General features: G+C 64.9%; 57 protein-coding genes (1 of these 57 only partly in view). 26 read left to right on the forward strand and 31 right to left on the reverse strand.

What is annotated here, in order from left to right:
- Positions 1-284: 284 nt before the first annotated feature.
- Both ACVOLQ_RS09425 and ACVOLQ_RS09430 read right to left on the reverse strand, forming a co-directional pair.
- Positions 285-1,235, reverse strand: coding sequence for a calcium/sodium antiporter (locus tag ACVOLQ_RS09425; protein ID WP_481527801.1), 951 nt, complete (start codon positions 1,233-1,235; stop codon positions 285-287).
- A 77-nt stretch (positions 1,236-1,312) separates the two neighbouring features.
- Entirely contained in the window at positions 1,313-1,888 is a 576-nt protein-coding gene (locus ACVOLQ_RS09430) for a lectin (RefSeq protein ID WP_481527862.1), read from the reverse strand.
- A gap of 152 nt (positions 1,889-2,040) precedes the next feature.
- Between ACVOLQ_RS09430 and ACVOLQ_RS09435 the strand changes: the two genes are divergently transcribed.
- Entirely contained in the window at positions 2,041-2,595 is a 555-nt protein-coding gene (locus ACVOLQ_RS09435) for a hypothetical protein (RefSeq protein ID WP_481527802.1), read from the forward strand.
- A gap of 1 nt (position 2,596) precedes the next feature.
- On the opposite strand, the gene hmgA is transcribed toward ACVOLQ_RS09435, so the two are convergent.
- Both hmgA and hppD read right to left on the reverse strand, forming a co-directional pair.
- Entirely contained in the window at positions 2,597-3,895 is a 1,299-nt protein-coding gene (hmgA, locus tag ACVOLQ_RS09440; RefSeq protein ID WP_481527803.1) for a homogentisate 1,2-dioxygenase, read from the reverse strand.
- A gap of 226 nt (positions 3,896-4,121) precedes the next feature.
- On the reverse strand, positions 4,122-5,231 hold the full coding sequence (gene hppD / locus ACVOLQ_RS09445; RefSeq protein WP_313170912.1) for a 4-hydroxyphenylpyruvate dioxygenase: 1,110 nt from the start codon (positions 5,229-5,231) through the stop codon (positions 4,122-4,124).
- 128 nt (positions 5,232-5,359) lie between these two features.
- Here hppD and ACVOLQ_RS09450 point away from each other — a divergent pair, with 128 nt between their 5' ends.
- Positions 5,360-5,854: a MarR family winged helix-turn-helix transcriptional regulator gene (locus ACVOLQ_RS09450; RefSeq protein WP_057626456.1), complete on the forward strand. Its 495-nt coding sequence runs from the start codon at positions 5,360-5,362 to the stop codon at positions 5,852-5,854.
- 13 nt (positions 5,855-5,867) lie between these two features.
- Here the strand turns inward: ACVOLQ_RS09450 and ACVOLQ_RS09455 are convergent, their stop codons facing one another.
- From ACVOLQ_RS09455 to ACVOLQ_RS09470, 4 genes are all read right to left on the reverse strand, one after another.
- Entirely contained in the window at positions 5,868-6,998 is a 1,131-nt protein-coding gene (locus ACVOLQ_RS09455; RefSeq protein ID WP_313495645.1) for a hypothetical protein, read from the reverse strand.
- Between the two features lie 265 nt (positions 6,999-7,263).
- Complete coding sequence (locus ACVOLQ_RS09460; protein ID WP_481527804.1) at positions 7,264-7,857, reverse strand: thioredoxin family protein; 594 nt, start codon at positions 7,855-7,857, stop codon at positions 7,264-7,266.
- A gap of 10 nt (positions 7,858-7,867) precedes the next feature.
- Positions 7,868-9,376 carry a peptide MFS transporter gene (locus ACVOLQ_RS09465; protein ID WP_313170916.1) on the reverse strand — a complete coding sequence of 503 codons (1,509 nt, stop codon included), beginning with the start codon at positions 9,374-9,376 and terminating at the stop codon, positions 7,868-7,870.
- Positions 9,377-9,588: 212 nt separating this feature from the next.
- Positions 9,589-10,449: a tryptophan 2,3-dioxygenase gene (locus ACVOLQ_RS09470; RefSeq protein WP_313170918.1), complete on the reverse strand. Its 861-nt coding sequence runs from the start codon at positions 10,447-10,449 to the stop codon at positions 9,589-9,591.
- A 459-nt stretch (positions 10,450-10,908) separates the two neighbouring features.
- Between ACVOLQ_RS09470 and pdhA the strand changes: the two genes are divergently transcribed.
- The 9 genes from pdhA (at position 10,909) to ACVOLQ_RS09515 (ending at position 17,893) form a co-directional block, all read left to right on the forward strand.
- Positions 10,909-11,997, forward strand: a complete 1,089-nt coding sequence (gene pdhA / locus ACVOLQ_RS09475) for a pyruvate dehydrogenase (acetyl-transferring) E1 component subunit alpha (protein ID WP_313170919.1) — start codon at positions 10,909-10,911, stop codon at positions 11,995-11,997.
- A complete protein-coding gene (locus tag ACVOLQ_RS09480; RefSeq protein WP_481527805.1) occupies positions 11,990-13,069 on the forward strand; it encodes an alpha-ketoacid dehydrogenase subunit beta in 1,080 nt (359 codons plus the stop codon). Before pdhA ends, ACVOLQ_RS09480 begins: the two co-directional genes overlap by 8 nt.
- Position 13,070: 1 nt before the next feature.
- Positions 13,071-13,424 (forward strand): SH3 domain-containing protein, encoded by a 354-nt coding sequence (locus ACVOLQ_RS09485; RefSeq protein WP_313170923.1) that lies wholly within the window; start codon positions 13,071-13,073, stop codon positions 13,422-13,424.
- Positions 13,421-14,803: a dihydrolipoamide acetyltransferase family protein gene (locus ACVOLQ_RS09490; RefSeq protein WP_481527806.1), complete on the forward strand. Its 1,383-nt coding sequence runs from the start codon at positions 13,421-13,423 to the stop codon at positions 14,801-14,803. The genes ACVOLQ_RS09485 and ACVOLQ_RS09490 overlap by 4 nt, the downstream gene beginning before the upstream one ends.
- Positions 14,804-15,134: 331 nt before the next feature.
- On the forward strand, positions 15,135-15,476 hold the full coding sequence (locus tag ACVOLQ_RS09495; protein ID WP_481527807.1) for a hypothetical protein: 342 nt from the start codon (positions 15,135-15,137) through the stop codon (positions 15,474-15,476).
- Positions 15,477-15,502: 26 nt separating this feature from the next.
- Positions 15,503-16,132: a DUF998 domain-containing protein gene (locus ACVOLQ_RS09500; protein WP_481527808.1), complete on the forward strand. Its 630-nt coding sequence runs from the start codon at positions 15,503-15,505 to the stop codon at positions 16,130-16,132.
- A gap of 39 nt (positions 16,133-16,171) precedes the next feature.
- On the forward strand, positions 16,172-16,558 hold the full coding sequence (locus tag ACVOLQ_RS09505) for a VOC family protein (protein ID WP_481527809.1): 387 nt from the start codon (positions 16,172-16,174) through the stop codon (positions 16,556-16,558).
- A 70-nt stretch (positions 16,559-16,628) separates the two neighbouring features.
- Positions 16,629-17,051, forward strand: a complete 423-nt coding sequence (locus tag ACVOLQ_RS09510; RefSeq protein ID WP_481527810.1) for a hypothetical protein — start codon at positions 16,629-16,631, stop codon at positions 17,049-17,051.
- Between the two features lie 77 nt (positions 17,052-17,128).
- Positions 17,129-17,893 carry an SDR family NAD(P)-dependent oxidoreductase gene (locus ACVOLQ_RS09515; protein ID WP_481527811.1) on the forward strand — a complete coding sequence of 255 codons (765 nt, stop codon included), beginning with the start codon at positions 17,129-17,131 and terminating at the stop codon, positions 17,891-17,893.
- A gap of 84 nt (positions 17,894-17,977) precedes the next feature.
- Here ACVOLQ_RS09515 and ACVOLQ_RS09520 read toward each other — a convergent pair whose 3' ends face one another.
- Positions 17,978-18,610 (reverse strand): NAD-dependent epimerase/dehydratase family protein, encoded by a 633-nt coding sequence (locus tag ACVOLQ_RS09520; RefSeq protein WP_481527812.1) that lies wholly within the window; start codon positions 18,608-18,610, stop codon positions 17,978-17,980.
- Positions 18,611-18,728: 118 nt separating this feature from the next.
- Here ACVOLQ_RS09520 and ACVOLQ_RS09525 point away from each other — a divergent pair, with 118 nt between their 5' ends.
- The 3 genes from ACVOLQ_RS09525 (at position 18,729) to ACVOLQ_RS09535 (ending at position 21,540) form a co-directional block, all read left to right on the forward strand.
- On the forward strand, positions 18,729-20,270 hold the full coding sequence (locus ACVOLQ_RS09525; RefSeq protein ID WP_481527813.1) for a GGDEF domain-containing protein: 1,542 nt from the start codon (positions 18,729-18,731) through the stop codon (positions 20,268-20,270).
- Positions 20,271-20,336: 66 nt separating this feature from the next.
- Entirely contained in the window at positions 20,337-20,873 is a 537-nt protein-coding gene (locus tag ACVOLQ_RS09530) for an RNA polymerase sigma factor (RefSeq protein ID WP_481527814.1), read from the forward strand.
- Positions 20,874-20,877: 4 nt separating this feature from the next.
- A complete protein-coding gene (locus ACVOLQ_RS09535; RefSeq protein ID WP_313170941.1) occupies positions 20,878-21,540 on the forward strand; it encodes a hypothetical protein in 663 nt (220 codons plus the stop codon).
- Between the two features lie 153 nt (positions 21,541-21,693).
- Here the strand turns inward: ACVOLQ_RS09535 and ACVOLQ_RS09540 are convergent, their stop codons facing one another.
- Positions 21,694-22,602 carry a DUF808 domain-containing protein gene (locus ACVOLQ_RS09540; RefSeq protein WP_313493324.1) on the reverse strand — a complete coding sequence of 303 codons (909 nt, stop codon included), beginning with the start codon at positions 22,600-22,602 and terminating at the stop codon, positions 21,694-21,696.
- 143 nt (positions 22,603-22,745) lie between these two features.
- Here ACVOLQ_RS09540 and ACVOLQ_RS09545 point away from each other — a divergent pair, with 143 nt between their 5' ends.
- Positions 22,746-24,440, forward strand: coding sequence for an ABC1 kinase family protein (locus tag ACVOLQ_RS09545; protein WP_481527815.1), 1,695 nt, complete (start codon positions 22,746-22,748; stop codon positions 24,438-24,440).
- 131 nt (positions 24,441-24,571) lie between these two features.
- Here ACVOLQ_RS09545 and ACVOLQ_RS09550 read toward each other — a convergent pair whose 3' ends face one another.
- A complete protein-coding gene (locus ACVOLQ_RS09550) occupies positions 24,572-24,868 on the reverse strand; it encodes a hypothetical protein (protein WP_481527816.1) in 297 nt (98 codons plus the stop codon).
- 28 nt (positions 24,869-24,896) lie between these two features.
- Between ACVOLQ_RS09550 and ACVOLQ_RS09555 the strand changes: the two genes are divergently transcribed.
- Entirely contained in the window at positions 24,897-26,996 is a 2,100-nt protein-coding gene (locus ACVOLQ_RS09555; RefSeq protein WP_481527817.1) for a phosphoglycerol transferase I, read from the forward strand.
- A 163-nt stretch (positions 26,997-27,159) separates the two neighbouring features.
- On the opposite strand, the gene ACVOLQ_RS09560 is transcribed toward ACVOLQ_RS09555, so the two are convergent.
- Positions 27,160-29,580, reverse strand: a complete 2,421-nt coding sequence (locus tag ACVOLQ_RS09560; protein WP_481527818.1) for a DUF3772 domain-containing protein — start codon at positions 29,578-29,580, stop codon at positions 27,160-27,162.
- A gap of 89 nt (positions 29,581-29,669) precedes the next feature.
- Entirely contained in the window at positions 29,670-29,918 is a 249-nt protein-coding gene (locus ACVOLQ_RS09565) for a hypothetical protein (protein ID WP_481527819.1), read from the reverse strand.
- A 191-nt stretch (positions 29,919-30,109) separates the two neighbouring features.
- On the opposite strand from ACVOLQ_RS09565, the gene ACVOLQ_RS09570 reads away from it, so the two are divergent.
- The 3 genes from ACVOLQ_RS09570 to ACVOLQ_RS09580 all read left to right on the forward strand — a co-directional run bounded on the left by ACVOLQ_RS09570 (position 30,110) and on the right by ACVOLQ_RS09580 (position 32,414).
- A complete protein-coding gene (locus tag ACVOLQ_RS09570) occupies positions 30,110-30,607 on the forward strand; it encodes a lipocalin family protein (protein ID WP_481527820.1) in 498 nt (165 codons plus the stop codon).
- Positions 30,608-30,638: 31 nt separating this feature from the next.
- The gene (locus tag ACVOLQ_RS09575; protein WP_481527821.1) at positions 30,639-31,850 is read left to right on the forward strand and encodes an NAD(P)/FAD-dependent oxidoreductase; all 1,212 of its coding nucleotides are present in this window, start codon (positions 30,639-30,641) and stop codon (positions 31,848-31,850) included.
- A 108-nt stretch (positions 31,851-31,958) separates the two neighbouring features.
- Complete coding sequence (locus ACVOLQ_RS09580) at positions 31,959-32,414, forward strand: hypothetical protein (RefSeq protein ID WP_481527822.1); 456 nt, start codon at positions 31,959-31,961, stop codon at positions 32,412-32,414.
- A 45-nt stretch (positions 32,415-32,459) separates the two neighbouring features.
- On the opposite strand, the gene ACVOLQ_RS09585 is transcribed toward ACVOLQ_RS09580, so the two are convergent.
- Positions 32,460-32,783 carry a DUF6122 family protein gene (locus ACVOLQ_RS09585; RefSeq protein ID WP_481527823.1) on the reverse strand — a complete coding sequence of 108 codons (324 nt, stop codon included), beginning with the start codon at positions 32,781-32,783 and terminating at the stop codon, positions 32,460-32,462.
- 185 nt (positions 32,784-32,968) lie between these two features.
- Here ACVOLQ_RS09585 and ACVOLQ_RS09590 point away from each other — a divergent pair, with 185 nt between their 5' ends.
- Positions 32,969-33,439 (forward strand): YehS family protein, encoded by a 471-nt coding sequence (locus ACVOLQ_RS09590; RefSeq protein WP_313493318.1) that lies wholly within the window; start codon positions 32,969-32,971, stop codon positions 33,437-33,439.
- A gap of 196 nt (positions 33,440-33,635) precedes the next feature.
- Here the strand turns inward: ACVOLQ_RS09590 and ACVOLQ_RS09595 are convergent, their stop codons facing one another.
- The 4 genes from ACVOLQ_RS09595 to ACVOLQ_RS09610 all read right to left on the reverse strand — a co-directional run bounded on the left by ACVOLQ_RS09595 (position 33,636) and on the right by ACVOLQ_RS09610 (position 38,092).
- Complete coding sequence (locus ACVOLQ_RS09595) at positions 33,636-34,091, reverse strand: hypothetical protein (RefSeq protein ID WP_481527824.1); 456 nt, start codon at positions 34,089-34,091, stop codon at positions 33,636-33,638.
- 242 nt (positions 34,092-34,333) lie between these two features.
- Positions 34,334-34,909: an OmpO family porin gene (locus tag ACVOLQ_RS09600; protein ID WP_303748602.1), complete on the reverse strand. Its 576-nt coding sequence runs from the start codon at positions 34,907-34,909 to the stop codon at positions 34,334-34,336.
- A gap of 210 nt (positions 34,910-35,119) precedes the next feature.
- Positions 35,120-35,593: a Cu(I)-responsive transcriptional regulator gene (gene cueR, locus ACVOLQ_RS09605; RefSeq protein ID WP_481527825.1), complete on the reverse strand. Its 474-nt coding sequence runs from the start codon at positions 35,591-35,593 to the stop codon at positions 35,120-35,122.
- Between the two features lie 6 nt (positions 35,594-35,599).
- Positions 35,600-38,092: a heavy metal translocating P-type ATPase gene (locus ACVOLQ_RS09610; RefSeq protein WP_481527826.1), complete on the reverse strand. Its 2,493-nt coding sequence runs from the start codon at positions 38,090-38,092 to the stop codon at positions 35,600-35,602.
- Positions 38,093-38,224: 132 nt separating this feature from the next.
- On the opposite strand from ACVOLQ_RS09610, the gene ACVOLQ_RS09615 reads away from it, so the two are divergent.
- Entirely contained in the window at positions 38,225-38,413 is a 189-nt protein-coding gene (locus ACVOLQ_RS09615; RefSeq protein ID WP_313170968.1) for a heavy-metal-associated domain-containing protein, read from the forward strand.
- A 146-nt stretch (positions 38,414-38,559) separates the two neighbouring features.
- Here the strand turns inward: ACVOLQ_RS09615 and ACVOLQ_RS09620 are convergent, their stop codons facing one another.
- The gene (locus tag ACVOLQ_RS09620; protein ID WP_313493315.1) at positions 38,560-38,964 is read right to left on the reverse strand and encodes a hypothetical protein; all 405 of its coding nucleotides are present in this window, start codon (positions 38,962-38,964) and stop codon (positions 38,560-38,562) included.
- A gap of 130 nt (positions 38,965-39,094) precedes the next feature.
- On the opposite strand from ACVOLQ_RS09620, the gene ACVOLQ_RS09625 reads away from it, so the two are divergent.
- The gene (locus tag ACVOLQ_RS09625) at positions 39,095-39,484 is read left to right on the forward strand and encodes a DUF6165 family protein (protein WP_313170972.1); all 390 of its coding nucleotides are present in this window, start codon (positions 39,095-39,097) and stop codon (positions 39,482-39,484) included.
- Between the two features lie 431 nt (positions 39,485-39,915).
- On the opposite strand, the gene ACVOLQ_RS09630 is transcribed toward ACVOLQ_RS09625, so the two are convergent.
- Complete coding sequence (locus ACVOLQ_RS09630) at positions 39,916-40,191, reverse strand: hypothetical protein (protein ID WP_481527827.1); 276 nt, start codon at positions 40,189-40,191, stop codon at positions 39,916-39,918.
- Entirely contained in the window at positions 40,169-40,933 is a 765-nt protein-coding gene (locus tag ACVOLQ_RS09635; protein ID WP_481527828.1) for a hypothetical protein, read from the reverse strand. Before ACVOLQ_RS09635 ends, ACVOLQ_RS09630 begins: the two co-directional genes overlap by 23 nt.
- Before the next feature lie 595 nt (positions 40,934-41,528).
- Here ACVOLQ_RS09635 and ACVOLQ_RS09640 point away from each other — a divergent pair.
- Entirely contained in the window at positions 41,529-41,888 is a 360-nt protein-coding gene (locus ACVOLQ_RS09640) for a DUF1428 domain-containing protein (RefSeq protein ID WP_313493314.1), read from the forward strand.
- A 177-nt stretch (positions 41,889-42,065) separates the two neighbouring features.
- Here ACVOLQ_RS09640 and ACVOLQ_RS09645 read toward each other — a convergent pair whose 3' ends face one another.
- The gene (locus tag ACVOLQ_RS09645; protein ID WP_313170980.1) at positions 42,066-43,265 is read right to left on the reverse strand and encodes a TFIIB-type zinc ribbon-containing protein; all 1,200 of its coding nucleotides are present in this window, start codon (positions 43,263-43,265) and stop codon (positions 42,066-42,068) included.
- Positions 43,265-44,344 carry an SPFH domain-containing protein gene (locus ACVOLQ_RS09650; RefSeq protein WP_313170981.1) on the reverse strand — a complete coding sequence of 360 codons (1,080 nt, stop codon included), beginning with the start codon at positions 44,342-44,344 and terminating at the stop codon, positions 43,265-43,267. Before ACVOLQ_RS09650 ends, ACVOLQ_RS09645 begins: the two co-directional genes overlap by 1 nt.
- A gap of 119 nt (positions 44,345-44,463) precedes the next feature.
- Here ACVOLQ_RS09650 and ACVOLQ_RS09655 point away from each other — a divergent pair, with 119 nt between their 5' ends.
- Complete coding sequence (locus ACVOLQ_RS09655; protein ID WP_481527829.1) at positions 44,464-46,812, forward strand: membrane-bound PQQ-dependent dehydrogenase, glucose/quinate/shikimate family; 2,349 nt, start codon at positions 44,464-44,466, stop codon at positions 46,810-46,812.
- Positions 46,813-46,980: 168 nt separating this feature from the next.
- Here ACVOLQ_RS09655 and bioD read toward each other — a convergent pair whose 3' ends face one another.
- Genes bioD through ACVOLQ_RS09670 form a run of 3 tightly spaced genes read right to left on the reverse strand, consistent with a single transcriptional unit; the run spans position 46,981 to position 49,479 of the window.
- Positions 46,981-47,631, reverse strand: coding sequence for a dethiobiotin synthase (bioD, locus tag ACVOLQ_RS09660; RefSeq protein ID WP_481527830.1), 651 nt, complete (start codon positions 47,629-47,631; stop codon positions 46,981-46,983).
- On the reverse strand, positions 47,628-48,920 hold the full coding sequence (gene bioA / locus ACVOLQ_RS09665) for an adenosylmethionine--8-amino-7-oxononanoate transaminase (RefSeq protein WP_481527831.1): 1,293 nt from the start codon (positions 48,918-48,920) through the stop codon (positions 47,628-47,630). The genes bioD and bioA overlap by 4 nt, the downstream gene beginning before the upstream one ends.
- 49 nt (positions 48,921-48,969) lie before the next feature.
- Positions 48,970-49,479 (reverse strand): M23 family metallopeptidase, encoded by a 510-nt coding sequence (locus ACVOLQ_RS09670; RefSeq protein ID WP_313171342.1) that lies wholly within the window; start codon positions 49,477-49,479, stop codon positions 48,970-48,972.
- A 292-nt stretch (positions 49,480-49,771) separates the two neighbouring features.
- On the opposite strand from ACVOLQ_RS09670, the gene ACVOLQ_RS09675 reads away from it, so the two are divergent.
- Positions 49,772-50,005 carry a hypothetical protein gene (locus ACVOLQ_RS09675; RefSeq protein ID WP_481527832.1) on the forward strand — a complete coding sequence of 78 codons (234 nt, stop codon included), beginning with the start codon at positions 49,772-49,774 and terminating at the stop codon, positions 50,003-50,005.
- Between the two features lie 257 nt (positions 50,006-50,262).
- On the opposite strand, the gene ACVOLQ_RS09680 is transcribed toward ACVOLQ_RS09675, so the two are convergent.
- Together ACVOLQ_RS09680 and ACVOLQ_RS09685 are read right to left on the reverse strand one after the other, a co-directional pair.
- Positions 50,263-50,958 carry a TorF family putative porin gene (locus tag ACVOLQ_RS09680; RefSeq protein WP_481527833.1) on the reverse strand — a complete coding sequence of 232 codons (696 nt, stop codon included), beginning with the start codon at positions 50,956-50,958 and terminating at the stop codon, positions 50,263-50,265.
- A 132-nt stretch (positions 50,959-51,090) separates the two neighbouring features.
- Entirely contained in the window at positions 51,091-51,882 is a 792-nt protein-coding gene (locus ACVOLQ_RS09685) for a hypothetical protein (protein ID WP_481527834.1), read from the reverse strand.
- Between the two features lie 174 nt (positions 51,883-52,056).
- Here ACVOLQ_RS09685 and ACVOLQ_RS09690 point away from each other — a divergent pair, with 174 nt between their 5' ends.
- A complete protein-coding gene (locus ACVOLQ_RS09690) occupies positions 52,057-53,037 on the forward strand; it encodes an HPP family protein (protein ID WP_313170994.1) in 981 nt (326 codons plus the stop codon).
- Between the two features lie 36 nt (positions 53,038-53,073).
- Here ACVOLQ_RS09690 and ACVOLQ_RS09695 read toward each other — a convergent pair whose 3' ends face one another.
- The 3 genes from ACVOLQ_RS09695 to ACVOLQ_RS09705 form a co-directional block, all read right to left on the reverse strand.
- Positions 53,074-53,472 carry a hypothetical protein gene (locus ACVOLQ_RS09695; RefSeq protein ID WP_481527835.1) on the reverse strand — a complete coding sequence of 133 codons (399 nt, stop codon included), beginning with the start codon at positions 53,470-53,472 and terminating at the stop codon, positions 53,074-53,076.
- Positions 53,465-54,124: a glutathione S-transferase family protein gene (locus tag ACVOLQ_RS09700; protein ID WP_313493305.1), complete on the reverse strand. Its 660-nt coding sequence runs from the start codon at positions 54,122-54,124 to the stop codon at positions 53,465-53,467. Before ACVOLQ_RS09700 ends, ACVOLQ_RS09695 begins: the two co-directional genes overlap by 8 nt.
- Before the next feature lie 76 nt (positions 54,125-54,200).
- On the reverse strand, positions 54,201-54,891 hold the 3' portion of the coding sequence (locus ACVOLQ_RS09705) for an alpha/beta fold hydrolase (RefSeq protein WP_481527836.1). Its footprint extends 452 nt past the window's final position; 691 of the gene's 1,143 nt are visible here — the last part of the coding sequence; the start codon falls outside the window, past its right edge — the gene reads right to left on this strand; it ends in the stop codon at positions 54,201-54,203.

Here is a 54,891-nt window from a genome sequence, read left to right on the forward strand (position 1 = left end):
CCCCCCCGCCGCGCGGGCCGCCTCCCCGCCCCGCTCGCGCCCTCGGGCGCCGACTGGCCCCGCCCCCCCCCGCCCCGCCCACTACGGCTGGTCTTCCCGGTAACGCCCCTGCCGAGCATGGATCGGCACTACAGGCTGGTCTGCCCGGTAACACCCCTGCCGAGCATGGCTCGGCACTACGGCTGGTCTTCCCGGTACCGCCTCTGCCGAGCATGGCTCGGCACTACGGCTGGTCTTCCCGGTAACGCCGCTGCCGAGCATGGCTCGGCACTACGGCTGATGCCTCAATGCAACAGCGCCAACTCCAGGCCGACCCACGCCAGGAACGCGACGAACAGCACCGCGCCTTCGCCGCGGCTGATCTTCAGGTCGCCGCGCAGCATCGGGTACAGCATCAGCACGAACACGATGGCTGCCGGCAGCTCCAGGCGCACGAACGAGGCCGGCAACGGCATCGGCCGCAACGCCGCCATGCCGCCGATCACCACCAGCACATTGAACAGGCTGGAACCGATCACGTGACCTACGACCATGTCTCCCTGGCCACGTCGTGCAGCGGCAATGGCCGCGGCGACTTCCGGCAAGGCAGTACCGATGGCCACCGGCAACAAACCGGCCAGCAACGGCGACATGCCCCAGCCCGCACCAATCACCGGTGCCGCCTGCACCACGAAACGCGCGCCGTAGTACAGCACCACCGCCGCGATGACCACGCGGATCAGGTTCAAGCCCAATACGGTGCGGGTGGTGGCGTAGTCGGCGATGCTTTCCTGCAATGCCACGGGCTCATGCCGCGCCCGCTTCAGCAGGAAGGCCAGCACGCCGACAAAGCCCAGCAGCAACACGATGCCTTCGATGCGGCTGATCGCACCATCCAGCCCGAACACGATCAAGGCCAACGTCGCCACGGCCAGCAATACCAGCAAGGGCGACAGCACACGTGTACGCACCATCAGCGGGAAGGCCAGCGCGGCCAGGCCCAGGGTCAGGCCGACATTGACGACATTGCTGCCGACCGCATTACCCAGCGCCAACTCCTGTGCACCCACCGCAAAGGCACGCGCATTGACCACCAGCTCCGGCAACGAGGTACCGAAAGCCACCAGCAGCAGACCCGCGACGAAGGGCGAGGCACCGAAGCGCTGGGCCAGGCCGGAGGCCGCCTTGACGATGGAATCACCGCCCAGGGCCAACAGCACCAGCCCCAGGACAAACCATGCGATCGCTTCGAACATTGCGCCTCCCTCCCCAGCAGTGATGACGGCGGTGCCGGGAGCATACCCGCGCTACCGCCTATGGCCGCAGCAGGGTATCAGCCACAGCCTTCCACGTAATCCACCTGCGGCGGCAGGCCCACGCGCCACGTCGTGGCCTTGCCGTCGGCGCCCAGCTCGACCACCAGTGCGCCCTGGCTGCCATCCGTTGCCGGCACCCGCAGCACCTTGCCACCTTCCACATACTTGTGCGGCTGCAGCGGCTCGGCCTGCGGGTAAAGCGCCTGCAACTGGGCCAGGTCCATGCCGATCCTGCCACCGCCCGGTGCCGCGGTATCGCCACCACGCACGTCGTAACGGAGAAACCTGCCGCCCTCCACCATGAAGAACGGCCCACCCTCGCTGTGCGCCGCCGGCGACAGGTAGTAGCAGGCGCCATCGGCCGCCGCGTCGCCCTGCAAGTCGGAGCCCCAGACCGTGCGCAGCTGCTCGACATCGATCCCAAGCTGGGCTGCGCCATACCCCTGCCAGTCGGCATCGCTGCCTGTCGCCGGCGCGGTGCTGACGGCATCTGCCGCCTGCGCCGGCGTCGCGGCGGCGGCAGGCTCGGCCGCTACCGGCTCAGTCGGCGGCGGACGCTGGCAGGCCACCAGCAGCACGGCGAACAGTGACATAGGCACGGCAAGACGATTCATGCGACAGCTCCGGACAGGTCCCTGGCCGAGTCTAGCCGCAAGCATGGCCGGCCCGCGCGAAGACAGGCTTGTCATCGTGGTTTCACCTGATGGCGACAGGCTGGGCGCCTACGTCGCCCGTGCCCAACGCCATGCAACCGCACAAGACCGAACTTGGCCACACCGTGCTGCAGACGCACCGTGCCGCGCTGGACTTGCGCCAGCGGCGGGCGCTGATCCTGTGCGATGGCAAGCGCAACCTGGCCGAACTGAGCGGCATGCTTGGCAATGACGTGCCCGAGTTGATCGCGCAGCTGCAGCGCGACGGCTACCTGCAGGTGGACGCGCCACCTGCGCCCGCGCCTGCCCCACTCCCGGCTGCCCCCGCGGCAGCCGCCGAGGCCGTGGCTGCAGCGCCGGCACCGCAGCGTGCGCCTGTGGAGCGGCGGCGCTCGATGGTGGCCGCCCGCATCTACGTGCTGGATATCCTGGCACTGCAGCGCAATCCCATCGCGGCGCAACTGCACAAGCTGCTGCAGGCCGCACGCGAAGAAGGCGACACGGTGAACGCACTGAAGCTGGCGCTCAGCCATCTTCCGGCAATGACCTCCGAAGGCTATACCCAGCGCGTGCGTGGGCGCCTGCAGGAAGTGCTGCCGGAAACGCATCTGGCAGCGGTGCTGGAACCAGCACCGCTGCCAGCCTGACTCAGCCCTTCGGCGGCGCGAAGTTGTTGCGCAGCCCACTCCAGCAGGCCTGGTAGCCGCGCTGGCGGTGCGCGGCCTCCATTGCCTGTTCGGTCGGGCAGATCACGCCACGGGTTTCGAACATGAAGGCCATGGTGTCGGTGATGACGTCGGGCTTGGACAGATCGGCCTGCGAGGCCTTGTCGAAGGTGGCCGCATCCGGGCCATGGCCGGTCATGCAGTTGTGCATCGAGGCACCTCCCGGCACGAAGCCCTCGGCCTTGGCGTCGTAGGCACCGTGGATCAGGCCCATGAACTCGCTGGCGATGTTGCGGTGGAACCACGGCGGGCGGAAGGTGTTCTGCGCCACCAGCCAGCGTGGCGGGAAGATCACGAAATCCAGGTTGCTGGTCCCCGGGGTATCGCTGGCCGAATGCAGCACCAGGAAGATCGACGGGTCCGGATGGTCGTAGCTGATCGAGCCGATGGTGTTGAAGTGGCGCAGGTCGTAGCGGTACGGCGCGTAGTTGCCGTGCCAGCCGACGACGTCCAGGGGAGAGTGGCCGATGTCAGCGCGCCACAGGCGGCCCTGGAACTTCGCCACCAGCTCGAACTCACCATCGACGTTTTCGTAGGCGGCGACCGGGGTTTCGAAATCGCGCGGGTTGGCCAGGCCGTTGCTGCCGATCGGGCCGAGGTCGGGCAGCTTCAACAGCGCACCGAAGTTCTCGCAGACATAGCCACGCGCCTGGCCATCGGGCAGCTCCACCGCGAAACGCACGCCGCGCGGAATCACCGCGATCTGCTGCGGCTCGATCTCGATCACGCCCATCTCGGTACGCAGGCGCAGGCAGCCCAGCTGCGGCACGATCAGCAGCTCGCCGTCGGCGTTGTAGAAGTAGCGGCCGTGCATGTCGGCATTGGCGGCGTACAGATGGATACCAGCGCCGGTGTGGGCTTCGGCCGAGCCATTGCCGCCCATCGTGTACAGGCCATCGATGAAGTCGGTGGGCGTGGTGGGTAGCGGCAACGGGTCCCAGCGCAGCTGGTTCGGCGAGGCGGCGACCTTGCTGAAATCGCTGTGCAGGCGCGGCTGCTCGAACGGTGTGAACTCACCGTGCATCGCCGCCGGGCGGATGCGGTACAGCCAGCTGCGGCGGTTGCTGCCGCGCGGCGCGGTGAAGGCGGTGCCGGTCAGCTGCTCGGCATACAGCCCGTGCGCCACCTGCTGCGGCGAATTGCGACCCACCGGCAAGGTGCCGGGCACAGCCTCGGTGGCGAACTCATTACCGAAGCCGGATTGATAAGCGTTGCTGACCATGGTGACGGCCTATGTTTTGCGATTGAGCCCCTCTCCCGCTTGCGGGAGAGGGGTTGGGGTGAGGGGAGCTTTTGACTTGATCCTAAGGCAACTGGCGACCTGGGTGCGGCGGAAATCAACAGCAACTGCAAGAGCTTGCCCCCCAACCCCTCTCCCGCAAGCGGGAGAGGGGCTTTGAGCAAAGGCTTCGAGCAAATGCCTCAAGCAAAGGCCTCAAGCAAAGCGCTTACAGCACGCCACGATCCATCTGGTCGCGCTCGATGCTTTCAAACAAGGCCTGGAAGTTGCCTTCGCCAAACCCTTCATTGCCCTTGCGCTGGATGATCTCGAAGAAGATCGGGCCGATGCAGTTCTTGGTGAAGATCTGCAGCAGCTTGCGCTGCTTGGTTTCCGGGTCGGCGTCGATCAGGATCTTGTTCCTGCGCAGGCGCTCGACGTCTTCGCCGTTGTTCGGGATGCGCAGGTCGACCACGTCGAAATAGGTGTCCGGCGTATCCAGGAACTCGATGCCCTGTGCGCGCATCGCCTCGACCGTGTCGTAGATGTTGTCGGTGAAGCAGGCGATGTGCTGGATGCCCTCGCCCTTGTAGGCATCGAGGTATTCGTTGATCTGGCTCTTCGGGTCGGAGGACTCGTTGAGCGGGATGCGCACGATGCCGTCCGGCGCGGTCATTGCCTTGGACACCAGGCCAGTCTTGGCACCCTTGATGTCGAAGTAGCGGATCTCGCGGAAGTTGAACAGGCGCTCGTAATAGTCCGACCACTGCTGCATGTTGCCCAGGTACAGGTTGTGGGTCAGGTGGTCGATGAAGGTCAGGCCGAAGCCGACCGGGTTCTGCTCGGCACCGTCGATGACCTCGTAGTCGGCGTCGTAAATGCTGCCGGCAGTGCCGTAGCGGTCCACCAGGTACAGCATGCAATCACCGATGCCCTTGATCACCGGTGCCGGTACCGCGCGGGTTTCGGCCAGCAGGTCCACTTCCTCGGCACCGTTGCCCAGGGCCGCCGACAGTACCTCGGCGGCCGGCTTCTGGAAGCGGATGGCGAAGCCGCAGGCGCTCGGGCCATGCTTGGCGGCGAAGTCGGCGGCGAACGAATTGGGCTCCTCGTTCACAAGAAAGTTGACGCCGCCTTGACGGTAGACGGTAATAGCACGCTGCCGGTGGCGGAGTACGGCCGTGAACCCCATGTTCTTGAAGTAGGCGTGCAGCTGGGCAGCCTGCCCAGCCGGTGCGGCGAACTCGACGAACTCAAAACCATCGATGCCCATCGGGTTTTCAAAGGTGGTGACCTGCATGCCCAGGTTGGGCGCGTTGGATGCGGTTGGGGTATTCATGGGTTGCCTCCGGGAGCATGGCGGTCGCCGGGGTACCGGCGATGAAAACAGGAAGATCCGCCGCAAAAAGCGGGTCTGGACCGAAGGTTATAGTTTCACATGAAACCACCATCAAGGTGCACTGCAGCATGAGCTCTTCCGATTACAGCAAGTCCACCAGCATCCGCGCCTCGCACGTGTTGCTGGATCTTGAGCAGTTCCTGCCTTACCGCATCAGCGTGTTGTCCAACCGGGTCAGCGGCAACATCGCCCGGCTGTACGGCGAGCGCTACGGCCTGGCCATTCCCGAATGGCGGGTGATCACCATCCTGGCGCTGTACCCGGGCTCCTCGGCCAGCGAAGTGTCCGAGCGCACGGCAATGGACAAGGTGGCCGTCAGCCGCGCCGTGGCGCGCCTGCTGGAACGCGGTTTCATCAAACGCGAGACCCATGGCGATGACCGTCGCCGTTCGGTGCTGGCGCTTTCTGCCGCAGGCTTCGAGGTCTACGAGACCATCGCGCCGATGGTGATCGAGATGGAACGGCGCCTGATGTCGGCGCTCACCGAGGAAGAGGAACAGGTACTCGAACGCCTGATCACGCGCCTGGCCGACGCCGGCCTGCAGCGCATGAACGAGGGTTGATCGTCAGCGACGATCAGCTCAGGTGCTTGCGCCGCGCATAGATCCACGGCGCGGCAAGGGCCGCGATCGCACCACCTGCAAAACCCAATGCCGCCGCCACCGCCGCCGCTTCCACGCGGCCGGGCAACGCCAATGCTGCAAGCAGCAACAGGCCGGCCGGCAGACCGATGAACGAGGTCAGGAAGAACCGCCAGCGCGGCACCCAGGTGTGCAGCTGCATCAGGCTGGCGCCGGTCCAGGCATCGTTGGCCTGGTCACGTCCAATTTTGTCCACAAGCTTGACCAGGTCGACTTCGGCGGCGCCCTTGCCCATGCGCGCCAACGCCAATGCCGCGTCAACTTCGGCGGGTGCAGGCCAGTTGGATGGCCATGCCTGCGGCGCCGCCACGCCATAAGCCGTCAGCAATGGCAACGACAAGGCCGGCACCGGCAATGCGCGCAGTCGACGCTTGTCCATCACACACCAGAACTGGGTCAGACCGCCGTTGCTGACCTGATACAGCGCCAACTGCTCCGGCGCCGGATAAGGCAGCGCGGTCACCCGGGCGGCCATCGATTCCACGCCCATCGCGCGCAGGAAACCGACACGGCTGCGGCCGGCGTGTGTCCAGCCCAGCCCCAATGGCGACAACAGCATGACTTCGGCGTGATCGCTGACGCCGCTGTTGGCGCGCTCATCGCTGGCCAGATAGGCTGACAAGGAATTGGGTTCGGCCACATCGGGCTTGCCCCAACGCTGCGAATGGCCGAGCAGGAACTTCAGCGGCACGCGCGCAGCGATGGTCTCGCCACGTACGTTGTCGGAGGCGAACGGCACCACGCTGGCAACAAAGGCACGCAATTCGTTGCCAGGCGACGCGCTCCATTCCGGCGGCAACAGCCCGGCCAGCAGGCCGTTGCGCGCAACCTGGTCGATCTGCTCCTTCTGCTCCACCAGCCGGGTGACCGCCGACTGCAACATGATGTTGGGCGGCACCGCCGCCTGTGGCAGCCGGTAGCGCGGCGGCGGTGCGGACTCTTCCGGTGCTGCGCTTTCGTCCAGCAGTTCGTCCACCGTGGGCAGGCTGGTACTGGCAAGGTCCTGCTCAACAGTGGCGGTGCTGGAATCGGGGCTGGCAGCTGGCTGCATGATGAGGAAGGGCAAGACGCCGGATGCAGAGGGATTGATCCGTTAGCGGCCGCGCGCGAACAAAATGAAGACGACGGCTGTTGCCCCCTCCCTTGCGCATCGCGCAGGGGAGGGCTGGGGAGGGGTGCTTTGGCTTTGGCTTTGGCTTTGCTTCCAGCCGACAGCTAACAGCAAAATCAAAGGCACCCCTCCCCAACCCTCCCCTTGGCCTTTGGCCAAAGGGAGGGGGCAACGAAAACGGCGCCTTTCGGCGCCGTTTTCGTTCAATCACATCGCAGGCTTACTTCGCCGGCGGTGCCCATTCCTTCAGGAAGGCATCGAACTTGGCGCGGTCATAGCCCTTGCCTTTTTCCAGGTCCCCGGTGAACTGCGAGTGCAGCAGCTTGCCCTCGGCGTCCAGCACGAACAGGTGCGGATAGCCCTTGATCTCGGGGAAGCGCGACAGGAAGGCGGCGTTCTCGTTGTCTTCGCTGTAGTTGACCTTCATCCACACATAGTTGGCATCGCGGAAACGGCGCAGCTCCGAATCGCCTTCCATGAAGGCATCCAGCAGGTGGCACCAGGAGCACCACTCGCCGCCCACGTCCAGCATGATCCGCTTGCCACCACGCTGGGCCTCGACCTTGGCCGTTTCCAGGTCAGCGACCGGGTCACGGGCCGGGTCGAACTGCGCATTGAGCGCAGCCACCGCAGCGATATCCGCTGCGGTGGGGGTGTTGCCCGATGCCACCGGTTGGCTGGTATCGGCCACCGGTGTCTTCTGTTCGGAGGTATCCAGCGGCTGCACTTTCTCAGGCTTGGCAGCGGGCGGTTGATTGCAGCCGACCAATGCCACGCTGAGCAACAGGGGAAACATTCCAAACAGCAGTTTCATCGCCAACTCCTTACTTCACGCCATGCATCAGTTTCTGCACCAACGGGGCGATCAGGAACAGCAGCACGCCGCCACCGATCAGGATCCAGAAGCCCATGGTGTAGCCGGAATGGGCCGACTGTACGGTCATGCCGCCGGCGCCACTGACGTGACCGGCAAACAGGCCCGCCAGATTGTTGCCGATGCCGGTGGACAGGAACCAACCACCCATCGCAAAGCCGACCAGACGTACCGGTGCCAGCTTGGTCACCATCGACAGGCCGATCGGCGACAGGCACAGCTCACCGATGGACTGGATCCAGTACACGGCGAACAGGGTCCAGAACGGGATCTTGTTGGTGCCCGGGTCCAGCAGGCTGGACAGGGCGAACATCAGCAGCAGGAAGGCCAGGCCATTGAAGATCAGGCCCAGGCCGAATTTGCGCGGGATCGACGGGTTGGCCTTGCCCAGGCGCACCCACAACCAGGCCAGGACCGGCGCCAGGGTGATGATCGCGATCGAGTTGACCGACTGGAACCAGGCGGTCGGGAAAGTCCAGTCACCGAACTGACGGTCGACGATGCGGTCGGCCAGGAAGGTGAAGGAACTGCCGGCCTGCTCGAAGAACATCCAGAACAGCACGTTGAAGGTGAAGATGATCAGCATGGCGATCACGCGGTTGCGCGAGACCTTGCCTTCGCGGCTGCCTTCGACCAGCAGCATGATGCCCAGGCCGATGAACATCACCGTCAGGATCACCTGCAGCACGTTGGCGCCGGCATTGAGCAGGCCGTACATCACCGGGATGGCAACCAGGCAGGCGATGGCGGTCTTGATCACCGGACCACTGCCCTGCTTGTCCGGCAGCGGCGCGCCGATACCCTTGAGGTGGCGACGCTCCAGCTGGAACCAGAACAGGCTGATCAGCATGCCGACGCCCGAGGCGATGAACACCATCTTGTAAGCCGGCATGGCGTCAGTGCCGAACACCTTCTGCGCCAGGATCTGGGTGAGGATCGGCGAGATCATCGCACCCATGTTGATGCCCATGTAGAAGATGGTGAAGCCCGAGTCACGGCGCTCGTCATCCAGCTTGTACAGCTTGCCCACCATCGTGGAGATGTTCGGCTTGAACAGGCCGTTGCCGACGATGATCGTGGCCAGGCCCAGGTTGAACACCTGCGGATTGGGGATGGCGATCATGAACAGGCCGGCGGCCATGATCACCGCGCCCATCAGGATCGAGCGTTGGTAACCGATGATCCGGTCGGCCGCGTAGCCACCGAAGATCGCCGCTGCATACACCAGCGCCAGGTAGGCACCATAGGTGTGATTGGCCGGGGTTTCGCCCGCTGCGTTGCCGCCGTGGAACTGCGCCACGATGTACAGCACCAGCGCCCAGCGGATGCCGTAGAACGCAAAGCGTTCCCAGAACTCGGTCATGAACAGCATCCACAACGGACGCGGATGGCCGAGGGTGGTCTTGAACTCCGGCACGGGCGCCGGGGTTGATGCGGAATTCGGCGCGGCAGCGCTCATGCGGTGTCCCCTGGTGATTCGGTGGGTAAGTGATGCAAGCAAGTCGGCCGGAACCGGCGCGACGGGCGAGGATCACAGAAGCGTCGGCTTCACGTCAAATACATACTGCTGCAACCAAGTGCTGCGCCAGGTCCGCGCGGGGCCACCGGGGCCTCGCCCAGGACCCCACGCAAGTGGCTGAATAGGTTGGATTTTCAATCCCGGAATCAGGTTCAGGCGTCGCCACGGATGGTGGTGCGGACTTCGAACAACTCGGGGAAGAAGGTCAGCTCCAGCGCCTGCCGCAGGAAGCCCACACCGCTGGAACCACCGGTACCGCGCTTGAAACCGATCACCCGCATCACGGTGCGCATGTGCCGGAAGCGCCACAGCTGGAACTGGGTTTCCAGGTCCACCAGGTCCTCGCACAGCGAATACTCACGCCAATAACGGTCGGTGTCCTGATAGATGTTCTCGAATACCTGGCGCAGGGCCGGGTCGCTGATATGCGACTGGGTCCAGTCGTGGCCTTCATAGGCCGCCGGGATGGCATGGCCGAAGCGCGCCAGGTAGGCCAGGAACTCCTCGTACAGGCTGGGAGCCTCCAGCACCTCGCGCAACTGCGCCTGCCCTTCCGGGTCATGGGCAAACACATTGAGCATGTCGGCATTCTTGTTGCCGAGCAGGAACTCGATATAGCGGTATTGCAGCGACTGGAAGCCCGAGGACGGGCCCAGCACATCGCGGAAGCCCATGTACTCGGAGGGGGTGAGGGTTTCCAACACCGCCCATTGCTCGGTCATCAGGCGCAGCACCTGCTTGGCCCGGGCCAGCACCTTGCGGCATTGCCAGACCTCGTCGCGCTGCATATGCGTCCGCGCCGCGCGCAGCTCATGCCCCAGCAGCTTCAGCCACAGCTCCGAGGTCTGGTGCTGGATGATGAACAGCATTTCGTCGTGGTGCGGCGGGTTGGACAGCGGCTGCTGGGCCGACAGCAACTGGTCCAGGCGCAGGTAGCCGCCGTAAGTGAGCCGGCCCTGCAGGTCGGTATGGATACCGGCTTCGAGCTCACGCTGGTTCTTTTCTACGGTCATCGGCCTGGCCATCGGATGGGGCGGCAAGGGTAACGCAGGCCAAGCCATCTGCCCCCTCCCTTTTGCCGCAGGCAAAGGGGAGGGCTGGGGAGGGGTGCACTTCTGTAGTGCCGACCCATGGTGGGCAAGGGGGTTACCGGTAATGCCCCTGCCGACCATGGGTCGGCACTACGCCCTCCCTTTGTCGAAGGCAAGGCGAGGGTTTGGGAGGGGTGCCCTGGATCTGGCTTCCGCGCAAACGGAATCGAAACACGCGCAAACCCAAGCAGCGCGACAATGTGCCGTTCCTGTTGTCACAGACTGAATACGTTGGAATTGCTCGCCCGGATCTCGTTGCGCGGAACAAACCTGGCCTGTGCCCGGTCAATCTTGTTGCGGCGCAGGACGGCTTTTTCGGACTGAGTCCTTACCATGCGTAATTCCTATCATTTGAAACCATCTGTTCAAGGTGTTGCTGCAATGACGGTTTCCGCCCAGTTCCAAATCGATTACCTGCAGTACCTGGATGCCGACGGCAACCTGGTACGTGACGATCTCCCCGCCTCGCTGCGTGAGCCGCGCTCGCTGCTGCCGATGTTCAAGCAGATGCTGGCCACGCGGGTGTTCGACACCAAGGCCGTGGCGCTGCAGCGCACCGGCAAGCTCGGCACCTTTGCCTCCTGCCTGGGCCATGAAGCGGCCCACGTCGGCATCGGCGCGGCCATGAAGAGCGGCGACGTGTTCGCCCCCAGCTACCGCGAGTACGGCGCCATGTTCATGCGCGGCGTGCGCCCGCGCGACGTGCTGATGTACTGGGGCGGCGACGAGCGCGGCAGCGACTACGACCGCAACAGCGATGCGGCCCGCGATTTCCCGATCTGCGTACCGATCTCCACCCAATGCCTGCATGCGGCCGGCTCGGCACTGTCGTTCAAGCTGCGCAACATGCCGCAGGTTGCAGTCACCGTCTGCGGTGACGGCGGCAGCTCCAAGACCGACTTCTATGCCGCAGTGAACTCGGCCGGCGCCTACAAGCTGCCGCTGATCCTGTGCGTGGTGAACAACGGCTGGGCCATCTCGGTGCCCCGCTCGGCCCAGACCGGCGCCGAGACCCTGGCCCAGAAGGGCCTGGCCGGCGGCCTGTTCTGCCTGCAGGTGGACGGCAATGACCTGATCGCCGTGCTGGCCGCGATGGAACAGGCACGCGAGCGCGCCCTGTCCGGCCAGGGTGGCACGGTGCTGGAATTCCTCACCTACCGCCTCTCCGACCACACCACCGCCGACGACGCACGCCGCTACCGCGACGACGCCGAAGTGAAATCGGCCTGGCTGAAGGAGCCGCTGATCCGCCTGCGCAAGTACCTGACCGCGCACGGCGTGTGGAGCGAGGAAGAAGAAAAGAACTGGATCGCCGAATGCGGCACCCGCGTCGACGAGGAGGTCAACGCCTACCTCAACTGCCCGGTGCAGCCGGTCGAGGCGATGTTCGACTACCTGTATGCCGATCCGCCGCCGGACCTGCTGGCGCAGCGTGCTGCCGCCATCGCCCTGGAGCAGCGCCATGGATGACATCAAGCGCAACGCCTCTGTCACCCCGGCCAGCCACGATCACGGCGTCGCGCACAGCGCGGCGAGCAACAGCGGAGACAACCCGATGACCGCCACCCCGATCACCCTCATCGAAGCCGTCACCCAGGCGCTGGCCTGGGAAATGGAGCACGATCCCTCGGTGCTGGTGCTGGGCGAGGACGTGGGCGTCAACGGTGGCGTGTTCCGCGCCACCGCCGGTCTGCAGCAGCAGTTCGGCCCGCAGCGCGTGCTCGACACCCCGCTGGATGAAACCACCATTGCCGGCCTCACCGTCGGCCTGGCCGCGCAGGGCATGAAGCCGGTGGCTGAAGCCCAGTTCGATGGCTTCGTCTATCCGATGGTCGATCACCTGATCTGCCATGCCGCGCGCCTGCGCAACCGCACCCGTGGTCGCCTGCATTGCCCGATGGTGCTGCGCGTGCCGTGGGGCGGTGGCATCCGCGCGCCGGAACACCACAGCGAAGCCAACGAAGCCATCTTCACCAATGTGCCGGGCATGCGCGTGGTGCTGCCGTCCAGCCCCCAGCGCGCCTACGGCCTGCTGCTGGCCGCGATCCGCGAGCCGGACCCGGTGATCTACATGGAGCCCAAGCGCATCTACCGCCAGTACAAGGAAGTGGTCGCCAACGACGGCGAAGCCCTGCCGCTGGACGTCTGCTTCGTGCTGCGTGACGGCACCGACGTCACCCTGGTCACCTGGGGTGCACAGGTCAAGGAAGCACTGGAAGCAGCCGACAAGCTGGCTGGCGAAGGCATCAGCGCCGAAGTCATCGACGTGGCCACGCTGCGTCCGCTGGACTTCGCCACCATCGCCGAATCGGTGGCCAAGACCGGCCGCTGCGTGATCGTGCAGGAAGCGCCCAAGACCGCCGGCTTCGGTGCCGAGATCGCCGCGCGCCTGGCCGAGGAATCGATGTACGACCTGCTGGCACCGGTCGAACGCGTTGCCGGCTACGACACCCACATTCCGCTGTTCCGCCTGGAAATGAAGTACCTGCCCAGCGTTGAGCGGATTGTGAGCGCCGCCAAGCGCGCGGTCGCGGCGGGCTGACATGCTGGCACGCTTGATTGGCAGCTACCGCAGCCAATACCGCAACCCCCTGCAGTTCCGTACCGGGCAGATCGTCGAGCTCGGTGTCCGCGACGAGGAATGGCCGGCCTTCGCCTGGGTGAAAACCAGCGAAGGCAGCGCCGGCTGGGCGCCGGTCGCCTGGTTGCAGGTATTGGACAATGGCCGTGCCGAAGCGCTGCGTGACTACAGCGCACGCGAGCTGGACGTTGACCGCGGCGAGCAGGTACGGCTGCATCACGAACATGGTGGCTGGTGGTGGTCCGAGCGCGCCGATGGCGCGCAGGGCTGGCTGCCAGCGCGCGAACTTGAATTGCTGGAAGAGAAACTCACATGAGCCAGACCAAGAATTTCAACCTGCCCGACCTGGGCGAAGGCCTGCCGGACGCGACCATCGTGGAGTGGTTCGTCAAGGAAGGCGATGTGATCAAGCTCGATGAGCCACTGGTGGCCATGGAGACCGCCAAGGCCGTGGTCGAAGTGCCCTCGCCCTATTCCGGCAAGGTACTGAAGTTGGCCGGCGGCGCCGGCGACATCGTCGTCACCGGCCACGTGCTGGCGAGTTTTGAGCTCGACCCCAACCTGCCGCAGCGCGCCGAAGGCCAGGACACCGGCCATCACCACGGCGCGCCGGCCGAGGCTGCGCCTGCACCCGTCGCCGCGCCGGCACCGGTGGTCGCCGCTGCCGCCGAACGTGCCGACGAAGGCACCGTGGTTGGCGCGATGGTCAGCTCCAATGCCGTGCACACCGAACAGGCCGTGGCCGTCGGCGGTGTGAAGGCGGTACCGGCCGTGCGCGCGATGGCGCGCAAGCTCGGCGTCGACCTGGCCCGCGTGCGCGCCACCGGCGCCGACGGCGCGGTGACGATGAATGATGTGAAGCAGGCGGCGGCGAATCCGTCCGCTTTGCTCCCCTCTCCCGCCGGGAGAGGGGCTGGGGGTGAGGGTCCGACCTCTAGTAGTGCAACTGCCGTACCCTCACCCCAATCCCTCTCCCAGGGGGAGAGGGGCTCAAGCCGCACCCCGCTGTCCGCCGCCGGCAAGCCGATGCGTACCGCCCCTCCGGGCGTGGTCGCCAAGGGCCAGCCGGAACCGCTGAAGGGCGTGCGCCGCAACATGGCGCGGGTGATGGCCGACGCACACAGCAAGGTCGTGCCGACCACGCTCAGCGACGACGCCGACATCCATGCCTGGGCGCCGGGCAACGACATGACCTCGCGCCTGGTCCGCGCCATCGTCAGCGCCTGCCAGGCCGTGCCTGCGATGAATGCCTGGTTCGACGGTGACAACCTCACCCGCACCCTGCATGCGCAGGTCGACATCGGCATCGCCGTGGACACCGACGACGGCCTGTTCGTGCCGGCCCTGCGCAATGCCGACATGCTCGATGCACGTGGCGTGCGCGAAGGCATCAACCGTCTGCGCCAGCAGGTCGAAGACCGCTCGATCGCGCCGTCGGAGCTGAGCGGTTACACCATCAGCCTGTCCAACTTCGGCATGTTCGCCGGCCGCTACGCCACCCCGGTGGTCGTACCGCCGTGTGTGGCCATCGTCGCCGCCGGTCGTGCCCGCTTCCAGGTCACGCCGGTGATGGGCGGCATCGAAACCCACAAGGTCATCCCGCTGTCGGTCACCTTCGACCACCGCGCCTGCACCGGCGGCGAAGCCGCGCGCTTCCTGCGCGTGCTGATCGACGACCTGGCCAAGGCTCACTGACAATTTGTTGGTAGTGTTGTTTGAGGCCCGCAGCGATGCGGGCCTTTTTTTGCCTGGTATTTGCATTGGGCACGCTTGTGCCTTGCTTGGGTCTGCTTGCTAGAAGCTTCCCCTCACCCCAACCCCTCTCCCGCCCGCGGGAGCGGGGCGAGGGGACGAAGAGCCGACGCCCAACCGGCCCCACACCCCCCCGCCGGCGAGGGGGTGGGGTGAGGGCAGCTCCTGCTCGTGACCTTTCGCCCGATCCCGACAAAAAGCATCATCCACCTGTAACGCCAACCTGCCATCCGGGCGCTACGATTGACCAATTCCCCTGCTACCAAACACCACCATGGGCACCTGGATCTGCAGCAACTGCAAGGAAGTCAACGAAGACAACCGCGACCAGTGCTGGAAATGCGGCACCCATGCCGATGGCGCCCCGCCACCACGTGGCTATCAGGCCGATGACAGCCGCAGCTGGACGCAAGCACCGCGCTTGATCGACTGCCCGCGCTGCCCCGGGATGCAGATGGAATTCATTGGCCGCAAGCGCTTCCATGAAAGCACGCAGACCATGCCGTTCCTGCTCGGCGACATCGGTGAACTGTTCGGCAACCGCGAGGAATTCGACCTGCATGCCTGCCCGAGCTGCGGCAAGGTGGAGCTGTTCCTGTCCAATCGCCTACGCTGACCCGCACGCCCACAGGCATGCCGCCGATGCGCTTCCACCGCTGCCTGATCCTGCTGTTCATCGCGGTGTACCTGCTGATGCTGTTCGGCGGTGCCGCACTCAAACCCGGCTATTCGCCGCTGTCACAGTACATCAGTGAACTCGGTGCGAGCGGTAGCGCGCATGCGCGCTTGATCAGCCTGTTCGGCTTCATCCCGGTGGGAATCCTGGCCGCACTGCTGTTGTGCGTGTTTGCCGGAAAGGTACCCGTGCGCGGAGCAAGTCGATTCGGCTACTGGCTGCTGATGTTCGAACCGCTGGCATGGATAGGTTCGGCATTGGCGCCCTGCGACATGGGCTGCCCAACCAGCGGAAGCGTGTCGCAATCACTACATACCCTGCTCGGCGTGTTCACCTATCTGGGCACTGCACTGGGCCTGCTGTTGTTGGCCACCACGCCCGCGATCCGCCCAGGCACACGCCTGTTGTGGATTGCGCTGGCAGGACTCTGGCTGCTGCTGTTCGTCCTGATGGGGATCGAACCCCTGCAACCTTGGCGCGGGCTGCTGCAGCGCCTGGCCGAGTGGAGCGTCTACGGCACGTTGTGCATCAGCGCCTGGCGACTCGCCACTCCCGTCCCTGTCGCCCACACCGCAGTAACACGCGCATCCGGATAGGCGGTGTACGCTGCGCTCCTCTGTCACCGGAGCATCCGCATGAGCCACCGCAGCCGTCTGGCCGGTTTCATCATTGATTGCCAAGGCACCGACAGCGATGCCGCCGCCGCGTTCTGGGCACCCGCACTCGGCCTGAAAGCCGAGCCCGGCTACACCGAGGACGATGGCGCGCAGTACGCAGAACTGATGGGCGCGCCGGCCGAACTGCATGTGGAAGTGCAGCGCGTCGATCACGCATCACGCGTGCATCTTGATATCGAGGCCGACGATATCGATGCCGAGGCGGATCGGCTCGAAGCATTGGGCGCACGCCGCATCGGCAAGGTCAAACGCTGGTGGGTGATGGAAGCCCCCACCGGCCATCGCTTCTGCATCGTGCAGATGAAACATCCGGAACGTGGCGCAATACCCAACATCTGGGAATAGCACTGAATTTTCACGACAACAGGCATTGCGATGTGCTGGAATGCCGCCCCAACTTCAATGAGTCAACAGCATGAGTTTGATCACAGGAATGATCGTGGGCGCACTGGGCGGCCTGGCCCTGGTCAACATCCTCGCACTGATGGCAAAGAACAGCGGCAGGCCGCATGACCTCACCACCTTCAGCTCCGATGAGAACGTGCTGGCCAAGGTTGATGCCTGGGCAAGCCAGCAGGGCTATCGCCTGGTCCGCGACATCGATGGCACCCGCGTCTATCGCAAGGGCAACAACATCCTGACCTCGCCGATGTATCTGGAAGTCACCCGCGATGGGAACAGATACACCGTCAAAAGCTACACCCAGATCAACGGTTTCATCCTCCGCGGCGACATGGCGCTGACCGGCGACACCTTCATCGCCAAGCTGCCACGATCAATGGCCAAGAAGGCGCAGAACCTGCTGTTCGCGTCCTTGAACGTACCCGGCCTGCCCTGAGCACGGAACAGCGCATTCGCCGCCTGCAACGCGCAACCGGGGATAATGCGCGATCTCCGCCCACCGGAACCGCAGCAATGCCCCCTTCTGTTTCGCTACAAAACGCACGCGTGCTGGTTGCCGGCGGCAGCCGCGGCATCGGCCTGGCCATCGCCCAGGCCTTTGCCCGCGACGGTGCGAAAATCAGCCTCTGTGCGCGTGGTGCAACGGCACTGCAACAGGCTGCCGAATTGTTGTTGCGCGATGGCGCAGCCGCCGCGCACACGCAGCAATGTGATCTCGCCGATCCGATGCAGATTCAAGCCTGGATCGATGCCGCTGCAACCGCGCTGGGTGGCGTCGACATCCTCGTCAACAATGCCTCCGGCTATGGCAACGGCAATGACGATGCGAGCTGGCAAGCCGGTTTCGATATCGACCTGATGGCCGCGGTGCGCGCCAACCGCGCTGCCCTGCCGCATCTGCGTCTGAGTGCGATGCCGGCCATCCTCAACATCAGCTCGATCAACGCCTCGGTGCCGACGCCACGCGCAGCGGCCTACTCCGCCGCCAAGGCCGCCTTGAATTACTACACCACCAGCCTGGCGACCGAGCTGGCGCGTGAGCGCATCCGGGTCAACGCGTTGGCACCGGGCTCGATCGAATTCCCCGGTGGACTGTGGGAGCAGCGCCGCAGCAGCGCCCCCGAACTGTACGAACAGATCCGCACCAAGATCCCGTTCGGTGGCTTCGGCAATGTCGAGGATGTGGCCAATGCCGCCGTGTTCCTGTGCTCGCCCGCAGCGCGCTGGATCACCGGCCAGGTGCTGGCGGTGGATGGCGGGCAGTCGCTGCCGGCCTGAGCCTCACCTGCCGTTTGTGGGAGCGGCGTGAGCCGCGAAGCTGGCGATCTTGTAAGTTCATCAGCTTCGCGGCTTACGCCGCTCCTACAACAGAGCCGCCGACCCCACCACCCGCACGCCCGGCTGCGGATCCAACGCCGCCTCCACCAGCGCATCGGCGATCCGCGTGGCCGGATTGATGCGCCAAGCGCGCGGCAGCACAGGCGCCAGTGCTCCCAGCACCACGCTGGCCAGATGCTCGCCGGCTCGCCGTTCGACGCGGTCGCCGCCAATCAGGCCCGGACGCACCAAGGTCAACGAAGCAAACCCCAGCGCGCGCAGGTCCTGCTCCAGCTCGCCCTTGACCCGGCTATAGAACACCAGCGAACGCGGATTGGCACCGGCCGCCGAGTTCAAGGCAAACACCTCGCAGCCATTGGCACGCGCTGCGCGTGCAATCACCAGCGGATAGCCATGGTCGATCTGCCGGAAGGCCTCACGCGAGCCGGCCTGTTTCATCGTCGAGCCCAGCGCGCAGATCACCGCATCCACCTGCCAGCCCTGCGCTACGCTCGCCAGCGCAGCAAAATCCAGCACCGGATTGAGCAGCTTGGGGGCGGTCTGCGCCAGCGCGCGCCGGGTCGGTGCGATCACGCCGCTGCAGCGTGGCTCGGCCAACAACCGCTGCAGTACCTGCGCCCCGACCAGGCCGGTCGCGCCAGCCAGCAATACCCGCATGATGTGCTCCTGTGATCGGCTGCCATTCAAGCCCGCTGCTACCTTGCCGATAATGGGGCTTGGACACCACCTCCGGTTGCGCACGGGCGCAGCCACAACCCGCCCGGATCCCTGCGCAATGGCCGACAGCCCCGATGACTCCTCCACCTCCCGCAGCAGCGGGCTGGGCCGCATCCTGTCCCGGCGGTCCGCGCCGCAGGCGGCTGCGGCGGTCGAGGTGGTAGCCAACGGGGGCGGCGGCATGGCGATGCTGCAGCGCTTGTTCATCGGCGCCAACGCGCCCGAATCAGTATTGGCCGCCTTCGCGCAGGGCATGTGCACCCTGCCCGGTGAACTCGGTGACATGGGCCAACGCCTGCACAGCGCGCATGCCGAGCAGGACTGGGAGCGCTACGGCCGCCTGCTGCGGCAATTGATCGACAAGTACATCCGTACCGTCGAACTGGAAGCCTCGCACACCCGCAACAGCCAGGCCGAGCAGCTGCGCGACATGCTGCGCGACACCCTCGGCGCGGTGCTGGCCAGCCTGATGCAGCAGTCGCCTGAGCTCGAACAGCAGGCCCAGCGCATGGGCGAGGAACTGCGCAGCTGGCGCAGCGGCCAACCCTTGCAGCCGGTGGCCATCCATGTGCGCGAACTCTGCCACCAGGTCGGCGTGCGCAGCAGTAGTCTGCAGGAACAGCGCGACCTGCTGCTCAACCTGTTCGACATGCTGCTGGAGAACATCTCCGAGCTGCTCGATGGCGACAGCTGGCTGCAGGGCCAGATCCGCTCGATCCGGCAGCTGCTGGCCGGGCCGCTGGACGCCAACTCGCTGGAGCAGACCCGCAACGACCTGCGCGAAGTGATCTATCGACAAGGGCTGCTGCGCGAAGGCATCGACCAGTCCAAGCAGGCGATGAAGGACCTGATGGTGGACTTCGTGACCCAGGTGGACGGCATGGTCACCGAAACCGGCGAATACCATGATCGCATCGCCAGCTATGCCGTTGCGGTGCGCCAGACCCGCAGCATCTCCGACCTGACCCAACTGCTGCAGGACGTGCTGCAGGACACCGCGCGGGTACAGGAGCAAGCTGCACGTGCGCGCGACCATCTGGCCAACGCCCGTGCCGAGGCCAAGGCCGCCGAACAGCGCGTGCAGCAACTCGAACGCGAGCTGGAAGAAGCCGGCAGCCAGCTGCGTACCGATCCGCTGACCGGCGCCCTGAACCGGCGCGGCCTGGAGCAGCAGCTGGGCGAGCTGTTGGCCGACCACAGCACGCCACTGAGTCTGGCCATGATCGACCTGGACCACTTCGGCCAGACCAATGCCCGGCACGGCCACGCTGGCGGCGATCAGGCCCTGCGCCATCTGGTGGCGGTGACCCAGCAACGCCTGCGCGGTCGCGACTGCATCGCCCGCCTCGGCGGTGACGAGTTCGTGCTGGTGCTGCCCGGGCTCAACCGCGCCGCCGCGCTGGAAACCCTGCAACAGCTGCAGCAGCAGCTGGCGCAACGCCCCTTCCTGCATGAAGAACAGCGCGTGCAGGTGCGTTTCAGCGCCGGCGTCGCCCAGGCCCTGCCCGGCGAAGCCCTGCAGGCCCTGTTGCAGCGGGCCGACCAGGCCCTGTATGCGGCCAAACGTGTCGGCCGCAACCAGGTGCTGCCCGCCAACTGAGTCACCCCGCAGCGGAAATCCGCCCGGGGCTGTGATATTTCCTGCGCTGGTGCGAATCACCCGGGCATGGACATCACTGCAACCGACCCCATCGTCGACCTGCAACACCGCTTTGCCCAGTTGCTGAGCCAGCACCAGGGCATCGTGCTCAAGGTCGCGCGTGGCTATTGCACGCACCGGGAAGACCTTCGCGACCTGATCCAGGAGATCAGTATCCAGGCCTGGCGCGCCTTTCCAGGTTTCGATCCGCAACGGGCGCAATTCAGTACCTGGCTTTACCGCATCGCCCTGAACATCGCCATCTCCCAGCTGCGTGGCCGCGAACTGCGGCGACACCACCACAGCGAAGCCACGCTGGATGACGACCTCGCCAGTGTTGCCGACAACGCCGAAGACAGCGCCAGCCTGGCCCAGCTCAATACCTTGATCCAGCGCCTGCCGGCGCTGGACCGGGCCCTGCTGTTGCTGCACCTGGACGACTGCAGCCACCGCGAGATCGGCGATGTACTGGGCATCAGCGCCAGCAATGCCGCCACCCGCCTGCACCGGCTGCGCCAACAACTGCGTAGCCACTTCAATCCTGCCGACAGCTCACGAGACTGACACCATGGAACTCGACGAACTCAAGGCCAGCTGGGCACAGCAGGCGCAACGTATCGATCAGCTGGAAACCTTGGCCCTGCAGGCCTGGCAGCAGCCGCGCAAGGCCGGTGTGCGGCGCCGGCTGCGCTGGTTCAGTGGTCTGCAGCTGGCTTGGCTGCTGGTGTGGATCGTAGTCACCGTGCTGGCGGCGAGTTTCTGGGTGGAGCACCGTCAGGTGCCGCAACTGCTGCTTACAGGGCTGGCCTTGCATGTGTACGGCATCGCTGCGATCTGGGTGTCGATCACCCGCGCCTTGTTGGCGATACATGCAGATGCTGCCGAGGCACCGGTGCTGATCCAACAGCAACGACTGGCGCGGCTACGCCGCTTCACCGCAATCACCGAACTTGGCCTGGGCCTGCCGTGGTTTTGGCTGTGGCTGCTGGCCCTGCAATGGGGCAGCGTGCAATGGCTGGGCCTGGATCTGTATGCGATGGCACCAGCGTGGTTCCTCGGCAGCTTGGGCTTTGGCGTGGCGTTGATGCTGGGCAGCATCGGAGCTGCCCGCTGGACGATGCGACGCTTGCCGGCCAGTCATCGTCTGCAACGCTTGCTGGACAGCCTGTCCGGGCAATCGTTGGCCCGCGCGCAGCAGCAGCTGCGGGAGTTGGAGCAGGGCCTGCAGTGAACTGCGGCGGTGTTGCTGTCTTGTGGGAGCGGCGTAAGCCGCGAAGCTGGCAATCTTTCAGATACTGCCAACGTCGGCACCATTGCTGATGCCTGAAGCATTTCCTGCTTCGCGGCTTACGCCGCTCCCACAATCAAGGCAGAAATGCCGGCTTCAATGCGCCGCTTTCGCCCCGCGCATACGCTGGACCAGGGTCACCACGGTCAGTACCACTGCACCGATGATCACGCCCACCGCCACGCTGCCCAAGGCATTGGCCAGCCATTCCAGATTGGCCGGTGCCAGGCCGACGATGAAATGATGCAGGGCCGGAATCGCGTGCACCAGGATGCCGCCACCTACCAGGAACATCGCCGCGGTGCCGGCAATCGACAGGCCGCGCATCAACCACGGTGTGGCATACAGCAGGCCACGGCCAAGCGCCGCCAGCGCGCGGCCCTTGTCCAGCAACCAGGCCCCAACGTCATCAAGCTTGACGATGCCGGCCACCAGGCCATAGACGAACACCGTCATGCCCAGTGCAACCGCAATCAGGGTCACAACCTGCTGACTGAACGGAGCGTGCGAGATCACCCCCAGCGACAGCACGATGATCTCCGCCGACAGGATGAAATCGGTACGCACCGCGCCCTTGATCTTGTCCTTCTCGAACGCGACCAGATCCACCTTTTCATCGGCGATGGCCTTCAGCCGCTCGGCCTTGTGCGCCTCATCCTCGTCCTTGGAATGCAGGAACTTGTGCGCCAGCTTCTCCACGCCTTCGTAACAGAGGAAGGCACCGCCGATCATCATCAGCGGGGTGATCGCCCACGGCAGCCATGCGCTGATCGCCAGCGCCGCCGGCACCAGGATCGCCTTGTTGACCAGTGACCCCTTGGCCACTGCCCACACCACCGGCAACTCGCGGTTGGCAGTGACGCCGGTTACCTGCTGCGCATTCAAGGCCAGATCGTCACCGAGCACGCCGGCGGTCTTCTTGGCAGCGACCTTGGTGAGGATGGAGACGTCATCCAGCAACGCGGCAATATCGTCGAGCAGGGCAAACAGGCTGGCTCCAGCCATGGGTCACCGTAAGGTCATAGGACAGGGGAAGGGGGATTTTCACTCATTCGTGCCCGCTTCGGTGCGCAAGCCCGCGTATTCACCCCCCTGCAACCCCGCTGCGGCCACACTGCAGGCTCGCCCGCCTGGGAGAACCCCGCTTGATGGAACCGACCAGCAGTGACAGCCCGACCACCGTCGGCGGCCTCAGCCGACGCCAGCAGATCGTGCGCCTGCTGCTGCGCTACCGCCATTCCGGTGTGTTCTCCGGGATCTCGCTGGATGGCGAAATCCCGCGCCTGGGCCGGCCACCGGCCGCCGGCAACCCCACCCAGTTCGTTGCCGACCTGGAAGCGCTGGGCACCACCTTCGTCAAACTGGGCCAAGTGCTGTCGACCCGCCCGGACATGATCCCGCCCGAATACGTGGCCGCGTTGGAACGCATGCAGGAAAAAGTCGCGCCGATCCCGGTGGAACAGATCCGCGCGGTGATCGAGGACGAACTGGGCGCGCCGGTCAGCAAGCTGTTTGCCTGGTTCGACCCGCAGCCGCTGGGCAGTGCTTCCATCGCCCAGGTCCACCAGGCCGAACTGCACGATGGCCGGCAGGTTGCCATCAAGGTACAGAAGCCCGATGTCGCCGCCCAGCTGCGTTCGGATATCGGTGTGCTGCGCAGCTTCGCCACTGCCGCCGATCACCTGACCCGGGTCGGCCGCAAGGTGCGCTTCTCCGACTGGCTGGGCGAGTTCGCCAAGACCCTGCGCATGGAGCTGGACTACGAAGCCGAGGCTGCCAATCTGGCGCGCTTCGGCCAGCACCTGGCGCCCTACCCCGAACTGTGGATACCGCAGCCGGTGTGGGACCTGTGCGGACGCCGGGTACTGACCATGGAACTGGTGCAAGGCGTACGGGTGGATGCGATCCCGCCGGTACGCCGCACCGAGCAATCGATGGTGCCGCTGGCTGCGGCGCTGGTGCGGGGCTACCTCGACCAGATCTTCGTGCACGGCGAAATCCACGCCGACCCGCACCCCGGCAACCTGCGCGTCACCCCAGAGGGCCGGCTGGCGATCTTCGACCTGGGCATGGTCGCGCATGTACCACCGCGGCTGCGCCAACGCCTGCTGAAGGTATTGTTCGCCGCCGTGGATGGCCGTGGCGAGGAAGTGGCCGACGAGATCATCGGCATCAGTACCCGGCTGGAGGACTATGACGAGGAGCGCTACCTGCGCGAGACCGGGCAGATGATTGCCCGCTACGCCGCCAACGGCACCCTGTCCGAAGGCCATGTGGTGCTGGAGATCGTGCGCATCGCCACCGCCAGCAACCTGCGCACGCCACCGGAGCTGAGTCTGCTCGGCAAGGCGCTGCTCAACCTGGAAGGCGTGTGCCGCTTCCTGGCGCCGGAGATGGAAACCCGCAAGGTTGTCGAACGGCAGCTGCAGCATGTGATGCGCGCACATTTCCGCAAGTCGTTCTCGGCGGCCAACCTGGCCAGCGAGGCGATGGAGCTGCAGCAGCTGCTGCGCAACGGGCCGCGCCGCATGTCCGACATCCTCAGCGTGCTGGCCGAAAACCGCCTGCAGATGAAGGTCACCGGCCTGGACGAATCGCGGCTGATGGAAAACATCCAGAAGGTGGCCAACCGCATTGCCGCCGGCCTGATCACCGCTGCCCTGCTGCTGTCCTCGACGCTGCTGATGCGTGTGCCTACCCGCTGGACGCTGTTCGGCTACCCCGCTTTTGCAATGCTGCTGTTCCTGCTGGGCGTGATCATCGGCCTTGGACTCATCGTCAGCTCACTGCTGTTCGATCGGCGCACCAGAGCACGCGCCCGCGAAGAACGTGGCCATCGCTGAGTGTAGATGCGGCATCCGTAGCCTGGGTAAGCGCAGCGCACCCGGGAGCACATGGTGCATGCAGCAACGCACCGGCAGCGTGGATATGCGCTTGCCTTGAACGGACGCAGAAAAGCGCCGGTCATCTCCCTTCAATCCATTGCCAGCCCCGGATGCGCTGCGCTTACCCGGGCTAGGTGGGTGCATGAACAGTCCGATTGCAGCTTGAGAAGCGACAACAGAAGTTTCCAACCACTGAAATCAGGCAAAAAGCACACTCTCTCACCAAAGATCACAGTATTCGGCGTGCCGCACATAACGCGTAGCTGATGATGAATGCTGCTGTGCCGTCCGAACATTTCAGTCAGGTTACGGCAGGCAAGATCCAGATGCTTCTGCCACAGCACTGAAACAACAGTGTGTAGAGCGATGACGGCCCAGGTCGTCACCCCCTGTCTCCGCTACCCACGTGACCGCATGCATTGGATCATCTGGCTGTCTCTGGCAGCACTGTTCGTACTGTTGATGTTGTCGCCCACCCTGGCGCGCTTGAAGGCTGGCCTGCTGTCACTGCTGCTGTTGGCGCTGAGCAGTTGGTGGCTGATAGACAAACTCAGTGGCGATGGCATCAATTCGGCCACGCTGTACCACCTGCGCAGCGACATGGAAGGCGCCGGTGTCGGTGACTTCAGCGCCTACATCATCGGCTTCATCGGCCTGGTGATCGTCTCGCTGACACCGTTGTTGTTGCTGCGTGTGCGTCGCCTGCAGCGCCCCCGTCATGGCCTGGCGGTGTTCGGCGGCTTCACCGCGTTGTTGCTGACAACACTGCTGCTCAGCCCGTTGTACACCGATGGCAAGCGCATCTATCAGCAGATGCAGCCGGTGGACTACAGCGCAGTAGCGCCGGAATACCAGCTGCCATCAAAGGCGCTGGCGCAGCGGCCGAACATTGTCTGGATCTACGGCGAGAGCCTGGAACGCACCTATTTCAACGAAGACGTCTTCCCCGGGCTGATGCCCAACCTGACCCGGCTGGCCGGCGAAGGCCTGGATTTCCGCAACATCGCCTCCGCCGACGGCAGTGGCTGGACCATCGCCGGCCTGGTGTCGTCGATGTGCGGCGTGCCGCTGACCACCGCGCAGGGCGACGAGAACAGCATGGGGCGGATGGGCCGTTTCCTGCCCGAAGCCTTCTGCCTTGGCGACTACCTGAAGCAGCAGGGCTATAGCAACCACTACATGGGCGGTGCCAACGGGCAGTTCGCCGCCAAGGCCGACTTCCTCAACTCGCACGGTTTTGACGACGTGCGCGATCTGGAATGGTTCCAGCAGCAGAACATCGCCAAACGCCATTTCTCCAATTGGGGCGTGCACGATGACGTGCTGCTGGAACGTGCCTACGAGCGTTTCCTCGAGCTCTCGGCGAGCGGCCAGCCGTTCATGCTGACTGCACTGACCATGGACACCCACCATCCGGCCGGGCATCTGCCGGTTGCCTGCAGGAACACGCGCTATCGCAGCGCACACGGCAATATCGGCCTGCTCAATGCACTCAAGTGCAGCGACCGGTTGATCTCGCGCCTGGTCGACCGCATCCGCAGCAGCGCATTCGCCGACAACACGCTGGTGGTGGTGGCCTCCGATCATCTGGCCATGCCCAATGACCTTAGCCATGTACTGGAGAAGCAGAAACGCGAGAACCTGCTGCTGTTCCTGGGCAACAAGCTGCAGCCGCAGCAGATCGTTGCGCAGGCGGGCACAACGCTGGATTCGGGCGCCACCGCGCTGCAGCTGCTGGACCCTGCGATCGATGCGATCGGCTTTGGCCGCTCGCTGTTGAAGCCGGCACCCGCGGCAAGCGCCAGCGTCGCGGCGACCAGCGGTGATACGAGGGCCTACGCACGCTACAGCGCGTTCGCACGTTCGCTGTGGCTGGGCGAGCAGACCCGCATGTTGCGCCTGGACAACGACCAGGTACTGGTGGGCGTGCAGAAGGTGCAGCCGCCGGTGCTGCTGGAATACGACCAGCAGTGGGACCTGAAATCGGTGTACCTGGAGAACACCTCGCGCAAGTTCGAGGAGGCCGATCCGCAGCACCGCCTGGCCTATGTCGACCGCTGCACCGCGTTTGAAGATGGTTCGGCCGATGGCCAATGGTGTGCCTTGCTGCTGGACAGCGACCAGGGCATGCGCCTGTACCGCGATGCGCAGCTGCGCCGTGGCATCGCCGTGGATGCGCCGTTGCAGGCGCTCAGCGGGCCCCGTCCCAGCGTGCGCCAGTCACGCATGATCAGCCGCCAGCCGCGCCACACCAGCCCCGGTCGCTACGTGCTGGAGCTGTATGCCGCACAACGCCCGCAGCGCGGCTTCTGGGTGGAAGCGGTGGCATCAAAGCGCAACGTTGTGGTGGCCCAGCAATGGGTGCAGCCCGATGCCGATGGCCGCATCCGCATGCCGTTGGGCGTGGACCAGGAGATCGACGACCTGGAGATCCGCGCCTGGTTGAACCATGCCGAGCAGTTGGCCGTCGACGACTATGCGCTGCTGCCGACCAGCGAGCATCCGCGGTCGTGATGAACATTCGTGCTTTTGTGGGAGCGGCGTAAGCCGCGAAGCTGGGCATGCTGCAGTGAACAGCATGCCCGCAATCTGAAAGACCATGAGCTTCGCGGCTTACGCCGCTCCCACATTCCGACAGATCTCGGTAAAGCCCCTGCCGAGCGTGGCTCGGCACTACCTAGGCCTGCGGGGGATCGCGCACCAGATGGATGTCGGTCGGAGTGACCAGGGCGATGCCGGCGGCAGCAGTCTGCTCCAGCAAGGCGAACAGCACCTCACTGCGGGTTCCGTATACGCTCCGCGACGATGACACGTAGGCAAAGCTGTTCACCGCCACCTGTCCGCCACTGATCGAATCAATGAAGAACGACGGTGCCGGGTCGATCAGCACCGTCTCGTTGGCGGCATAGATCCCCAGCAACAGCGTCCGCAGCTTGCCCATGTCGGTGCCCAGCGGCACCGAGAACTGCACCTGGATGCGGCCCAGCGCATTGGCCATGGTCATGTTGCGGATGGTCTTGGTGATCAGCTCCGAGTTCGGCACGATCAGCGTGGAACGATCACCCACCTGGATCTCGGTGGAACGCACCGAGATACGGCGGATGTCGCCCTCCTGGTCACCGATCTTGATCCAGTCACCAATCTTCACCGGGCGCTCGGCCAGCAGGATCAGGCCGGAGACGAAGTTCTGGGTGATCGCCTGCAGACCAAAACCGATACCGACCGACAAGGCGCTGGCCAACAAGGCCACCTTTTCAAAACCAATGCCCAGCGCCGCCAGGGCCCACAGGCCAGCCAGCACGATGCCGAGGTAATGCGCCACCGTGCTGATCGAATTACGCGCGCCGATATCCAGATCGGTCTTGGGGAGGTAGGTATCCACCAGCCAGCGCTGCACCACCCGCATCAGCGCAAGGCCCAATACCAGCACCAGCACCGCGCTGATGATCGAAGCAGGTGTCAGCAGGTTGCCGCCGATCTTGATGCCGGCCGACAGGCGTTCCAGCCAGCCATACAGGGCGCTGACGTTGCCGAATGGAGCAACAAAGGCGGTGATGCCCAGCATCACCAGCGCGAGCCGTGACGTGGCCGACAGCAATACACTGGCCTGTTCCAGGCGGTTGGAGGACAAGCCGGTCGACAGCCGCAGCATGCGCCCGGCAGCACTGTCCGGTGCCAGCAACCACAACGCGAAGTCATCGGCGAAGCGCGTCAGCAACGTCGTCGCCAGCACGATCACCGTGCCCCAGACCATCTGCTGGGCGGTGAACATGGCGAAATTGAGGTAGCCGAGCAAGGTCGCCACCAGCGCGGCGAAGATGCTCAGGTAGCCGCCCAAGCGCGCCACGATCAGCCAGCCACTGCGCGGCGCACGCGGCGAGCGGCCGCTGTTGGTGCTCTCCGCTTCCGCCTGCGCGGCTTCGGCCGCACGGCGTCGATGCAGGCCGGCCAGGGTCGCCAGCATGCTCATGATCAACACCACGTAGGTCAGTGCGATCAGGCCGTCCAGGGTCACCGTGCCCACCGCCGAAGTGCGCGCAGCGCGATTGACGTCGCGCAGCAGCATGGTCAGCCAGGTCAGGCTGGCCGCGCCCCAGGCAAAGCGGCGCAAGCGGGCGGCGGCGAGATCATCGATGTCCAGCAGGCGCCAGGTCGGCCGTGATGGCACCAGCAGGCTGGCTGCCACGGCACCGATGAAGGCCGCCACGAAGGTAGCGACGACGAACATGTCGGCCACCGATTCCAGCCGCGGTGCGATCGCATCGATTGCCCGCAGGCTGGCCACCAGTACCGTGGCCGCCAGCCCCGGCAGCAAGGTGCCGACCAACAGCAGCCACACCGCAAGACCGGTGCGACGCAGACGTCCGTCCGGGGCACGTTCGGAAGCAGCGTAGCGGCGACCAAGGTGGCGCAACCAGATGCGCAGCGGGAACAGCATCAGCAAGGCCAGCGCCGCGCCCAGCAGCGGCATGCCCCAGCCCTGCTTGCCGGCCGCCTTCAGCAAGGCATCGTGGGCCTGCCGGTACAGCGACTGGAAGCGCGCAAGATCGTCCGGCACATGCTCGCCGAACTCGCGCCACAGGGCCGGCGACAACGGCGAGGCCACCTTGCGGCCCATCTGCTCGCCAAACTGCTGGGCGCGCATCTTCTCGATGGCTTCGTTGGCCTGCTTGGCCTCCTCGGCCAGCAGCTTGCCGCGCTTGATGTCGGCATCGATCTGGCTGCGCTGCTGGTCCAGCAGCTTGCGTTGGCGGGCAATACCGGAATCTTCCCCGCCCTCGGGTGCCGGCCCAAGTTGCTCGATGCGGGCATCGAGCTGGGTCAGTTCCGGCTGCAGCGCGGCGACGCTGGCCTCGGCCTCGCGCTGCGCCTGGCTGGCACGCTCGGCCAGGGTTTTCAGGGTTTCCGGTGCATCGGCATCGGTGACCGCGCGTTTGACCGCCGCCACCGCGCGAGAAGCCTGTTCGATACGGGTCTGCGGGCTGCTATCGGCCGCCGCACCTTCGGGCGCGGCCCAAGCCACATTGCTGGCACCCAGGCCAAGCAGGAGGACAAACAACAGCGCGCGCAGCGGATGCGAAAAACGATGGGCAGGCAAGACGGAGCACCGGGTCGCGCGGACCACCGCGCCTGCCCGGAACTATATGTCAGTGCGTGTTCACTTCCTGCAAAAACACGTCACGGTACTCAGTATTCCAGTGCCAGTTCGACGATATGGTGGCGGTTGAGCTCGTAGATTTCCTGGAACTCGTCCTCGGTCAATTCGGCCGGTGCATAGACCGCCACCGGCTCCCACACCTGGGTCGTCGATCGTGGCTGGCGCGGCCCGGCCCGCAGGGCGAAGCCCTGGCCGTCGTAATGGACCACCTCCGGCAACTGCTCCCAGCGTTCGCGTGCATAGCGGTTCTGCCCCTTGAGCAGGATCACGACAAACATGGCGGACTCCCGTCTTCGGATGGCGACAGCCTAGCGCAGCCATGTTTGCCCGGCGCGAAGGCCGCTTCGCGCATGAATGCAGGCCTTCAGGCAACGGCGAGACGACCTCCCGGGCACGGGCGCTTAACCATTGCTGCCTTATAGCTGGACCCCCGACGCAGCCGCCTGCGTGAACGCCAGAGAGGTTTTCCATGCATCAACACCCTGAGCTTGCCACCGTTCCCCAGGTGGACCTGCAGCGTTACCTGGGTACCTGGTACGAAGTTGCACGCCTGCCCATACGCTTTGAACCCGAAGATGCCACCGACGTCACCGCCCACTACTCGCTCAATGAGGATGGCAGCGTACGGGTGCAGAACCGCTGCCTGCGCGGCGGCAACCTGGAAGAAGCCATCGGCCAGGCCAAGCCGGTCGACGACACCAACAGCCGCCTGGAAGTCAGCTTCCTGCCCGAAGGCCTGCGCTGGATTCCCTTTACCAAGGGCGACTACTGGATCATGCAGCTGGACGCGGCCTATACCACTGCCCTGGTCGGCAGCCCTGACCGCAAATACCTGTGGTTGCTGGCACGCCTGCCGCAGATGGATGCCACCACCCGCGACCACTACATCGCCTATGCGCAGCAGCAGGGCTTTGATACCGCAGCACTGATCCACACGCCACATACCGGCCACCCTACCGCCGGCTGAGCGGCGGCCCCCGCGATGACCGGAGCTGTGCATGGACCTGAAAAGCGGCTATCCGTTCTGGGCCATCAAGAATGGCCTGATGCACGCCTTCCCCGCGCTGCGGCGGGACCTGCGCTGTGAGGTGGCGGTGATCGGCGGTGGCATTACCGCTGCCCTGATTGCCGACCAACTGGTGTGCCACGGCCACGATGTCGTCGTCATCGAGCAGCGCGACATCGGCTGGGGTTCCACCGCCGCCAGTACGGCGCTGCTGCAGTATGAGATCGATACGCCATTGCGCGAGCTGGCCAAACGCCATGGCATCGACGCCGCACTGCTGGCCTATCGCGCCTGCGTGCAGGCCATCGACGAACTGCAGGCGCTGGCCGAGCAGGTCCGCGGGGTGGATTTTCAAAGCACCCTGAGCCTGTACTACGCCAGCCGCCGCGGCCATCTGCGGACGCTGCTGGAGGAATACGAACTGCGCGAACGGCATGGCTTCGCAGTGGAGTGGCTTGATGCCGACGGTGTTGCCGAGGAATACGGTTTCGCCGCACCCGGCGCCATCCGCAGCACGCCGGCCGCGCGCATGGATCCCTATCGCATGACCTACCGTCTGTTGACGCGGCTGTTGGCACAGGGCGCGCAGGTCTACGACCGCAGCAGCGTGACCTCGGTAACGACCGGCACCCGCCGGGTCCAACTGCGCACCACCCACGGCGTGCAGGTCGACTGCGAGCATCTGGTGGTCGCCTCCGGCTACGCCGCCCAGGACTGGCTGAAGCAGCGCGTGGCACGCAACCGCAGCAGCTATGCCGTCGTCACCGATCCACTGCCGCCGGCCCTGCTGGGACCGCTGCGCACTACCTTGATGTGGGAGACCGCCCGCCCCTATCTCTACCTGCGCAGCACGGCCGACAACCGCCTGCTGGTGGGCGGCGAGGATGACGCGATCGATCTGCCAGCGCGCCGGGATGCGCAGGTGGACCGCAAGGCCGCGCGCCTGCTCGCCAAACTGCGCCGCCTGTTCCCGCAGCTGACCGTCCAACCCAGCTTCGCCTGGGCCGGCACCTTTGCCGAAACCGAAGACGGCCTGCCCTTCTTCGGTGCCCACCCGCAGTGGGGGCCGCGCGTGCATTTCGCCATGGCCTATGGCGGCAACGGCATCACCTATTCGATGCTGGGCGCCGGCCTGATCCGGGCTGCCATCGAAGGCCGCCGGCACCGCTTGGCGGAACTGTTCTCCTTCCGGCGCCTGAGCTGAAAGTTCCCCGCCGGCGACGGCTATCGACAGCCATCGTTCAACGCTTTTCTGTTAGCGTCCGTGTTGCCCGCCAGCACGGCGTGGTCCCAGTTCCGGAGCGCCTGCAACATGATCCGCACATCCCTGATCGCCGTCCTGTTGTTGGCCCCCGCCGCTGCCATGGCGCAGGATGATGCCGCCAGCGCCGCAGGTGGCCTGGACCTGAGCGTGCCGCAGGCGCCGCTGCGTTACCTGGGCGAAACCTACAAAGGCGATGCACCGGGCACCTATTACGGCGACCACAGCGGTCGCGGGTTGACCAAAAAGGACAGTCCTGGCGCCGAGGTAATGGATGACAAACTGCAGGTACATGGCGCGGTCAGCGCCGGTATCGGCTATTCCAAGGCCTACGGCAACAGCAATTGGCAGGCCGTGGACCTGAACGTGGGCAAGAACTACAACACCGACGAAGGCCAGAGCCGACGGGTGAACCTGAACATCCACATGAGCAAGAGCGAAGGCCCCGGCCCCTATGGCTACGGCCCTGGACCCGGCTTTGGCCCTGGCCCCTGGGGCGGCTGGTAACCCACCCCTCCCCGTTTGGCGCCTGCTGGACCCGGCGCGCGGCGCTCAGCGGCTGGCATGCATCCATAGACAGTCCAGCGCATCCAGCGCGATGTGCACCAGCAGGCCGATGCCGAACAGGCGGGTGCGCCTGGGCACGGTCAATCCCGCGTAGACCACGATGGCTGGCGCCGTATGCAGGGGATGGAAGCCGATGCTGCAGCGGTCGGGCGCATAGATGGGATCGGCCAGCAGGTGGTCCAGGTCGATCACCCAGCCCAGCAGCAGCAACAGCCAGGCCTTGCCGAACTGCGGCCGCCAGAACAGCCAGGCCAGCAACGCCGGCACCGCCAGATGCAGGCACAGGTGCAGGATCGCGCGTGAACTCATTGCCGGCCCGCCAACGGCAGCGCGGCAGACCGGGGCCTTACGGGCTGCACGGGAACGGGGACGTGTGGGGGGAGCATGCGGGCGGACTTTGCTGAACCAGCCCCGATTGTAGGCTGGGGGCTTGCCAGTGCGGCGTTACACTATGCCCCCGCCGGCATCTCCGCCGCGGTGGTTCCGGAGTGGCAATGATCAACAACGACGTACTGCGCAGCATCCGCTACATGCTCGACCTCAGCGACAGCATGGTGGTGGACACCATCCATCTGGCCGATTCCAGCTTTGAAGTGGATGCGGCACAGGTGCACGATTTCCTGCGCAAGGACGACGAGCCGTTGTTTGAAGCCTGCCCGGACGCGGTACTGTCGCGCTTCCTGGACGGCCTGATCTACCACTACCGTGGCCGCGACGAATCGCAGCCGCAGCGTCCGCCGGAAAAGCGCATCACCAACAACATCGTGCTGAAGAAGCTGCGCGTGGCCTTCGAACTGAAGGACGTGGACATGCATGCGATCTTCGAAAGCGCCGGCTTCCCGATGTCCAAGCCGGAGCTGTCGGCGCTGTTCCGCCAGCCCGACCACAAGAACTACCGCGAATGCGGCGACCAGGCCCTGCGCAACTTCCTCAAGGGCCTGACCCAGCGCGTACGGCCGGCGTAAAGCGACTGTGAGATGTGGGAGCGACAGCTCCCTTGTGGGAGCGGCGTAAGCCGCGAAGCTGAAAATGCATGCGCGCCGGAGAGTCTCTTCGGGCGGTATGGCGTTGACCGCTGCTTCGGCAATAACTGTGGCTTCGCGGCTGATGCCGCTCCCACAAGCGCTGCAAGAGCCGCGAGACCCGAATCAGTCTGACCGTTTACAGGATGCGGTACACCCGCGCCTTCGGCAGGTCTTCGTCCACCTGCAGGAACCAGCGCCCGGCGATGCCCGGAATCACGTCGATTTCCGGTGACTGCAAGGCAGTGCGCAGGCGCATCTGGCCCTTCAGCACCTTCCATTGCTGGCCGTTGGCCAGCACGAACACCGTGCCCGGCTCCCAACCTTCCACCGTTCCCTGCACGCTGCTGTGCACAGGGCCTTCTTCCAGACCGATCTGCATGGGCGCAGGTGTGGGTGTGGCAGCGGCCGCTGTGACCGGCGCAGTTTCGCTGAGCATGCGGTTGAGCAGCTGCAGCTGCTGCGCGCTTAGGCCGACCTGCTGCAGCTGTTCGGCACTCAGGCGCTGCTCCAGCGGCAGGTAATCGCGTTGCTGGCTCCAGGCCAACGGGGTTGTCGACAACAGCATTGCGGCGAACAGCAGGCGGGTTTTCATTCTCAAGGTCCTTCCGGCCGGTGCCGGTTGAGGCGCACTTTGCTGCAGTTTGGTTGCAGTGGTGTTACATGAAGCAAAGCAAGAGCTTGCCCTCACCCCAACCCCTCTCCCGCACGCGGGAGAGGGGTTGGGGTGAGGGGAGGCTTCCAGCTGAAGATCTCAACCCCAAACCTTCGGCAAAAGAAAAGGCCCGGCATAGCCGGGCCTTCCTTCGCAGCATCACGCCAAAGCGTCAGCGCGTCTTACCAGCTGAAGCGCGGACCCACGGTCCACTGCTTGTCACCGTTGTTGAACATCTTGATGTCGCCATTGATGCCCCAGTTCTGGTTCAACTTCACCTGGCCACCGAGACGGCCATAGAAGTCGCCTTCCGGGCTGATGCCGTGCTTCTTGCTGAAGTCTTCGTAGCCAGCCATTGCGTACACTTCGGCGTGCTTGCCGAATGCGGTGCGGATGCCGGCTTCAGCGCTGTAGCCGTTGAAGTCCAGGCCCTGGGCGAACTTCTCGTCGTACTTTTCGTAAGCCGCGCGAGCAACGAAGTCGGTGGTCGGCGCGATTTCCTTGTTGAAGCCGGCGCCAACGCGCCACTGCTCGATATCAAGGTTGGTGTGCGAGATTTCCTGGCGGGTGTATTCACCGAAAGCGTGGAAGTTCGGCAGGAACCCGTAGGAACCCTTTACGCCCCAACCTTCTGCCTTGCCGTCGGCCGAGGTCTTGGCGTAATCGGCTTCTGCATAGTTGTAGGACAGGCCGTCAGCGGCCGAAGCGGCGAACGGGAGGGCGGCAACCAGCGCCAGGGCAATCAACGAAGTCTTCATGGGGTACTACCTCTGCATTACTGAGCTTGATGGCACGACAGCAAACAGCTGTCTGCGTCCGGATGTAAGTTTTCCGTTAGACGCCCCAACAAACCCTGAAACCACGCCTGCAATAAAACGCCGATTTTTGGCTTTTATTCAGGCGTTTTCTGGCACGCGCGGCGCGCGTGCACTTTGCATCTCGTTCATTTTCACGATTGCGCGCAATAATCAACGAGCGCGCTTGCCGGCGGAGACGCCGCCAAAGGTAGTTGGCAATGCGCTGTCGTGCAACGGTACGCCAGTCTCGATATCACGCAGGATCGGGCAATCCGGGCGGTCATCGCCGGCGCAGCAGTTGGCCAGTGCCTCCACGGTCTGCACCATGCCCTGCAGCTCGGCGATGCGTTGTTGCAGTACCTGCACGTGCTCCAACGCCATGCGCTTGACGTCGCCACTGTGGCGCGAGCGGTCGCGCCACAGTTCCAGCAGTTCGCCGATGCGCTCCACGCTGAAACCCATGTCACGCGAGCGTTTGATGAAACCCAGCGTATGGATGTCGCGTGGCGCGTACAGGCGATATCCCGCATCGGTACGCGCAACCGGCCCGATCAGGCCGATATCCTCGTAGTAGCGGATCATCTTGGCGGAAATGCCGGAGGCCTTGGCGGCCTGGCCGATGTTCATGCCTTCTTCCATCGTCATCACTCCTCAGGCCTGCATCTGCGGGGCACGAAAACGCTTCAGGCGCAGCGCGTTGCCCAGTACGAACACCGAGGAAAGCGCCATCGCACCGGCCGCGAACACCGGCGACAGCAGGATGCCCCAGACCGGGTACAACACGCCGGCCGCGACCGGAATCAAGGCCGCGTTGTAGACGAAGGCCCAGAACAGGTTCTGGCGGATATTGCCCATCGTCGCCTTGCTCAGCGCAATGGCATTGGGCACGCCCTGCAGGCTGCCGGACATCAGCACAACGTCAGCGGCCTCGATCGCCACGTCGGTACCGGTGCCGATCGCCAGGCCAACATCGGCTTCGGCCAGCGCCGGTGCGTCGTTGATGCCATCGCCTACATAGGCCAGGCGGCCGTGCTCAGCCTTGAGCCGGCGCACCGCATCGACCTTGCCTTCCGGCAGCACTTCGGCAACCACTTCGTCGATGCCGAGCTGGCGCGCGATGGCCTCGGCGGTGCGGCGGTTGTCGCCGGTGATCATCGCCACCTTCAGGCCCAGCGCATGCAGGCTGGCGATGGCGGCACGGGTATCGGACTTGATCGGGTCGGAGACGGCGATGATGGCTGCCAGGCGACCATCCAGCGCCGCGTACAGGGGGCTCTTGCCTTCTTCGCCCAGACGCTGCGCATCGCCGGCGAACACCGCCACATCCAGACCGAGCTTCTGCATGAAGCGATCAGCGCCCACTTCCACGCGCACGCCATCCACAGTCGCACGCACACCGTAACCAGTCACCGATTCGAAGGCATCCACGGCCGGCAACTGCAGGTTTTCCTGCTGCGCGGCGGTGACGATGGCGCGGGCAATCGGATGTTCCGAGCGGTCTTCCACTGCCGCCACGCGCGCCAGCACATCACTGCGCAGGAAGCCCTCGGCCAGCTGCAGGTCGGTCAACAGCGGGCGGCCTTCGGTCAGCGTGCCGGTCTTGTCCACCGCCACCACCTGCGCTTCCTTCAACAGTTGCAGCGCCTCGCCCTTGCGGAACAGCACGCCCAGCTCGGCGCCCCTGCCAGTACCGACCATGATCGAGGTCGGCGTCGCCAGCCCCATCGCACACGGGCAGGCAATGATCAGCACCGCCACCGCATTGACCAGACCAAAGGTCAGCGCCGGTTCGGGGCCGAAGATCAGCCACACCGCGAAGGTCAGCAAGGCCAGGCCCATCACGATCGGCACGAACACCAGGGTGATGCGATCGACCAGCGCCTGGATCGGCAGCTTGGCGCTCTGCGCCTGTTCCACCAGGCGGATGATCTGCGCCAGCACGGTCGCCCCACCGACGGCGGTGGCACGCACGCCGAGCGCGCCGGTCTGGTTGACGGTACCGCCAATGACGTTGCTGCCCGGCGCCTTCTGCACCGGCACCGGCTCGCCGCTGATCATGGATTCATCGACATAGCTGTCGCCATCGATGACCTCGCCATCCACCGCGATGCGCTCGCCCGGACGCACTTCGATCACGTCACCACTGGCGATCTGCTCCAGCGGCAGCTCGACCACGCTGCCATCGCGACGCACGCGCGCGGTCTTGGCCTGCAGCTTGAGCAGGCGCTTGATCGCCTCGGAGGTGCGACCCTTGGCCTTGGCCTCCAGCACGCGGCCGAGCAGGATCAGGGTGACGATGACTGCGGCGGCCTCGTAGTAGACGTTGACGGTGCCGGCCGGCAGCAGCCGCGGCAGGAAGGTCGCCACCAGCGAGTAACCATAGGCCGCCAAGGTGCCGACGGCGACCAGTGAGTTCATGTCCGGCGCGGCACGCAGCAGGGCCGGGATGCCCTTCTGGTAGAAACGGCGGCCCGGGAACACCAGCACCAGCGTGGCCAGCACGAACTGCAGCAGCCAGCTGTTCTGGGTACCCAGCGTGCTGGCGATGAAGTGATGGAAGGCCGGGATCAGGTGCCCGCCCATTTCCAGCAGGAACACCGGCAGGCTGAGCGCCGCCGCGATCCACAGGTCCCGCTTGAGCACACGCAGGTCGTCGGCATGGCGCTGTGCCTGCTGGTCCTCGTTGCTGCCGGCACTGCCGATCACGCTGGCCGCGTAACCGGCTTTCTCGACGGCCGCCAGCAGTGCGGCCGGATCGGCTGCGCCCTGCACGCTGGCGCGCTCGGTGGCCAGGTTGACGCTGGCCGACTGCACGCCCGGCACCGCCTTCAGCGCGCGCTCGACGCGGCCCACGCAGGACGCGCAGGTCATGCCTTCGATCAGCAATTCCTGCGCGGCGGGGGCGCTGACCTCGTAGCCGGCCTTGTGTATCGCCTGCACCAGCGCCTCACGCGGCACACTGCCGTCGGTCTGCACGCTGGCGCGTTCGGTGGCCAGATTGACGCTGGCCTGGCTGACCCCGGGAATGGCCTTGAGCGCACGCTCCACCCGCCCCACGCAGGAGGCGCAGGTCATGCCTTCGATCATCAGATCTTCGGTGGCAGGGCCCGATTTCTGCTTGCCCGGACTGGCGATGCTGCTCATCGGCACGTCTCCATTTCGACTGTTGGAGGCACCTTAAAGCTTCCAACGATGGCAGGGTCAAGCGCTCTTTATCGCTTGACCTTCCCATCGTGGCAAGCTGCAAGCTGGCTCCCACCCCAACGGAGAAACCCCATGAAACTGCATATCGAAAGCATGACCTGCGGCGGCTGCGCACGCAGCGTGACGGCCACCATCAAGGACGTGGACCCGGCCGCCACGGTCGACATCGACCTGCCCGGCAAGAACGTCAAGATCGAGTCCAGCCTGCCGGTGGAAAGCTTCACCAAGGCACTGGAGGAAGCGGGCTTCCCGCCGCGGTAAGCACCACGTTCATGATCTGTGGTTTGTGGGAGCGGTGTAAACCGCGAAGCTGATGGACTTCCGGCGCATGGAATCGCCGGATCGCCATGGACCATCGGCTTCGCAGTTTACACCGCTCCCACAAAACCATCAGCCCCAACGTCCTCTCAGCGCGCGCGTTTCCACACTTCGCGCTCGACCCGGCGCTCGCCGTCCCAGCGCTCCAGCGTCCACACATCGCCTTCCAGGGTGTAGCGGAAGCTGTAGCTGCCGCCGTTTTCCAGCGGATACGACGCCATCAACGGCGTCTCCACGTACTGCCCGTCCCCACTGCGATAGGTGCCCGAGCCGCCGGCCCAGAACTTGCCATCGCTGGTGGTGGTGAAGGCAAACCGGCCATCGGCCAATATCTTGGTGCCGGCCAGCTTCTGGCTGGCGTAATCCACCACCGCCCCTTCCGGGTTGACGAACTCCCCGGACTGCAGCTGCCAGGCGCCCTGCAGACCTTCAGCGCCCTGCACGCTGGCGGCACCCAACATCATTGCAACGGTGGCGAAAGAACGCAGCAGCATCGGCAAGTCCTGATCGGGATGGGCCCGCATTGTGCGCATTCTCGCTGCCTGCGCGCCAATATCGGTTCATTGGCAACCTTTGCCGTAGCGCTATGATTGCCGCATTACAGGAATCAACGGCGGCGACAACGTGCAGACCCTACTCACCCCGGTATCGATTGGCGAACTGATCGACAAGATCACCATCCTCGAAATCAAGGCCGAGCGCATCACCGACACCGCCAAGCTGGCCAATGTGCGCACCGAGCTGCAGGGCCTGTGGCCACTGTGGCTGTCTCAGCAGGAAGCGCGCCCGTCGCTGGCCACGCTCAAGGACCAGCTCAAGGCCATCAACGAGCGCATGTGGGAGATCCAGGACCGCCTGCGCGAGAAGGAAGCGGCGCAGGATTTCGGCGCGGAGTTCATCACCCTGGCGCGCGGCGTTTACGGCACCAATGGCGAGCGCATCGTGGTCAAGAACGAGATCAACCGCGTGGCCGGTTCGGCGCTGGTTGAAGAGAAGCAGTACCAGGGCGAGTAAGTCGCTGAGCCCCCTCCCTTTCGCGCAGCGAAGGGGGGGGGTTGGGGAGGGGTGCTCTTCGCAACAACCTCAAAGCCTCAAGCAAAAACCAACCCCCTCCCAGCCTCCCCCTTGGCTACGCCAAAGGGGAGGAGCAAAGCACTGGCCCCCTCCCTTTCGCGTAGCGAAGGGGAGGGTTGGGGAGGGGTGCTCTTCGCAACAACCTCAAAGCTGCAAGCAAAAAGCCAACCCCCTCCCAACCTCCCCCTTGGCTACGCCAAAGGGGAGGAGCAAGGCACTGGCCCCCTCCCTTTCGCGTAGCGAAGGGGAGGGTTGGGGAGGGGTGCTCTTCGCAACAACCTCAAAGCTGCAAGCAAAAAGCCAACCCCCTCCCAACCTCCCCCTTGCCTACGCCAAAGGGGAGGAGCAAAGCCAGGCTTGGCGCAAAACGCTTAGAACGCTATCTGCGCCCACACGCCGGCTTCATGGCTTTCCAGCGACTTCGTCGCCGTTTCCTGCTTCAGCTGCTTGCCCACGGCGGCTAGCCGCAGGTGCTTGTTCGGTTTCCATTCCACGCCGACCATGTGGTACCGCTCGCGGGTGCGCGGATCGATGTCCAGGCTCATCCGGGTCTCCTCGTGGCGGCTGAACACAGCGTACTGTGGACTCAGCTGGTAGCTGCCCCACACCGACCAGCCACGCTGGTCATCGCTGCCCGGCTTGACCACCCGGGTCCAGTCTTCCGCACGGAAGTACTGGGCGCCGATCCGCCCCCGCTCCCCCCACCCAGCTGGCCATCGCATTCCAGCGCTGGGCAGTGTGCTCACGTGGTCGATCACCCGCATCCAGCGCGCGGGTACCGCGGTAGCCGCCCAGCGCCAGCTCAACACCCTTGGCCGGTGCCCAGCCCACCCGTGCCTCGACGTCCGGGCGCTTGCCCAGGCGCGGCTTCTGGTAGCCACCACCGGTGACCACCGAAGCGGCATAGGTGAAGTCGCCACGGGTGTACTGGCCGTGCACGCCGTAATCGGCCGCGTTGCCCATCTTGCTGCGGGTGATCAGGGCACCATCGACATAGCGGTAGCCATCACGCGCCGACTCCTGCTGGATCCACGGCAACGGCGCATTGCCCAGGCGCAGCCAGTTGCCCTTGCCGAAGCTGCGCTGCAGATAGGCGTGGCGCAGCCACACGTCGGTAGGATCACTGTTGCGCAGCCACTGCACATCGGTGGTGACCTGCGCCGACCACTGCGCGTTGAAACGGTGGTCGACGGTGATGAAGGTACGCTTCAGATCCAGCGCCAGACCTTCATCGTCGGTGACCACGCCATCACGATCCAACTGGCTGGCGTTGACGAAGATCTGTGCCGACACCTTGGTGGCCGGCGCGGCGTCCTGCGCCCAGGCAACTGCCGGCAGACAAAGCACGGCCACTGCGCTGGCTACTGCATTTCGGGATACAAACGGCATCACAACTCTCCTGGTGCCAGCCGGGACTGGCGGTTTGCGATCAATCGGGTATGTCTTTGGCCTGCGGTCTGGCTGCGCGGCACTCGGAAAACACGTGTCTCCGGCCGTTGCTTCGGGCTCGCCCGTCCCCTGCGCTGACGACGGCGGCAGGCGCCGAACCGAGGGGACGATGCAATGTTCCAAGGCTGCCCGCCGCTGCCCGTGGGCAGCTTGCCGGCACCACCCGTGAACGAGGCGTTCTCCCATAACGGCAGCGACAGCCATTCATTGAACGCCGTTGTGGCCTTGCCCGCGGCATGGCGTGCCATGACTGCCGTGGGGAGATAACCATCAAGCCCCTCCCTTCGGCTGACAGTGCCATCCGGCCTGCCCCAACGCATTCCGCCAAGCTCGTTCATGTTTCCTGCCCTGCACGAAGCAGGTTCATTGTGGGCAAGCCGGGGCGCACTGGCCCTGATGATTATCAACCTCGCGGTGATCTGCCGTTCGCAGGAATTTGGCGCGGCCGAAACATTGCCCGGCGCAGAATCGATGTTGCCTGTTACCGCTGTTTCACCAAAGACGGCCCCACGCCGCCCGTCCCACGAGGCCCGCCATGTCCTACGTTGATGGTTTCCTGGCCGCCGTGCCGCTGGCCAACAAGGCCAGGTTCATCGAGCACGCCCATATTGCCGATGCGCTGTTCATCGAATTCGGCGCCCTGCGTGTGACCGAATGCTGGTCCGACGATGTGCCACACGGAACCCTGACCGATTTCTACCGTGCCGTGCAGGCCCGGGACGATGAAGCCGTGGTGTTCTCATGGATCGAGTGGCCAGACAAGGCCACCCGTGACATCGGCATGCGCAAGATGATGGAAGACCCGCGCATGGATCCGGCGACCAATCCGATGCCGTTCGACGGCAAGCGGCTGGTCTACGGCGGTTTCCTGCCGGTAGTGCACTTGGGCGAGTAAACCGCTGCGCAGAATGCGCAACGGCGTAGCCCGGGTAAGCGCAGCGCACCCGGGGCCTATCTGCGCAAGACCGGCAAGACTGTGTGGATTTCATTCCCCGGGTGCACTGCGCTTACCCGGGCTGCGAAACTGCTGTGAGCGTGCAGGAGCGGGGGAAGAGCGCCGCTGACCCCGCGGTCAGCGTCCGCCCCCCAGCACGAGGAGCATCACCAACAGGCCGACCACAGCACCCAGCACCGCGAAGAAAATCTTCCACGCGCTGTAAGGGCGTTCGCCTGCCAGTTGCCCGGTATAGCCATTGGCCAGCACCTGGAAGCTGCGCCTGCCGTAGGTGTAACTGACCAGCCATACCGGCACCAGGATGTGTTTGAAGGTGCGCCTGCTGTAATCGGCCTGCACGCGCAGGTTGCGCTGGGTGTCGCCAGGCACCTGCTCGGAACACAGGCGATGCGTCTGCGCCTGCATCTGTTCCTCACCCTGCTCCGCAGCCTGACGCAGATCCACCTGGTAGCGCTCCACCGTCCAACCGCGCACGAACTCGGGCGAGTACGGCTTCAGGTCGCTGGTGGTCGGAAAGCGCCCGATCTTGGCCAGCAGTTCCGGATGCACGCCTACCGTGCCCGGCACCAGTTCATCATCGAAGAAATGCTGCAGCGAGCCGGATGCGGGTTCCCAGCGTATGCGGCGTTCCTGCCGGGTCTGGGTGTTCCCCTGGGAATCGCGGTAACTGACGGTGACGTAATAGTAGTAGCCGGCCTCGGCGGTCCAACGCGCCGCAACATGCGCGTCAAACGTCCAGTAAGGCAAGTAGACGCCCTTGAGCGTATCGGTCAACGCCGCGCGCTTGAGCTTGCTCGGCGCAAACCAGCGCGTGCCGTACCACCGGCGGATGCTGTCACGTACCTGGCCATCACTGATCTGGAACGGCAGCACGCTCTGCGGGGTAATCGCATCACCCAGCGATTCATGCGCGATGATCGAGGGCGAGCCGCAGAATTCGCAGCGGTCGGCCACCTTGCCATCGACGAACACCGAGATCGCATGGCAGCTCTGGCATTGCACCTCGCGGGGCTGTGCACCGTAACCGCGTTGTTCGGCCGGGGTTGCCGCCATGCTCTGCAGCATGCCAACCACGCCGCCTTGCGGTAACGGTGGCAGCGGAGGCGGAAGGGCTTCCTCCGCCTGCAGCCGCTGCAAGGCGGCCAGCAGGTCCTGCTCGACCACGCCGGCGCTGCCATCGCCCACGCCTTCGGCTGCCGCCGACAGCGGCACGATGGTGCCGCAGTAGGGACAGGCCAGGGCTTGCTTGGTGGCGTTCCATTGCAGGTCCCCGCCGCATTCCGGGCAGGGGTGTTTGCCAACTGTTGCGTTGTTCATCAGCCGCGCAGGAACTCTTCCAGTGCCGAGCGCGCAATGCGGGTGGCATTGCCGATCTTGCGTGCCTTCAGCTCACCGGCGGCAATCGACGCCATCACGTCCTCGACCGACACCGACAAAGCCTGCGCGGCCTGCTCGGGGGTGAGTACGTCCAGCGCCGGCGCATCCGTGCCGGCAGCCGGCAACGGCGGCGGCACCGCCGGACCGGGCACCACCGGCGCACCGGTCTGCATGTTGCGCATCATTTCCTGCGCCATGCCGAAGCCCATCGCCATCTGTGCCGGCACCGCGGCGGCAGCGGCACCTTCACCACCCTCGCCCATGCCATGGCCCATCTGGTACTTCACGTAGTCGTTGAGGTTGCCGATCACGCCCATGCTGGAGCGCTTGTCGATGGCCTGCTCCACTTCCGGTGGCACCGACACGTTTTCCAGGATGAAGCTGGTGATCTCGATGCCGTACTTGCCGGACATGGCCGGGTTGATGATCGGCAGCAGCGCCTCGCCCAGCTCGGAGTAGCGCGCCGCCACATCCAGCGCCGGCACGCCGGCCTTGGCCAGGGCTTCGGTGAACACGCTGACGATGCGCGAACGCATGGTGTCGGCAAATTCGTCCAGACGGAAATTCTGGTCGGTGCCGGCCACTTCCTTGAGGAACTTGGGCGGGTCGACGATGCGGAAGTCGTAGGTACCGAAGGCGCGCAGGCGCACCACGCCGAAATCGGCGTCACGCATCATCACCGGGTTGGCGGTGCCCCACTTGTTGCCGGTGAACAGGCGCGTATTGAGGTAATAGACATCGCACTTGAACGGCGACTCGAAGCCGTACTTCCAACCCAGGATGGTGGACAGCACCGGGATGTTCTGGGTGCTCAGGGTGTGCTTGCCGGGGCCGAACAGATCGGCGTACTGGCCGGCGGCGACAAACTGCACCATCTGCGATTCGCGCACGATCAGCTGCGCGCCGTTCTTGATCTGGCGGTCCTCGTCGGGCCAGCGGTAGGACAGCGTGTCACGCGAGTCATCGGTCCATTCGATGATCTCGATCAGTTCCTTCTTGATGAAGTCCAGAATGCTCATGCTCGGTCCCTAGTCGACAAGGCTGTGATTCTACGGCGGGAATGTTAAGAACGCGCGTGACGCCACGCAGACATGACTGGGCGCAGCATGGCCGCATCTTCCGGACCCGCAGGTACGCCATGCGTGTACTGACCCTGTTGTTGACCACGCTGTTCGGACTGGCCCTGGCGATAGGCGGCGCCTGGTTGCTGGCCCTGCACGGCAGCCCGTTCTACCTGCTCAGCGGCCTGCTGCTGTTGGCCGTGGCCTGGGGCCTGTGGCGCCACCGACGCTGGCCGACCTGGTTGTACGCCGGTTGGCTGCTGGTGCTATTGAGCTGGTCGCTGTGGGAAGCCGGCCTGTACTGGTGGCCGCTGGCCACGCGCCTGGGCGTACCTGCCCTGCTCGGCCTGCTGATGGCCTTGCCGGCCTCGCGCCGTTCCAGCCCGCGCGGCTATACCGGCCCAGCCGGCTGGCCGGTGCTGCTGGCCTCGCTGGGGGTGGCGGCGGTGGCCTTCGCCGGCATCCCGCGGCATCTGCATGAGATCGATGGCCAGCTGCCGATGGAGATCGTCAACGCCACCCCGGCGCTGGGCGACACCCCGCAACCGGAAGGCGAATGGCAGGCTTACGGGCGCAGTGGCTATGGCCAACGCTACTCGCCGCTGACGCAGATCACCCCGGCCAATGTCGGCCAGCTGCAACTGGCCTGGCAGATGCAGACCGGCGACGTGCGCCTGCCGCAGGACGTGGGCGAGACCACCTACGAGGTCACCCCGCTGAAGATCGGCAATACCCTGTATCTGTGCACACCACACAGCCTGGCGTTCGCGCTGGATGCGGACAACGGCAAGGTGCTGTGGAAGTTTGATCCCGGTGCGGGCATGGAGCCGCAACGCCAGCATCAGACCTGCCGCGGGCTCTCCTATTACACCGAGCCGGCTGCCAACCCGTCTGTGGCAGCAACAAACGCGACCATCTGCAGCAGCCGCGTGTTCCTGCCCAGCGCCGATGCCAAGCTGCATGCGCTGGATGCACAGACCGGCCAGCATTGCCCGGATTTTGGCAACAACGGCGTGCTCGACCTGCTGCACAACATGCCGTTCAAACAGGCCGGTTATTACTACTCCACCTCACCGCCACTGGTGGCCGGCGGCAAGGTCATCGTCGCCGGCGCAGTCAACGACGACTATGCGATCAACTCGCCCTCCGGGGTGATCCGCGCCTATGACGTGCACAGCGGCCAGCTGCTGTGGAACTGGGACTCGGGCAACCCCACCCAGACCGCGCCGCTGGATCCGAACAACCCCAACCAGATCTACACCCCCAGCTCGCCGAACAGTTGGTCGGTAGCCAGTGCCGATGAAGCATTGGGCCTGGCCTACTTCCCGATGGGCAACCGCACCCCCGACCAGCTTGGCATGTACCGCAGCCCGGCCGAGGAAACCTATGCCTCTTCGGTCGTGGCGCTGGATATCGCCAGCGGGCAGGTGCGTTGGGTGCAGCAATTCGTCCATCACGACCTCTGGGACATGGATACCCCGGCGCAACCGGTGCTGCTGGACCTGGACCTGCCGCAAGGCCGCGTGCCGGCGCTGGTGCAGCCAACCAAACAAGGCGACGTGTATGTGCTGGACCGTCGTGACGGCAAACCCCTGCTGCCGATCAGCCAACGCACCGCACCACAGTACGTGGACATTCCCGGCCAGTTCGCCGCACCCACGCAACCTGCGTCGGCGCTCAGCTTCGAACCCGAACCGCTGCGCGAGGCCGACATGTGGGGCGCCAGCCTGATCGACCAGATGCTGTGCCGCATCCAGTACCGGCAACTGCGCTATGACGGCCGCTATACGCCGCCGACGTTGCAGGGCAGCCTGATCTATCCGGGCAACTTTGGCACCTTCAACTGGGGCAGCGTGGCGGTGGATCCGCAGCGGCAGGTGATGTTCGGCATGCCCACCTACCTGGCCTTCGTGTCGAAACTGGTGCCAAAGCAGCAGGCCAGTGGCCGTGCGATGAACAAGGGCGAGCATGGCCTCAATGAGAACAAGGGTGCCGACTACGCGGTGGAAATGACGCCTTTCATGTCGCCTATCGGCGTGCCCTGCCAGGTGCCGCCATGGGGCACGATCGCCGCCGCCGATCTGCGTACCGGCAAGATCGCCTACCAGCATCGCAATGGCACCATCCGCGATCTCTCACCTGTGCCGCTGCCGATACGCATCGGTGTACCCGGCATTGGCGGACCGATGCTGACTGCGAGCGGCGTGGCCTTCATGAGCGCAGCCACCGACGACAACTTCCGCGCCTACGACCTGGCCAGCGGCAAGGTGCTGTGGGATGTGCGCATTCCGGCCGGTGGGCAGGCCACGCCGATGACCTACCTCAACAGCCAGGGCGAGCAGATGGTGCTGCTGGTGGCGGGTGGTCATGGTTCGACCGGGACCAAGGCGGGCGATTATGTGTTGGCGTACAAGTTGAAGAAGTAGGGGCTTCTGCGAGTGGAGCGGGAGCAGAAGCACCCCTCCCCAACCCTCCCCTTGCCTTCGGCAAAGGGAGGGGGCGCAAGCAACAGCCCAGCGCTGCACGATCCGCCCCCTCCCTTGCGCAACGCGCAGGGGAGGGTTGGGGAGGGGTGCCTTTCGCGAGAAACCCGATCAGCCCAGATCAATCCGCGGCACGTCATACCACTCCGCATCCGGGAACCGCTTCAACACCCACTCCCGAATGAAGCCGCGGCTGTCCGCCGCAATCACTTCATCGCTACTGTCATCACGGCTGTTCCAGGCAACGCCATGCAACATGATCCCGCGCGCGGCAATCGCTTCCAACGACAACAGCGTGTGGTTGATCGAACCCAACCGCCCGGAGGTCACCAGCAACACCGGCCAGCCCTTCCGTGCGACGTAATCAATCGTCAGCAGCTGCTCGCTCAGCGGCACCATCAAACCGCCGGCACCCTCGATCAACACCGTCTCGTAGCGCTCACACAAGCGCGCCGTAGCGCTCTCGATTGCAGAAAGATCCAACACCCTGTGCTCCAGCCGCGCGGCCAGATGCGGCGACGCCGGGTAGGCAAACAGCGCCGGCATCGTGGTGCCGTCACGGTCCTCCTCGAACAGCCCGCAGCCCATGATGCGCCGGTGCAGCAGGATGTCATCGGAAGCGGCCACGCAACCGGTCTGCACCAGCTTCTGGGTGATCACGTCCTGGCCCTGCTCGGACCATTGCCGGGCCAGCCAACCGGTCACCACGGTCTTGCCGATCTCGGTATCGATACCGCTGACAAAAACAACCTTGCCACTCATGCGCGCATATCCTCTTCCTGCAGGCTGGCCACCAGCGCGACCATGCCATCACACAGCTGCTGCAGCTGTGCATCATCGATTACAAACGGCGGCATCACATAGACCAGCCGACCGAACGGCCGGATCCAGATGCCATGCTCCAGCATCCGCTGCTGGATACGTTCCAGCCGCAGCGATGCCTTCAACTCGATCACGCCGATGGCCCCAAGCACACGCACATCGGCCACCTGCGGCAAGTCGCGCGCGGGTGCCAGGCTTTGTTCAAGACGCTGTTCAATCGCCGCCACCCTGCCCCGCCAATCCTGCGACAGCAGCAGCTGCACCGATGCCAGCGCAACCGCGCAGGCCAACGGATTGGCCATGAAGGTCGGGCCATGCATGAACACGCCCGGCTCGCCGCTGGCGATCACATCGGCAATCTCGCGCGTGCACAGCGTCGCCGCCATCGTCATGTAACCACCGGTCAATGCCTTGCCGATGCACAGGATGTCGGGGCTGATGTCCGCATGCTCACAGGCGAACAAGCGCCCGCTGCGACCGAAGCCAGTGGCGATTTCATCGCAGATCAACAGTACGTCGTGCTCGCGGCACAAGCGTGCAAGCTCGCGCAGGTACTGCGGATGGTAGAAACGCATGCCACCCGCGCCCTGCACCACCGGCTCGATGATGAAGGCGGCCAACTCATGGGCGCTTTCAGCGAACAGCTGCGCAAGCGGTGCGATATCGGCTGGGTTCCAGTCCTCGCCGAAGCGCGTCTGCGGCGCGGGCACAAACCGTCGTGTCGGCAACGAGGTGCCGAACAAACCATGCATGCCGGTAACCGGATCGCAGACCGACATCGCGTTCCAGGTATCTCCGTGATAGCCCGAACGCGTGGTGGCGATATTGCATTTGCCCGGCTTGCCGCGCGCCGCCTGGTACTGGATCGCCATCTTCAGCGCAACTTCCACCGACACCGAGCCGGAGTCCGCGTAGAAGATCGCGTCCAGCCCCTTGGGCACGATCTGCAGCAGCTGCTTGCCCAGCGCGATGGCCGGCTCGTGGGTAAGCCCGCCGAACATCACATGTGACATGCGGCCCAGCTGGTCAACCACAGCCTGGTTCAGCTGCGGATGGTTGTAGCCATGAATCGCGCACCACCACGAGGCCATGCCGTCGATCAGCCGGGTGCCATCCTCCAGCTGCAGCAGCACGCCATCGGCGCGGGCGACCTTGAGCACCGGCACCGGGCTGCCCAGGGCGCTGTAAGGGTGCCACAGGTGTTCACGGTCGAATTGATCAGTCAGCATCGTTCAGTACAGCTCTCGCCGCGGGAAGGCGGCTTGCAGGGGGCGTACCTTACCGCTTGCGCGGCTGCCCTGCATGCATCAGCGGCAGCGGGTCGAAGGGGCCATCACCGCCGTAGATGCCGTAGTGCAGATGCGGCGGCGTACCGCGCGCATTGCCGCTGTCACCCACGAAGCCCAGCACATCGCCCGCCTGCACGACGCGCCCATAGGCCAGCCCCGGCGCCCAATCCTGCAGGTGCGCGTAGTAATGCCGTTGCCCGGCCGGCCCGATCACCCATACCTGGCGCCCGCCCAGGCCACTGTCTCGCACCGCCGCAACCACGCCCGGGGTAGCGGCGACTACCGGCGTGCCGCGCTTGGCGAAGATATCCACGCCATGGTGTTTGCGCTCGCGCCCGCGTGGTGCGCCGAAGGTATCTGCAATCTGCCGCGGTTTGATGCCTTGCACCGGAACGGCTATCGCTGTTGGTGCCGGCAGGCGTGAAAGCTTCCAGCCTTCGCGGGCGACCACGCTGAAGGGCTGTCGCCACAGCCAGCTGGCGACCAAGGCCAGCACCATCAGCAACAACACGATACGTACGGCGCGCGGCCACTTGTTTCGTTCGGAAGAGTTCAAGATTCGCCCAAGCTGTGTGTTCGAGATGGCGCAAGCTAGCAGCAGCCAAGCTGACATTTCCAGCACTTTCTTGCTGCCGACCGCAGGCAACCTTCACTTCAAATTCGCTTCACATTGGCCGCATATCCAGCACATGCAGTGCACCTAGAATTCGTCGCCACCCCGCCAACAAGCAGGCATTCCGAAGATGGACATTCTCTACTTCGTCGCGCGGACACCAGCACTGCCGGCGACGATGTATCTGCTGATCCTGGTTGTCGCATGGTATTTCAGTCGATTGCTGTTCGATGCGCTCTCCATCCTTGGATTCATTGGCTTGCTGATGGCTTTCCTGGCCAGCGACGGTGAAGCTGCCATGATCATTGCCGTTGCCGCGTGCACGCACCTGTCGCTGACCTTCGCCGGCAACAGGAAGCAACGTCGAAGCGAAATCAACAGCGAAGCAATTGCTCCCACCAACAAACCTTGAGCGCCCCGATGCAGGAGCGACGTCAGTCGCGAAGCGTGTAGATCGTGGGATCGCCGTTGGTTTGACTGCCAAGTGATGCCAGCTTCGCGGCTCACGCCACTCCTACACAATGCGGTGCCGCTCATTCTTGTAGGAGCGACGTCAGTCGTGAAGCTCGTACACCGTGAGATCGCCGTTGGCTTGACTGCCAACTGGTGCCAGCTTCGCGGCTCACGCCGCTCCTACAAGAGCGTGGCATCACGCTCACCTGAAAACTTTCAAAACGATGCCTGCACCGCGGCCTCCCAACGCGTGCCGGCGGCCTGCCCCCCAAACAGCTCACGTGCGTGCTGGTCGGTGAAATGCCCGCTCAGACGCAGCTCGACCGGCGCTGCCACTGCCCATATGGCGCTCAATTGGCCGTGCGCATAGCCACCGCCAACCGCATCCTGCAGCTGGTACCAGGCGGCGGCGGTCTCCACACGCAGGCGCGGTGACAGCGGCACGCGCGCGCCGACCTGGGTGTACAAACCATCCTGGCGGGTGCCCAGCGCCTCCGGCGACCAGCCCAAGGCCAGCCAATAGTTGTCCTTCCAGGTCAGCGTGGCATTGAGCTCGGTCCAGTTCAGATCGACCGTTGTCGCCGGATAGCGGTAGTGCAGCAGGTTGGCATCCAGAGCCCAGTCGTCGGCCAGCTTGCCGTTCCAGCCGACGATGAAGTCCAGCTCGCTGCTGGCATGCGTTTCCGGTGCGAACTCCACACTGGAGCCGGACACAGCCGCATACACCCCGCTGTCGCCAGCCACACGGAAACCGGCCTGTACGGCAGCGTCACCCTGGCTTTGGGTGGAGCCGCGCCAGACATAGTCGCTGGTCAAGGCAGCGCTGCCGCTGGTGTCGATGGCCAGTGCATCCGCGCTGGCGACGAGTGCAACGAAGGCAGCGAAGTACAACGAAGAATGTGAGCGTTTCATGGGGTTTCCGAATGCGGCCACGCGAACTGCGCAGCGATGCGGAATTGTTCACGCGACGCCCATAAACCGGCGATGGCGACAAGCCGCGCGCCGCATCAAATCTGCGTAAAACCGGAAAGCCCTGCGCCTGCATCAGTTCTCGCACGTGAACACCTGCCGGGTCGCACCCGCCGGCATCGGCTCGGCGAAGACGGGCTTGATCTCCGGCGGTCCCCGGTCGCTTTCACAGTGGGTGAACTGCCACTGGCTGGGTTTGAAACGTGCGGCTGCGCCATCCGGCTCGCCGGTCGTGAACTCGGCCTGGATGTCATAGTCGATCAACGGTGTATTGAACCAGGCGACCTCACCGGCCTTGCAGTCGATGAACGGACGCGAAGGATCGACCACCCAATTGCCACTCTCCGGATCGGAGTGATAGACCGGACTGATGCGTTGATCGGCAGTCAAGCGCACCCGCCCGGGAGATGTTTCCAGCACATCAACCCAGAGACCTGCCAGCTGCACCGGCTCCGGAAACTGCAGCGCATCGAGCCCCCGCAATCCCAATGGCCGTTGTGGTTCGCCGTTGTCGAAGACATCGCGGCGATTGACCAAGGTGCCCTTGGGCACATTGAACTCGCCGTACTGGAAATCACGTTCCAGCACGAACTGGGCGCGGCTGCCCCGCTGCCAGCTCTCGATGGCGAACTCCCGTTTGAACTGGAAGGTCTTGTAGAGCAGCAGCCCCACCCATGCCGCCACCAGTACGACAAACACCGTGGCCAGCCGCACCGTCCAGCTGAAGAACGCGCGCCAATCGCCGTTGCCTTGGCGCCGGAAGCACCATGCCCTCACCAGCAGGCCAATCGCCACTGCAGCGCCCAGCAGCGGCAACACAAAGACCAACAGCAGGAACGGCCAGGAAATCAACGGTCCAGGAATCATTACGCACACAACGGCAGAAAGCTGCTCCCATCCTACCTTCCCTGTTCCGCTGCATGCACCTGCGGCATGAGCACCAAACAAATCCGCATCAGCCGACGTTCAAACAACCGATCCGGACTCATGTAGCACACGGAAAACGCGGCAAAATGGCCTCCCCTCCACGCAACCACGGCCATGAAGTCCAGCAGCAAGCCCCTGCACCCTCTCCGCAGCTGGTTGAGCATAGAGCGCAACCAGACCAGCCACGGAGAGAAGTGGATCTCGGCGCTGGGCGCGCTGATCGGCATCAGCGTGGTCTACCAGCTCACCCATTGGTGCTTCCCGGGCGGCTTTGGCAACCATGCCGGCGGCGCGATCCTGCTGGCCTCGATGGGGGCAAGCGCAGTGCTGGTGTTTGCCGTACCGCATGGCGCCCTGTCGCAGCCGTGGGCGGTGATCGCCGGGCATCTGGTATCGGCCTTCATCGGCGTCAGCTGCCAGCTGATGTTTCCCGAACAGGCCTGGACCGGAGCGCTGGCCGTGGGCCTGGCCGTCGGCGCCATGCATTACCTGCGCTGCATCCATCCGCCCGGTGGCGCCACCGCGCTTGCCGCGGTGATAGGTGGCAGCGATGTGCATGCACTTGGCTATCACTACCTGCTCACGCCGGTAGCGATAAATGTCGCCGCCATCCTGTTGGCCGGGGTAGCGTTCAATGCCTGCTTCGCCTGGCGCCGCTATCCGGTGCACCTGCATCGGCGTCGCCAGCAGACCGTGAGCATGCCGTCCTCGCAGCGCCACGTGGATCTGACCCAGGAAGATTTCCACGCCGCCATCGGCCAGCTCAACTCCTTCGTCGACATCACCGACGAGAACCTGACCGAGCTGTTGGAACTGGCCAAGCAGCATGCCGAGCGCGACGCCTTGCACCCGGCGCAGATCGAACCCGGCCGCTGCTACAGCAATGGCCGGCTCGGACGTGCCTGGAGCGTACGCCGGGTATCGGTGACACCGGCCCTGTCCGGGCCCTCGGCCGATCGTCTGGTATATGCGGTGGTGGCCGGCGACGGCATCGGCGATATCGGCCATGCAACCGCGGCCGAGCTGCGGCAGTGGGCGCGCTTCGAAGTATCGCTACGTGAGGGTGGGCGCTGGGACAAGCTTGGCAACGCTTGACTCCGCCAGCCGGCCGACACCACGCGTTACCAGGATTCAGAGCGAGAACAGTTCCAGCACGGCACCGAACAGAGCGATCGGCAGGCGACAGGAGAGCGATTCATGCATGCCGAACCAGTTGCAGGCAACCCAGCCGAACGGCATCAGCAGCAATCCCAGGATCAGCGCATCGGTGATCCAGTTCCAGTGCTGCCGGCGCACCAACTGCAACACCGCGTCCACCAAGAATCCCACCAGCATCAGCAGTGCAACAGCCCCCAACAGCAAGGCAATGCCCAGACCGGTATCACCGCGATGTTGTTGCGTGGACGCATACGCGACGGCCATGCGCGTGTACAGCAGAAACACCAGCAAGGGCGTAACGAAAGCAGCAATGCGGATCACAATCGACCACGGATAACGCGAGTACCAGGCTCGGCGCGGCGAATCAATCACGATCGGGCGCCCCCAAGGGAAACAGATGGCGGTACACGCGTGCCTCATCCACCGCACGCGCGAAGGACGGACGCTGCAGCAGGCGCTGGCGGTAGTCCAGCAGTAGCGGGTAGTCGTCGCTGATGCGGTGCGTCCAATCGGCGTAGAACAGCGAAGGCGCTGCGGCACAGTCGGCCATCGAGAAGGCCTCACCACAGGCCCATCGACGGCCGGGCAGCTGGCTTTCCAACCAGGCGTAGGCAAGTTCCAGCTTCTGCACACTGAAAGCACGCGCCTCATCGCGCTTGCCATCGTCGCCACTGAGTGCGCCGTTCACTGCATGCTGCACCGGACTCATCACATGCAGGTCGAAGAAGCGATCATGGAAGCGCACATCCAACGCCTGCATCGGATCCTCGGGCAGCAATCGCACCCGCCAGGAATGCTTCAACTGCAGGTATTCGATGATGATGCTGGTTTCCACGATGCTGCGCTCGCCGTCGAGCAGCAGCGGGAACTTTCCCAGCGGCCAACGCTGCAGCCATTGGCCGATGTGCTCTGGCGTGTCAGGGCCGAGTTCGCGGAACTCGAAGGCGATGGCGTTCTCGTACAGCGCGATCAGCACCTTCTGCGTGTACGAGGAAAACGGATGACCGTAGAGCACTAACGACATGACGAAGTCTCCATTATCGGAATCGCAGCGGGATATCCCGCTGCCTGGACAGGCTCTTCACTGCGTGCAGCCTGCATTATCCGCTGGCTGCTGACCCGGCGCGCATCGCCTGTCCGCAATCACTGCCAGCCGGTTGCCCGCTGAAGCGTTCGGCGATCCAGGCGATGGCACGATCCGCCGAGACAATCGCCGTGGTGGCATGGCCAGTGTCTGGCAGGCGCAGGTAGTTCACGGCAGCACCGCGCTTGCAGGTCTGCTCGAAGAAGTTCCAAGTGACCGGCGTCGCCACCAGGCCGTCTGCATCGGATTGCACCAGCAACAGCGGTGCCGAACCGGCCGCCAGCGCCGTGATCGAATTGCGTGCCATCAAACCATCCCAAGGTGCGCGACCGCTCAGATCCAGACTGCCCAGGCGCGCGCGCAAGCGCAGCAGGCGCACCAGCGCCGCCGCCGAGAACGGATCGCCCTCGCAACCGCTGGTGGCACGCTCGATCACGCCACGCGTTGTCCTGTTGGCGATGGTGGAGAGATCCGCACCGTAGACCTTGGACCAGCTGCGGGCAGTGAATCCGGTCAACAACCCGCGTACCGTCGCATCGGCACGCTGCATATTGGCCGCCAGATCGGTGGGTGGCGACACCGCGACCACGCCCTGCAACTGCAGATCCGGCGCATAGCTGCGCGCACGTTGCGCGCTGAACAATGCTGCATGCCCGCCCTGCGAATGCCCCCACACCGCGAAGCTGCGGCGGGCACCCGCCGCCGGG

It is taken from the genome of Stenotrophomonas sp. STEN031 (assembly GCF_056759975.1).

Bases quoted from the DNA above. Each gene is read 5' to 3' on its own strand.
- ACVOLQ_RS09620 (WP_313493315.1), bottom strand. From the start codon at position 38,964: ATGCTGCTGCGTTCTTTCGCCACCGTTGCAATGATGTTGGGTGCCGCC.
- ACVOLQ_RS09685 (WP_481527834.1), bottom strand. From the start codon at position 51,882: ATGATTCCTGGACCGTTGATTTCCTGGCCGTTCCTGCTGTTGGTCTTT.
- ACVOLQ_RS09490 (WP_481527806.1), top strand. From the start codon at position 13,421: ATGAGCCAGACCAAGAATTTCAACCTGCCCGACCTGGGCGAAGGCCTG.
- ACVOLQ_RS09600 (WP_303748602.1), bottom strand. From the start codon at position 34,909: ATGAAGACTTCGTTGATTGCCCTGGCGCTGGTTGCCGCCCTCCCGTTC.
- hppD (WP_313170912.1), bottom strand. From the start codon at position 5,231: ATGAATACCCCAACCGCATCCAACGCGCCCAACCTGGGCATGCAGGTC.
- ACVOLQ_RS09425 (WP_481527801.1), bottom strand. From the start codon at position 1,235: ATGTTCGAAGCGATCGCATGGTTTGTCCTGGGGCTGGTGCTGTTGGCC.
- ACVOLQ_RS09460 (WP_481527804.1), bottom strand. From the start codon at position 7,857: ATGAAACTGCTGTTTGGAATGTTTCCCCTGTTGCTCAGCGTGGCATTG.
- hmgA (WP_481527803.1), bottom strand. From the start codon at position 3,895: ATGGTCAGCAACGCTTATCAATCCGGCTTCGGTAATGAGTTCGCCACC.
- bioA (WP_481527831.1), bottom strand. From the start codon at position 48,920: ATGCTGACTGATCAATTCGACCGTGAACACCTGTGGCACCCTTACAGC.
- ACVOLQ_RS09535 (WP_313170941.1), top strand. From the start codon at position 20,878: ATGGAACTCGACGAACTCAAGGCCAGCTGGGCACAGCAGGCGCAACGT.
- ACVOLQ_RS09515 (WP_481527811.1), top strand. From the start codon at position 17,129: ATGCCCCCTTCTGTTTCGCTACAAAACGCACGCGTGCTGGTTGCCGGC.
- ACVOLQ_RS09495 (WP_481527807.1), top strand. From the start codon at position 15,135: ATGGGCACCTGGATCTGCAGCAACTGCAAGGAAGTCAACGAAGACAAC.
- ACVOLQ_RS09545 (WP_481527815.1), top strand. From the start codon at position 22,746: ATGGAACCGACCAGCAGTGACAGCCCGACCACCGTCGGCGGCCTCAGC.
- ACVOLQ_RS09505 (WP_481527809.1), top strand. From the start codon at position 16,172: ATGAGCCACCGCAGCCGTCTGGCCGGTTTCATCATTGATTGCCAAGGC.
- ACVOLQ_RS09500 (WP_481527808.1), top strand. From the start codon at position 15,503: ATGCGCTTCCACCGCTGCCTGATCCTGCTGTTCATCGCGGTGTACCTG.
- ACVOLQ_RS09530 (WP_481527814.1), top strand. From the start codon at position 20,337: ATGGACATCACTGCAACCGACCCCATCGTCGACCTGCAACACCGCTTT.
- ACVOLQ_RS09580 (WP_481527822.1), top strand. From the start codon at position 31,959: ATGATCCGCACATCCCTGATCGCCGTCCTGTTGTTGGCCCCCGCCGCT.
- bioD (WP_481527830.1), bottom strand. From the start codon at position 47,631: ATGAGTGGCAAGGTTGTTTTTGTCAGCGGTATCGATACCGAGATCGGC.
- ACVOLQ_RS09510 (WP_481527810.1), top strand. From the start codon at position 16,629: ATGAGTTTGATCACAGGAATGATCGTGGGCGCACTGGGCGGCCTGGCC.
- ACVOLQ_RS09570 (WP_481527820.1), top strand. From the start codon at position 30,110: ATGCATCAACACCCTGAGCTTGCCACCGTTCCCCAGGTGGACCTGCAG.
- ACVOLQ_RS09575 (WP_481527821.1), top strand. From the start codon at position 30,639: ATGGACCTGAAAAGCGGCTATCCGTTCTGGGCCATCAAGAATGGCCTG.
- ACVOLQ_RS09525 (WP_481527813.1), top strand. From the start codon at position 18,729: ATGGCCGACAGCCCCGATGACTCCTCCACCTCCCGCAGCAGCGGGCTG.
- ACVOLQ_RS09690 (WP_313170994.1), top strand. From the start codon at position 52,057: ATGAAGTCCAGCAGCAAGCCCCTGCACCCTCTCCGCAGCTGGTTGAGC.
- ACVOLQ_RS09435 (WP_481527802.1), top strand. From the start codon at position 2,041: ATGCAACCGCACAAGACCGAACTTGGCCACACCGTGCTGCAGACGCAC.
- ACVOLQ_RS09650 (WP_313170981.1), bottom strand. From the start codon at position 44,344: ATGAGCATTCTGGACTTCATCAAGAAGGAACTGATCGAGATCATCGAA.
- pdhA (WP_313170919.1), top strand. From the start codon at position 10,909: ATGACGGTTTCCGCCCAGTTCCAAATCGATTACCTGCAGTACCTGGAT.
- ACVOLQ_RS09655 (WP_481527829.1), top strand. From the start codon at position 44,464: ATGCGTGTACTGACCCTGTTGTTGACCACGCTGTTCGGACTGGCCCTG.
- ACVOLQ_RS09520 (WP_481527812.1), bottom strand. From the start codon at position 18,610: ATGCGGGTATTGCTGGCTGGCGCGACCGGCCTGGTCGGGGCGCAGGTA.
- ACVOLQ_RS09470 (WP_313170918.1), bottom strand. From the start codon at position 10,449: ATGACCGTAGAAAAGAACCAGCGTGAGCTCGAAGCCGGTATCCATACC.
- ACVOLQ_RS09700 (WP_313493305.1), bottom strand. From the start codon at position 54,124: ATGTCGTTAGTGCTCTACGGTCATCCGTTTTCCTCGTACACGCAGAAG.
- ACVOLQ_RS09485 (WP_313170923.1), top strand. From the start codon at position 13,071: ATGCTGGCACGCTTGATTGGCAGCTACCGCAGCCAATACCGCAACCCC.
- ACVOLQ_RS09555 (WP_481527817.1), top strand. From the start codon at position 24,897: ATGCATTGGATCATCTGGCTGTCTCTGGCAGCACTGTTCGTACTGTTG.
- ACVOLQ_RS09645 (WP_313170980.1), bottom strand. From the start codon at position 43,265: ATGAACAACGCAACAGTTGGCAAACACCCCTGCCCGGAATGCGGCGGG.
- ACVOLQ_RS09640 (WP_313493314.1), top strand. From the start codon at position 41,529: ATGTCCTACGTTGATGGTTTCCTGGCCGCCGTGCCGCTGGCCAACAAG.
- ACVOLQ_RS09585 (WP_481527823.1), bottom strand. From the start codon at position 32,783: ATGAGTTCACGCGCGATCCTGCACCTGTGCCTGCATCTGGCGGTGCCG.
- ACVOLQ_RS09615 (WP_313170968.1), top strand. From the start codon at position 38,225: ATGAAACTGCATATCGAAAGCATGACCTGCGGCGGCTGCGCACGCAGC.
- ACVOLQ_RS09610 (WP_481527826.1), bottom strand. From the start codon at position 38,092: ATGAGCAGCATCGCCAGTCCGGGCAAGCAGAAATCGGGCCCTGCCACC.
- ACVOLQ_RS09430 (WP_481527862.1), bottom strand. From the start codon at position 1,888: ATGTCACTGTTCGCCGTGCTGCTGGTGGCCTGCCAGCGTCCGCCGCCG.
- ACVOLQ_RS09465 (WP_313170916.1), bottom strand. From the start codon at position 9,376: ATGAGCGCTGCCGCGCCGAATTCCGCATCAACCCCGGCGCCCGTGCCG.
- ACVOLQ_RS09595 (WP_481527824.1), bottom strand. From the start codon at position 34,091: ATGAAAACCCGCCTGCTGTTCGCCGCAATGCTGTTGTCGACAACCCCG.
- ACVOLQ_RS09635 (WP_481527828.1), bottom strand. From the start codon at position 40,933: ATGCCGTTTGTATCCCGAAATGCAGTAGCCAGCGCAGTGGCCGTGCTT.
- ACVOLQ_RS09450 (WP_057626456.1), top strand. From the start codon at position 5,360: ATGAGCTCTTCCGATTACAGCAAGTCCACCAGCATCCGCGCCTCGCAC.
- ACVOLQ_RS09590 (WP_313493318.1), top strand. From the start codon at position 32,969: ATGATCAACAACGACGTACTGCGCAGCATCCGCTACATGCTCGACCTC.
- ACVOLQ_RS09565 (WP_481527819.1), bottom strand. From the start codon at position 29,918: ATGTTTGTCGTGATCCTGCTCAAGGGGCAGAACCGCTATGCACGCGAA.
- ACVOLQ_RS09480 (WP_481527805.1), top strand. From the start codon at position 11,990: ATGGATGACATCAAGCGCAACGCCTCTGTCACCCCGGCCAGCCACGAT.
- ACVOLQ_RS09680 (WP_481527833.1), bottom strand. From the start codon at position 50,958: ATGAAACGCTCACATTCTTCGTTGTACTTCGCTGCCTTCGTTGCACTC.
- ACVOLQ_RS09540 (WP_313493324.1), bottom strand. From the start codon at position 22,602: ATGGCTGGAGCCAGCCTGTTTGCCCTGCTCGACGATATTGCCGCGTTG.
- cueR (WP_481527825.1), bottom strand. From the start codon at position 35,593: ATGACGATGGAAGAAGGCATGAACATCGGCCAGGCCGCCAAGGCCTCC.
- ACVOLQ_RS09675 (WP_481527832.1), top strand. From the start codon at position 49,772: ATGTATCTGCTGATCCTGGTTGTCGCATGGTATTTCAGTCGATTGCTG.
- ACVOLQ_RS09670 (WP_313171342.1), bottom strand. From the start codon at position 49,479: ATGGTGCTGGCCTTGGTCGCCAGCTGGCTGTGGCGACAGCCCTTCAGC.